The sequence below is a fragment of the Streptomyces sp. NPDC001393 genome (assembly GCF_053597455.1).
In genome coordinates this window covers 169526-226438 of sequence record NZ_JBSFIH010000006.1, presented here as the reverse complement: position 1 = coordinate 226438, position 56913 = coordinate 169526, and the positions used below count along the sequence as shown (strand labels likewise).

The 56913-nt window shown below is 72.1% G+C and carries 51 protein-coding genes and 1 pseudogene (1 of these 52 running past the window's edge); 36 read left to right on the top strand and 16 right to left on the bottom strand.

Features of this window, described 5'->3' with window-relative positions; translation table 11 throughout:
* Nucleotides 1-11 precede the first annotated feature (11 nt).
* A complete protein-coding gene (locus ACWC2T_RS10575) occupies nucleotides 12-614 on the top strand; it encodes a nucleotidyltransferase family protein (protein WP_450669986.1) in 603 nt (200 codons plus the stop codon).
* A 184-nt stretch (nucleotides 615-798) separates the two neighbouring features.
* Entirely contained in the window at nucleotides 799-2424 is a 1626-nt protein-coding gene (gene aceB, locus ACWC2T_RS10570; protein WP_450669985.1) for a malate synthase A, read from the top strand.
* Nucleotides 2425-2427: 3 nt separating this feature from the next.
* On the opposite strand, the gene ACWC2T_RS10565 is transcribed toward aceB, so the two are convergent.
* The gene (locus tag ACWC2T_RS10565) at nucleotides 2428-2703 is read right to left on the bottom strand and encodes a SelT/SelW/SelH family protein (RefSeq protein WP_450669984.1); all 276 of its coding nucleotides are present in this window, start codon (nucleotides 2701-2703) and stop codon (nucleotides 2428-2430) included.
* A 10-nt stretch (nucleotides 2704-2713) separates the two neighbouring features.
* The gene (locus ACWC2T_RS10560) at nucleotides 2714-3628 is read right to left on the bottom strand and encodes a HipA family kinase (RefSeq protein ID WP_450669983.1); all 915 of its coding nucleotides are present in this window, start codon (nucleotides 3626-3628) and stop codon (nucleotides 2714-2716) included.
* Between the two features lie 366 nt (nucleotides 3629-3994).
* Here ACWC2T_RS10560 and ACWC2T_RS10555 point away from each other — a divergent pair, with 366 nt between their 5' ends.
* Nucleotides 3995-4729: a CAP domain-containing protein gene (locus ACWC2T_RS10555; RefSeq protein WP_450669982.1), complete on the top strand. Its 735-nt coding sequence runs from the start codon at nucleotides 3995-3997 to the stop codon at nucleotides 4727-4729.
* Between the two features lie 7 nt (nucleotides 4730-4736).
* On the opposite strand, the gene ACWC2T_RS10550 is transcribed toward ACWC2T_RS10555, so the two are convergent.
* A complete protein-coding gene (locus ACWC2T_RS10550) occupies nucleotides 4737-6251 on the bottom strand; it encodes an IucA/IucC family protein (protein ID WP_450669981.1) in 1515 nt (504 codons plus the stop codon).
* Nucleotides 6252-6336: 85 nt separating this feature from the next.
* Here ACWC2T_RS10550 and ACWC2T_RS10545 point away from each other — a divergent pair, with 85 nt between their 5' ends.
* The 3 genes from ACWC2T_RS10545 to ACWC2T_RS10535 are packed head-to-tail and all read left to right on the top strand — an operon-like array spanning nucleotide 6337 to nucleotide 9950.
* Nucleotides 6337-7875, top strand: coding sequence for an IucA/IucC family protein (locus ACWC2T_RS10545; RefSeq protein ID WP_450669980.1), 1539 nt, complete (start codon nucleotides 6337-6339; stop codon nucleotides 7873-7875).
* A gap of 9 nt (nucleotides 7876-7884) precedes the next feature.
* Complete coding sequence (locus ACWC2T_RS10540; RefSeq protein WP_450669979.1) at nucleotides 7885-9147, top strand: VWA domain-containing protein; 1263 nt, start codon at nucleotides 7885-7887, stop codon at nucleotides 9145-9147.
* On the top strand, nucleotides 9147-9950 hold the full coding sequence (locus ACWC2T_RS10535; protein ID WP_450669978.1) for a hypothetical protein: 804 nt from the start codon (nucleotides 9147-9149) through the stop codon (nucleotides 9948-9950). The genes ACWC2T_RS10540 and ACWC2T_RS10535 overlap by 1 nt, the downstream gene beginning before the upstream one ends.
* Before the next feature lie 49 nt (nucleotides 9951-9999).
* On the opposite strand, the gene ACWC2T_RS10530 is transcribed toward ACWC2T_RS10535, so the two are convergent.
* Complete coding sequence (locus ACWC2T_RS10530) at nucleotides 10000-10626, bottom strand: winged helix-turn-helix transcriptional regulator (RefSeq protein WP_450669977.1); 627 nt, start codon at nucleotides 10624-10626, stop codon at nucleotides 10000-10002.
* 82 nt (nucleotides 10627-10708) lie between these two features.
* On the opposite strand from ACWC2T_RS10530, the gene ACWC2T_RS10525 reads away from it, so the two are divergent.
* From ACWC2T_RS10525 to ACWC2T_RS10495, 7 genes and pseudogenes are all read left to right on the top strand, one after another.
* Nucleotides 10709-11917: a pyridoxal phosphate-dependent aminotransferase gene (locus ACWC2T_RS10525; protein ID WP_450669976.1), complete on the top strand. Its 1209-nt coding sequence runs from the start codon at nucleotides 10709-10711 to the stop codon at nucleotides 11915-11917.
* A gap of 362 nt (nucleotides 11918-12279) precedes the next feature.
* Nucleotides 12280-14100 (top strand): trypsin-like serine protease, encoded by a 1821-nt coding sequence (locus tag ACWC2T_RS10520; RefSeq protein ID WP_450669975.1) that lies wholly within the window; start codon nucleotides 12280-12282, stop codon nucleotides 14098-14100.
* Between the two features lie 84 nt (nucleotides 14101-14184).
* Nucleotides 14185-15345 (top strand): serine hydrolase domain-containing protein, encoded by a 1161-nt coding sequence (locus ACWC2T_RS10515; RefSeq protein WP_450669974.1) that lies wholly within the window; start codon nucleotides 14185-14187, stop codon nucleotides 15343-15345.
* A 35-nt stretch (nucleotides 15346-15380) separates the two neighbouring features.
* Nucleotides 15381-15980, top strand: coding sequence for a histidine phosphatase family protein (locus tag ACWC2T_RS10510; RefSeq protein ID WP_450669973.1), 600 nt, complete (start codon nucleotides 15381-15383; stop codon nucleotides 15978-15980).
* Between the two features lie 75 nt (nucleotides 15981-16055).
* Nucleotides 16056-16679, top strand: a complete 624-nt coding sequence (locus tag ACWC2T_RS10505; protein WP_450669972.1) for a hypothetical protein — start codon at nucleotides 16056-16058, stop codon at nucleotides 16677-16679.
* 51 nt (nucleotides 16680-16730) lie between these two features.
* Nucleotides 16731-17153, top strand: a complete 423-nt coding sequence (locus ACWC2T_RS10500; RefSeq protein ID WP_450669971.1) for an acyl-CoA thioesterase — start codon at nucleotides 16731-16733, stop codon at nucleotides 17151-17153.
* 136 nt (nucleotides 17154-17289) lie between these two features.
* A pseudogene (locus tag ACWC2T_RS10495) lies at nucleotides 17290-17751 on the top strand (MFS transporter); the annotation flags it as partial.
* A gap of 72 nt (nucleotides 17752-17823) precedes the next feature.
* On the opposite strand, the gene ACWC2T_RS10490 reads toward ACWC2T_RS10495, so the two are convergent.
* Nucleotides 17824-18678, bottom strand: coding sequence for an SDR family oxidoreductase (locus ACWC2T_RS10490; RefSeq protein ID WP_450669970.1), 855 nt, complete (start codon nucleotides 18676-18678; stop codon nucleotides 17824-17826).
* 95 nt (nucleotides 18679-18773) lie between these two features.
* On the opposite strand from ACWC2T_RS10490, the gene ACWC2T_RS10485 reads away from it, so the two are divergent.
* Nucleotides 18774-19577, top strand: coding sequence for a helix-turn-helix domain-containing protein (locus ACWC2T_RS10485; RefSeq protein ID WP_450669969.1), 804 nt, complete (start codon nucleotides 18774-18776; stop codon nucleotides 19575-19577).
* A gap of 123 nt (nucleotides 19578-19700) precedes the next feature.
* Here ACWC2T_RS10485 and ACWC2T_RS10480 read toward each other — a convergent pair whose 3' ends face one another.
* From ACWC2T_RS10480 to ACWC2T_RS10445, 8 genes are all read right to left on the bottom strand, one after another.
* Nucleotides 19701-20243 carry a TMEM175 family protein gene (locus ACWC2T_RS10480; protein WP_450669968.1) on the bottom strand — a complete coding sequence of 181 codons (543 nt, stop codon included), beginning with the start codon at nucleotides 20241-20243 and terminating at the stop codon, nucleotides 19701-19703.
* Between the two features lie 62 nt (nucleotides 20244-20305).
* Entirely contained in the window at nucleotides 20306-21673 is a 1368-nt protein-coding gene (locus tag ACWC2T_RS10475; RefSeq protein ID WP_450669967.1) for a nucleobase:cation symporter-2 family protein, read from the bottom strand.
* A 716-nt stretch (nucleotides 21674-22389) separates the two neighbouring features.
* Nucleotides 22390-23775, bottom strand: a complete 1386-nt coding sequence (locus tag ACWC2T_RS10470) for an 8-oxoguanine deaminase (protein WP_450669966.1) — start codon at nucleotides 23773-23775, stop codon at nucleotides 22390-22392.
* A gap of 281 nt (nucleotides 23776-24056) precedes the next feature.
* On the bottom strand, nucleotides 24057-24980 hold the full coding sequence (pucL, locus tag ACWC2T_RS10465; RefSeq protein WP_450669965.1) for a factor-independent urate hydroxylase: 924 nt from the start codon (nucleotides 24978-24980) through the stop codon (nucleotides 24057-24059).
* Between the two features lie 4 nt (nucleotides 24981-24984).
* The gene (uraH, locus tag ACWC2T_RS10460) at nucleotides 24985-25389 is read right to left on the bottom strand and encodes a hydroxyisourate hydrolase (protein ID WP_450669964.1); all 405 of its coding nucleotides are present in this window, start codon (nucleotides 25387-25389) and stop codon (nucleotides 24985-24987) included.
* A gap of 4 nt (nucleotides 25390-25393) precedes the next feature.
* Nucleotides 25394-25906, bottom strand: coding sequence for a 2-oxo-4-hydroxy-4-carboxy-5-ureidoimidazoline decarboxylase (gene uraD / locus ACWC2T_RS10455; protein ID WP_450669963.1), 513 nt, complete (start codon nucleotides 25904-25906; stop codon nucleotides 25394-25396).
* 117 nt (nucleotides 25907-26023) lie between these two features.
* Nucleotides 26024-26335, bottom strand: a complete 312-nt coding sequence (locus tag ACWC2T_RS10450) for a helix-turn-helix domain-containing protein (protein WP_450670018.1) — start codon at nucleotides 26333-26335, stop codon at nucleotides 26024-26026.
* A gap of 47 nt (nucleotides 26336-26382) precedes the next feature.
* Nucleotides 26383-26646 carry a hypothetical protein gene (locus tag ACWC2T_RS10445; RefSeq protein ID WP_450669962.1) on the bottom strand — a complete coding sequence of 88 codons (264 nt, stop codon included), beginning with the start codon at nucleotides 26644-26646 and terminating at the stop codon, nucleotides 26383-26385.
* 207 nt (nucleotides 26647-26853) lie between these two features.
* Here ACWC2T_RS10445 and ACWC2T_RS10440 point away from each other — a divergent pair, with 207 nt between their 5' ends.
* The 17 genes from ACWC2T_RS10440 to ACWC2T_RS10360 all read left to right on the top strand — a co-directional run bounded on the left by ACWC2T_RS10440 (nucleotide 26854) and on the right by ACWC2T_RS10360 (nucleotide 44367).
* The gene (locus ACWC2T_RS10440) at nucleotides 26854-27900 is read left to right on the top strand and encodes a lytic transglycosylase domain-containing protein (protein ID WP_450669961.1); all 1047 of its coding nucleotides are present in this window, start codon (nucleotides 26854-26856) and stop codon (nucleotides 27898-27900) included.
* A gap of 117 nt (nucleotides 27901-28017) precedes the next feature.
* Nucleotides 28018-29025: a sigma-70 family RNA polymerase sigma factor gene (locus tag ACWC2T_RS10435; protein WP_450669960.1), complete on the top strand. Its 1008-nt coding sequence runs from the start codon at nucleotides 28018-28020 to the stop codon at nucleotides 29023-29025.
* Nucleotides 29026-29148: 123 nt separating this feature from the next.
* On the top strand, nucleotides 29149-30078 hold the full coding sequence (locus tag ACWC2T_RS10430) for an ABC transporter ATP-binding protein (protein WP_450669959.1): 930 nt from the start codon (nucleotides 29149-29151) through the stop codon (nucleotides 30076-30078).
* Nucleotides 30075-30845: an MlaE family ABC transporter permease gene (locus ACWC2T_RS10425; RefSeq protein WP_450669958.1), complete on the top strand. Its 771-nt coding sequence runs from the start codon at nucleotides 30075-30077 to the stop codon at nucleotides 30843-30845. Before ACWC2T_RS10430 ends, ACWC2T_RS10425 begins: the two co-directional genes overlap by 4 nt.
* A gap of 3 nt (nucleotides 30846-30848) precedes the next feature.
* A complete protein-coding gene (locus tag ACWC2T_RS10420; RefSeq protein ID WP_450669957.1) occupies nucleotides 30849-31673 on the top strand; it encodes an MlaE family ABC transporter permease in 825 nt (274 codons plus the stop codon).
* A 5-nt stretch (nucleotides 31674-31678) separates the two neighbouring features.
* Nucleotides 31679-32929, top strand: coding sequence for an MCE family protein (locus ACWC2T_RS10415; RefSeq protein WP_450669956.1), 1251 nt, complete (start codon nucleotides 31679-31681; stop codon nucleotides 32927-32929).
* Nucleotides 32926-33966, top strand: coding sequence for an MCE family protein (locus ACWC2T_RS10410; RefSeq protein ID WP_450669955.1), 1041 nt, complete (start codon nucleotides 32926-32928; stop codon nucleotides 33964-33966). The genes ACWC2T_RS10415 and ACWC2T_RS10410 overlap by 4 nt, the downstream gene beginning before the upstream one ends.
* A gap of 221 nt (nucleotides 33967-34187) precedes the next feature.
* Nucleotides 34188-35198, top strand: coding sequence for an MCE family protein (locus tag ACWC2T_RS10405; RefSeq protein ID WP_450670017.1), 1011 nt, complete (start codon nucleotides 34188-34190; stop codon nucleotides 35196-35198).
* Nucleotides 35195-36304 (top strand): MCE family protein, encoded by a 1110-nt coding sequence (locus ACWC2T_RS10400; protein ID WP_450669954.1) that lies wholly within the window; start codon nucleotides 35195-35197, stop codon nucleotides 36302-36304. Before ACWC2T_RS10405 ends, ACWC2T_RS10400 begins: the two co-directional genes overlap by 4 nt.
* The gene (locus ACWC2T_RS10395; protein ID WP_450669953.1) at nucleotides 36301-37575 is read left to right on the top strand and encodes an MCE family protein; all 1275 of its coding nucleotides are present in this window, start codon (nucleotides 36301-36303) and stop codon (nucleotides 37573-37575) included. The genes ACWC2T_RS10400 and ACWC2T_RS10395 overlap by 4 nt, the downstream gene beginning before the upstream one ends.
* On the top strand, nucleotides 37572-38861 hold the full coding sequence (locus tag ACWC2T_RS10390) for an MCE family protein (protein ID WP_450669952.1): 1290 nt from the start codon (nucleotides 37572-37574) through the stop codon (nucleotides 38859-38861). The genes ACWC2T_RS10395 and ACWC2T_RS10390 overlap by 4 nt, the downstream gene beginning before the upstream one ends.
* Complete coding sequence (locus ACWC2T_RS10385; RefSeq protein ID WP_450669951.1) at nucleotides 38858-39331, top strand: hypothetical protein; 474 nt, start codon at nucleotides 38858-38860, stop codon at nucleotides 39329-39331. Before ACWC2T_RS10390 ends, ACWC2T_RS10385 begins: the two co-directional genes overlap by 4 nt.
* Nucleotides 39332-39353: 22 nt before the next feature.
* Nucleotides 39354-40154 (top strand): hypothetical protein, encoded by an 801-nt coding sequence (locus tag ACWC2T_RS10380; RefSeq protein ID WP_450669950.1) that lies wholly within the window; start codon nucleotides 39354-39356, stop codon nucleotides 40152-40154.
* 149 nt (nucleotides 40155-40303) lie between these two features.
* Nucleotides 40304-41143, top strand: a complete 840-nt coding sequence (locus ACWC2T_RS10375) for a TIM barrel protein (RefSeq protein WP_450669949.1) — start codon at nucleotides 40304-40306, stop codon at nucleotides 41141-41143.
* A 44-nt stretch (nucleotides 41144-41187) separates the two neighbouring features.
* Entirely contained in the window at nucleotides 41188-42081 is an 894-nt protein-coding gene (locus ACWC2T_RS10370) for a 2-hydroxy-3-oxopropionate reductase (protein ID WP_450669948.1), read from the top strand.
* A gap of 173 nt (nucleotides 42082-42254) precedes the next feature.
* Nucleotides 42255-43718, top strand: a complete 1464-nt coding sequence (locus ACWC2T_RS10365) for a catalase (RefSeq protein WP_450669947.1) — start codon at nucleotides 42255-42257, stop codon at nucleotides 43716-43718.
* A 418-nt stretch (nucleotides 43719-44136) separates the two neighbouring features.
* The gene (locus tag ACWC2T_RS10360) at nucleotides 44137-44367 is read left to right on the top strand and encodes a hypothetical protein (protein ID WP_208898006.1); all 231 of its coding nucleotides are present in this window, start codon (nucleotides 44137-44139) and stop codon (nucleotides 44365-44367) included.
* Between the two features lie 246 nt (nucleotides 44368-44613).
* Here the strand turns inward: ACWC2T_RS10360 and gcl are convergent, their stop codons facing one another.
* The gene (gene gcl, locus ACWC2T_RS10355) at nucleotides 44614-46401 is read right to left on the bottom strand and encodes a glyoxylate carboligase (protein ID WP_450669946.1); all 1788 of its coding nucleotides are present in this window, start codon (nucleotides 46399-46401) and stop codon (nucleotides 44614-44616) included.
* Nucleotides 46402-46654: 253 nt separating this feature from the next.
* Here gcl and ACWC2T_RS10350 point away from each other — a divergent pair, with 253 nt between their 5' ends.
* Both ACWC2T_RS10350 and ACWC2T_RS10345 read left to right on the top strand, forming a co-directional pair.
* Nucleotides 46655-47488, top strand: coding sequence for a hypothetical protein (locus tag ACWC2T_RS10350; RefSeq protein WP_450669945.1), 834 nt, complete (start codon nucleotides 46655-46657; stop codon nucleotides 47486-47488).
* A gap of 145 nt (nucleotides 47489-47633) precedes the next feature.
* Nucleotides 47634-49082 (top strand): alpha/beta fold hydrolase, encoded by a 1449-nt coding sequence (locus ACWC2T_RS10345; protein WP_450669944.1) that lies wholly within the window; start codon nucleotides 47634-47636, stop codon nucleotides 49080-49082.
* Between the two features lie 119 nt (nucleotides 49083-49201).
* Here ACWC2T_RS10345 and ACWC2T_RS10340 read toward each other — a convergent pair whose 3' ends face one another.
* Both ACWC2T_RS10340 and ACWC2T_RS10335 read right to left on the bottom strand, forming a co-directional pair.
* Nucleotides 49202-50794, bottom strand: a complete 1593-nt coding sequence (locus ACWC2T_RS10340) for an AMP-binding protein (RefSeq protein ID WP_450669943.1) — start codon at nucleotides 50792-50794, stop codon at nucleotides 49202-49204.
* The gene (locus tag ACWC2T_RS10335) at nucleotides 50791-52464 is read right to left on the bottom strand and encodes an AMP-binding protein (RefSeq protein WP_450669942.1); all 1674 of its coding nucleotides are present in this window, start codon (nucleotides 52462-52464) and stop codon (nucleotides 50791-50793) included. The genes ACWC2T_RS10340 and ACWC2T_RS10335 overlap by 4 nt, the downstream gene beginning before the upstream one ends.
* 139 nt (nucleotides 52465-52603) lie before the next feature.
* On the opposite strand from ACWC2T_RS10335, the gene ACWC2T_RS10330 reads away from it, so the two are divergent.
* The 3 genes from ACWC2T_RS10330 to ACWC2T_RS10320 form a co-directional block, all read left to right on the top strand.
* Nucleotides 52604-53434: a LuxR C-terminal-related transcriptional regulator gene (locus ACWC2T_RS10330; RefSeq protein ID WP_450669941.1), complete on the top strand. Its 831-nt coding sequence runs from the start codon at nucleotides 52604-52606 to the stop codon at nucleotides 53432-53434.
* 152 nt (nucleotides 53435-53586) lie between these two features.
* Nucleotides 53587-56409 carry an ATP-binding protein gene (locus ACWC2T_RS10325; RefSeq protein ID WP_450669940.1) on the top strand — a complete coding sequence of 941 codons (2823 nt, stop codon included), beginning with the start codon at nucleotides 53587-53589 and terminating at the stop codon, nucleotides 56407-56409.
* Between the two features lie 207 nt (nucleotides 56410-56616).
* Nucleotides 56617-56913, top strand: the start of a protein-coding gene (locus ACWC2T_RS10320; protein ID WP_450669939.1) for a S1 family peptidase. It continues 495 nt past the right edge of the window; 297 of the gene's 792 nt are visible here — the first part of the coding sequence; the start codon lies at nucleotides 56617-56619; its stop codon lies beyond the right edge, outside the window.

Here is a 56913-nt window from a genome sequence, read left to right as displayed (position 1 = left end):
ATGCAGGACGCATGACGGACAACCATCACGGTGAGGTCGCCGGGCTGCTGCTCGCCGCCGGCGGGGGCAGCCGGCTCGGTGGGCGGCCCAAGGCGCTGCTGGAGCACCGGGGGCGCCCCCTGGTCGAGCACGCGGTCGGAGTGCTGCGCGCGGCCGGGTGCCGCCGGATCCACGTCGTCCTCGGGGCGCGGGCGGACGACGTCCGCCGGCGTGCCGGTCTCAGCGGCTGTGTGGTCGTGGACAACCCCGGCTGGGCCGAGGGCATGGGCTCCTCGCTGCGCGCCGGACTGGCCTCGCTGGCCGGTACGGGGGTGCGCGCGGCCCTGGTGAGCCTCGTCGACCAGCCGGGCATCGGGCCGGCGGCCGTGGCGCGCGTGCTCGGCGCCTACGAGGACGAGAAGTCACTGGTGTCGGCCGCCTACGACGGCACGCGCGGGCATCCGGTGCTCTTCGGCGCGGCCCACTGGGCGGAGATCGCGGCGACCGCCACGGGGGATCGTGGCGCCCGCGCGTACCTGAAGGACCACGCGGCCGAGATCCGGCTCGTGGAGTGCGCGGACGTGGCCGAGCCGTACGACATCGACACCGAGGCCGACCTGCGCCACCTTGAGTGAGGAGGGTGGCACTGGGCGCCACCTTGCCTCGACCCAGAGAATCTCGACATCAACAAACCATTGAAGTTCCACGATGAGAAAACTAGTATCCACTGTTCAGAAGCGCCTGACCGCACAGTTGGCGCTGTTCGCCCTATTCGTGCCGCTTGGCACTTGGTGCCACCGCTGAAGGAAGTGACAGCTCATGTCCGCACCAGCGCCGTCCCCGCTGGCCATCGTCGACGCCGAGCCTCTGCCCCGGCAGGAAGAGGTCCTCACGGACGCGGCGCTCGCCTTCGTGGCGGAGCTGCACCGGCGGTTCACCCCGCGCCGTGACGAACTCCTCGCCCGCCGGGCCGAGCGCCGCGCCGAGATCGCCCGCACCTCCACGCTCGACTTCCTCCCCGAGACGGCCGCGATCCGCGCGGACGACTCCTGGAGGGTCGCCCCGGCCCCGGCCGCGCTGAACGACCGGCGCGTCGAGATCACCGGCCCCACCGACCGCAAGATGACCATCAACGCGCTCAACTCGGGCGCGAAGGTCTGGCTCGCCGACTTCGAGGACGCCTCCGCGCCCACCTGGGAGAACGTGATCCTCGGTCAGGTCAACCTGATCGACGCCTACACCCGGAACATCGACTTCACCGACCCGGCATCCGGCAAGTCCTACGCCCTGCGCCCGAACGAGGAGCTGGCGACGGTCGTCATGCGCCCGCGCGGCTGGCACCTGAACGAGCGGCACCTGGTCGACGCCGACGGCCGCGCCGTCCCGGGTGCCTTCGTCGACTTCGGCCTGTACTTCTTCCACAACGCCCAGCGGCTGCTGGACCTCGGCAAGGGCCCGTACTTCTACCTGCCGAAGACCGAGTCGCACCTCGAGGCCCGGCTGTGGAACGACGTGTTCGTCTTCGCCCAGGACTACGTCGGCATCCCGCAGGGCACCGTCCGGGCGACCGTCCTGATCGAGACGATCACGGCCGCGTACGAGATGGAGGAGATCCTCTACGAACTCCGCGACCACGCCGCCGGGTTGAACGCCGGCCGCTGGGACTACCTGTTCTCCATCGTCAAGAACTTCCGTGACGGCGGCCCCAGGTTCGTCCTCCCGGACCGCAACGCGGTCACGATGACGGCCCCGTTCATGCGGGCGTACACCGAACTCCTCGTGCGCACCTGCCACAAGCGCGGCGCGCACGCCATCGGCGGCATGGCCGCGTTCATCCCGTCCCGTCGCGACGCCGAGGTCAACAAGGTGGCCTTCGAGAAGGTCCGCGCCGACAAGGACCGCGAGGCGGGCGACGGTTTCGACGGCTCCTGGGTCGCCCACCCGGACCTCGTCCCGATCGCCATGGAGTCCTTCGACAAGGTCCTCGGCGACCGGCCGAACCAGAAGGACCGGCTGCGCGAGGACGTCCACGTCGAGGCGGCCGACCTGATCGCCATCGACTCGCTGGACGCCAAGCCGACGTACGCCGGTCTGGTCAACGCCGTCCAGGTGGGCATCCGTTACATCGAGGCCTGGCTGCGCGGGCTCGGCGCGGTCGCCATCTTCAACCTGATGGAGGACGCGGCCACCGCCGAGATCTCCCGCTCCCAGATCTGGCAGTGGATCAACGCGGGCGTCGAGTTCGAGAACGGCGACCGGGCCACGCCCGAGCTGGCCCGCAAGGTCGCCGCCGAGGAACTGTCCAACATCCGCCAGGAGATCGGCGAGCAGGCCTTCGCCGACGGCCACTGGCAGGAGGCCCATGACCTGCTGCTGAAGGTGTCCCTGGACGAGGACTACGCCGACTTCCTCACCCTGCCGGCGTACGAGCAGCTCAAGGGCTGACGCCTACCCGGTCCGGTCCGAGTGGCCCAGGGACTTTCCCGGGGCCACTCGGTCGCGTACGAGGCGCTTGACCGCGGTGGGCTCCGGGAAGCCCTGCTCCTTGCGGTCCCACACCACCTCGCCGTCGACGCGGACCACGAAGACGCCGCCGGTGCCGGGCTTGAGCGCCAGCTCGGTCAGCTCCGCCTCGAAGGTGGTGAGCAGTTCCTGTGCCAGCCAGGCAGCACGGGGCAGCCAGCGGCACTGTGTGCAGTACTCGATCTGTACGTGGTGGCTCATCCGATGTGCCTCATCCCAGGTGCGCCGACCAGTCCTGTTCCGCCCCCGGCTTGCCGTGCAGGTCGGGAACGTGCTTGAGCCAGGCCGGGCGGCCCGCCTGTGTCCTCGCCGCGCGGGCGGCCTCCTCGGCCGCGAGCTGCTCGCGGCCCGGGAAGTCGGTGGGCAGCCACTCGTGCGACAGGCGCACGCGGGCCAGGAGGTGGTCGACATAGGCGGCGCGGACGTCGTCCGGGCCCGCGAAGCCGGCGTCCTCGGCGAGCCAGGCGTCCGGCACCTCGGCGACGATCCCGCGCAGCAGGTCCTCGGTCACCTTTGGGGCGAGTTCGGCATCGGCGGCATGGACGTCCGGGCCGTAGTGCCCCAGGGCGTGATGGCGGAAGTCGTACTTCTTGCCCGGGGCCGTGGTGTCCCAGCGGTGGTGGAAGACCAGAGCGGCACCGTGGTCGATGAGCCACAGGCGGGGCGGTACCGTGCCGAGCGTCGGCCAGACCATGAGGTTGGAGCTGTGGACCGTACGGTCCACATTGACGGTCAGCGCGTCCAGCCAGACGATCCGGCCCGCCTCCAGCGGATCCACGGGAAAGGTCCGCGCGATCTCCGGAGTGAAGTCCCGGGCGCCCGGCAGGTAGTCCATGCCGAGGTTCACGCCCGCGCTCGCGCCGTGCAGCTCCCTCACCTCCTGGTGCGGCTCGTCGGCGGCGATCGCGGGGTCGAAGTGCACCAGGACCAGCTCGGGGAAGCGCAGGCCGAGCGCGCGGGCGAGCTCACCGACGATCACCTCGGCGACCAGCGCCTGGTGCCCCTGCGCCGAGCCGGTGAACTTCACGACGTAGGTGCCGTCGTCGTCGGCCTCGACGACCCCGGGCACGGAGCCGCCGGACCGCAGCGGGGTCACGTATCGGGTGGCAGTCACGTCGCGCAGCACATCGATCAGCCTAAGGCAGGTCGGCGCAGTGACATCCCTCACAGGCTCTCCGGCGACTAAGGCCCTCGCTTAGTAGACGCGACTCCGATGACATAGGAGATTTGTCCGGCTTGCCGCGGAGGCGAGCCGCCCATCGGGCGACGAGGCGGCATCCGCCCGGCACCTTCCCGCATTCGCCGCGCAAACCGTCATCCTGACAGGACGTCAGGCGGCTGCAAACGTCGCGGAAGCGAACTCGGCATCTCTTCGCCCGGCTGACAAGAGCCCTGGCGCTCTACTAGGCACGGTAGTGGAGACCGCCCTTTGCGCTCCTTGTGAAGCCCTCCCGAAAATGAGCGCCCGGCGATCACCGAGCGAGGTTGACGAATGGCCAAGCACCGCAAGACGCAGCAGTACCGGCGCATAGTCGTCGCCGCCGTCGCCATCGGAACCGTGGGCGTGCCGTCCGTCGCCCTGGCCTGTTCCGACTGGCCGTACGGCGGCAAGGACCAGGCCGGCGTCGCCGCGACGACCACACCCCGGCAGTCGGTGCACCACGGCCACCGGCAGCACCACCATCACCACCGCAACGGCCACCACCCCACCGCCACGCCGAAGGCCACCGCGTCGCCGACGCAGCGGCCCACCGCTCACCAGCCCACGAGCACCCCTGCTCCCAGCGTTCCCAGCACCCCCAAGCCCACCGCCACGGCGTCCAGCAGCCCGAAGCCCACCGCCACCGCCTCCGGTGCCACCGCGCGCGTCGTGCAGCTGGTGAACGCCGAGCGCGCCAAGGTGGGTTGCCACCCCCTGACCGTCAACGCCGAGCTGACCAAGGCGGCGCAGGCCCACAGCGCGGACATGGCGGCCCACCAGAACATGTCGCACACCGGCTCCGACGGGTCCTCCCCGGGCGACCGCATCACGGCGGCCGGGTACGCCTGGAGCGCCTACGGCGAGAACGTCGCCTACGGGTACGCCACCCCGGAGCAGGTCATGAACGGCTGGATGAACAGCCCCGGACACCGGGCCAACATCCTCAACTGCTCGTACCAGGAGATCGGCGTCGGTCTCGCCCAGCCGGGCAGCTACTGGACCCAGGACTTCGGCACGGCCCGCTGAGCACGGGTCAGCCGGCCGCCAGCGGGTTCGGCAGCGGCAGGTAGCGGGCGTCCGCGCCGTCCGCTCCGGTCCAGCGCAGCAACAGGTTGGTCTTGCCGGGCAGCGTGGGCGAGGCGAGCAGGGCGGGGATCTCGGGCAGGTCGTGCCGGGCCAGTTCGCGGCGGGCGGCGGGCCAGGGGTCGAGTCCGCGATGGTGCTCGGCGAGCGCGGCGGCGATCTCCGTGAGGTGGTTGACGACCAGGCAGTACACCAGCCGCTCCCAGCCCGCCGCGCGGGTCACGTCCGGCAGCAGCTTGGCACCCTCGGCGTCGCGGAACAGCGCCTGGACGGGTGTGCCGGCCGTGTCCACGGCGACGAGGGTGTTCTGCAGATGGGCCTCCAGGACCACCCCGTGGTCGTCGAACGCGGTGAGGGCGGGCGGCACGACCTGGCGCAGATAGGCCTCCCACCAGGCAGCCGGGTCGGCCGCGGTGGCCAGCGGGCTGCCGTCGAAGCCCTCGGCGAGGCCGGCGGCGAGCAGCGGCGTGGCGCCCGGCAGCAGATGCCCGCGCAGGCCGTCGCGGACGAGGACGGCGAGCTCCTCGAAGGCGAAGGCGGCCGTGCGGTAGCCGCGGTCGCTCAGCCAGGCCGCGGGCGGGCCCAGCGCCGCGAAGGCGTGCCGGGCGGCCGCGTCGGTACGACGCAGTCTGCGCAGGTCGTGGCGCCAGAGGCGGCGGATGTCGTTGGTGATGCGGACATCCAGGCTGAACTTCAGGAACAGGTCGCGCCGGGGCTCGTACACCGTGCGGACCGCCGCCGTGGGGCACACGTCGAATGCGGTCGTGCCGAGGCGGAGCAGTCGGCCGTCGGCGAAGGCCGGGGCGAGGTCGCGGCCGACCAGGTCCAGCTGCCAGGGGTGGGCCGGCAGCAGCCGGTAGCCGGGCGGGGCGGAGCCGAGCGCGTCCAGGGCGCGCGTGTCGCCCTCCTCGGCCACCTGGTCCTCGCGGACGCCGAGCAACACCAGCGGGAAGCGCGCGTGCGCCTCGGGGGCGTACGGCAGCCAGGAGGCGACCGGGCCGCCGCCGCGCGCCTTGGGCGCCGGGTGGTACGGGTGGCCGCCGATCAGGGACTGCTCGGAGCGCAGATACGGGTCGGCGGGCGGTGCCGCCCCGGCGCGGGCGGCGAGCAGGGCCGCGACGGCGTCCCGGCTGTCGACCATCTCGGCGGGCAGGTCGCCGCCCGGCAGCCCGGTGTGCCGGCGCAGCTCCTCGGCGACCAGTTTGACCAGCTCGGAGTGGCCGACGCGGTGCCAGGTCCCGGCCGCGCACACCTCGGGATCGGCGGGGCGCCGGCCGGTCCGCACGCGCAGCAGCCGCCCGCTCGGCAGCCGGTGGACCCGCAGGTCACCGTGGTGCCCGAGCGGCTCGGCCACCTCGCGCAGCAGGCAGTTCAGCAGGGGCGCGGCCGCGTAGGCGTCGGCGCGGCCGGCGACGGTTCCGGTGGAGGGTGCTCCGAAGGAGGGTGAGGAGTCCACGCGATCCATTCGTTTCGTCCGGGGTGGTCGCGATCAGTATCTCTGTCGTCGCCGACAATCGTCCTCCGTGCGCCGTGTACCCGAGGAGCCCGCCGTGCACCGTCCCCCCGCCGAGGCCCAGGTCGCCGAGGAACTGGCCGCCGTCCGGCCCGGGCTGCTGCCCCGGTACACGGCGGAGCTGCCGGGTGCCCGCGCCGCCGTGCTGACCCGGCTGTGGCGGGCGCTGGCCCATGAGCCGCTGCCGTGGATCACCGGGCGGGTGCACGGCGCGCACAGCCTCGCGCTGCGGCTCGCCGACGGCCGGACGCTGTACGGGCCGCACGCGGACCCGTATGCCACGAGCGGGTACGTCACCGGCGTCCGCCTGGGCAGGGAGCGCCACGTGGATCCGGCCGGGCTGATGACCGCACTCAGGGTGCCGCACGGCACCGCGTTCGCGACCGAACTGGGCGGCGGCGTCGCCTCGTTGGCGCTGTCGCGGGCCGACGCGGATCACCCGAAGGAGTGGTTGGCGGAGGTCTCCCCGGCCGACGGCCGGCGCAGGGACTGGGAATGGGAGCAGCGGGTGACCGACGGGCATCCGTTCCACCCGTGCTGCCGTTCCCGGCCCGGTTTCTCGGTGGCGGACCAGCTGGCGTACGGCCCCGAGCACCGGCCCGTGGTGGAGCTGCGGACGGTGCCGGTGCCGGCGGACGGGTGCCTGGTGAGCGGTGACTGGCCGGAGGAACTGCGGGACGGCGAACGGCTGTTGCTGCCGGTCCACCCGTGGCAGGCGGACCACGTCCTGAAGCGGCCGTGCGCCCCCTGGCGCCCGGCCCGGCCGCTGCTCTCCCTGCGCACCCTCGCGCTGCCGGACGGGCCGCACGTGAAGACCGCGCTCAGCACCCGGCTGACGTCGTCGGTGCGGGACATCTCCCCGTACTCGGTCGGGGCCGCCGCTCCCCTGTCCGCCCTGGGCGAGGAGCTGGCGGCGCGCACCGAGGGCCTGCTGCACGTCACCCGCACCCTCGGCGCGGTCTCGGCCCACTCCCCCGACCTGGCCGCGCTGCTGCGGGAGTCGCCCGAGGTGTACGCCGGTCCGGGCGAGCGCGTCGTACCGGTGGCCGCGCTCGCCACGACCGGCCTGCCCGACTCCCCCGCCTGGCTGGCCGCGTTCACCCGGCTGGCGCTGACCGTGGGACTGCGCCTGCTCGGCCTCGGCGTGGCCCTGGAGGCCCACGGCCAGAACCTGCTGGTGATCCTGTCGGCCGACGGCGCCCCGCTGCGGCTGGTCTACCGCGACCTGGCCGACATCCGGATCAGCCCGGCCCGGCTGACCCGGCACGGCATCACCCCGCCACCGCTCACCGGCCGTCTGGTCACCGACGACGAAACGGCCCTGCGCCGCAAGCTGTTCGGCTCCCTGGTGGGGGGCGCCCTGGCCGGTACGGCGGGTTCGGGCCCGGCCCTCGGAGCGGCGCTGGCGGCCGCCGTACCGGACCTGCCGGACTCCTCCGACCTGCGCGCCCTGCGCGAAGGACCGCTGCCGGCGAAGGCGTTGACCCTGATGCGGCTGTCCCCGCAGACCCCCGGCGACCAGTGGACGTCCCTGCCGAACCCCCTCGTTTTGGAGGCCGCGCCCTCTGATCAATAAGATCCGGCGATGATCACAAGACAACGGCTGGCGGCGGGCGTCTGTGCTCTGCTCGCCGCCCTGGCGGCCGGGATCGCGTTCCCCGGCGGGGCCGTCGCCGACGAGACGGAACAGGCCGCTCCCAAGGTCGAACTCGTGCTGGACGTCAGCGGTTCGATGCGGACGCAGGACATCGACGGCGGCTCCCGGATGGCCGCGGCGAAGCAGGCGTTCGACGAGGTGCTGGACGCCACCCCGCAGGAGGTCCGGCTGGGCATCCGCACGCTGGGCGCCAACTACCGCGGCAACGACCGCAAGGAGGGCTGCAAGGACACCGCGCAGCTCTACCCGGTCGGCCCGCTGAACCGGACCGACGCCAAGACGGCGGTGGCCACGCTGCAGCCCACCGGCTGGACGCCGATCGGGCCCGCCCTGCTGAAGGCGGCGGACGACCTGAACGGCGGCACCGGAACGCGCCGCATCGTCCTGATCACCGACGGCGAGGACACCTGCCAGCCGCTCGACCCGTGCGAGGTGGCCCGCGAGATAGCGGCCAAGGGCGTCGGTCTGACCATCGACACCCTCGGCCTGGTGCCGGACGCCAGGACCCGCGACCAGCTCAGCTGCATCGCGGACGCCACCGGCGGCACCTACACCGACGTCCGGCACAAGCAGGAACTGTCCGGCCGCGTCGGGCAGTTGGTGGACCGGGCGGCCGATCCGGTGGTGACGCCGGTGGCCACGCAGGGCGCCGCGCAGTGCGAGAAGGCGCCGACACTGAAGTCGGGGCTGTACACGGACCGTGCGGAGTTCGGGCAGCAGCGCTGGTACCGGGTCGACGTCGATCCCGGCAAGGAGCTGCGCGCCTCGGTGAGCGTGGCCGACGACCGCGCCGTGAACCCCGACTACGGGGTGCTGCTGCGGGCGGTGACCGTGCACGGACGGGAGATCGTGCGCGGCGAGGCCGCGGGTACCGGCCGTACGGATGTGATCTCCACGGGGCTGCGCTACCCGAGGCCGAAGAGCGACGACGACAACGCACCCGCGGAGACGGTGTGCCTCCAGGTCACCGACTCCTTCTCGCCCGCGGCGGGCGTGAAGACCTCGCCGGGTCTGCCGCTGGAGCTGACCGTCGATGTCGTGGACGGGCCGTCGGGCCATCACGACGTGGCCTCCTTCGGCCTCGGCCGCGGCTGGTGGCTGCTGGGCGTGCTGGTGCTGACCGGCTTCCTGGCGGGTCTGCTGTGGGGCTGGCTGTCGCGCTGGCGGGTCGCCGTCTGGAGGACGAACTGATGCGAGTCACACGCGTGTTGAGCACCGCGCTGCTGGCGCTGGGCCTGGCCGCCGGGCCGGCCGCCGCCGACACCCCGAGCCCTTCGCCGAGCGCGTCGGCCGACGGCTCGGCGCCCACGAAGGCGGGCACCTCCTTCCGTACGGCGACGGAGCTGGCGCAGGGGCAGCAGGCCACCGCGTCCGGCTCCACCGGTGACTACATGTACTGGTCGTTCCCGGCGGACATCGGCCAGCGGCCCACCGTCACGGCGAAGGTGAAGCTGCCGCAGACACACGGCACGCAGAGCTGGCAGCTCGACGTGTACGACGGGCTGCGGCGCCGGCAGGCCTGCCAGTACGGCGCCGACCCCCGTACCGCCGCGCCGGACGCCTCCTCGGTCGAGCTCGCCTGTGTGCTGCGCACGGTGCGCGGCTGGGCCGAGCCATCGGCGAACGACCCGCTGCCGGGCACGTACTACATCCGGCTGACCGTCGTGGACCTCAGCGCCACCGACCTCGGTCAGCCCGTGAGCGCCGACGTACGCGTCGACTCCGAGGACATCGGCGGTTCGGCCGCGGCGGACGGCTCGCTGGGCAAGCCGCTGGTGCCCGGTATCGCCGTCAAGTCCGGGCAGAAGACGGACGGTTCGAAGCCTGCGGTGCTCTCCAGCTTCGGTTCGCACGACGGCTGGTCCTCCGGGTGGTGGTCCGACCGGTGGGTGTGGACCGGGATCGGGGCCGTGCTCGCGGCTCTCGCCGGAATCGGGGGGTATGCGCTGACGCGGGGGTCGGGACGGCCGTCGCGGGTGCCGCCGAACGTCTGATCCGACGTGTTCGAAGGCCCGCCCGCCGGCGGGCCTTCACCGTGCGCTGCTACGCCTCCCGCAGCGCCTTCGCCAGTGTGCCGTCCCCCGTCACCGTCACCCGGCCCGCCCGTACCGCGTCGGTCAGGCTCAGCTCGCCCCGGGCGACCGCCTCGCAGGTCGCCGCGTCGATCGTCAGCCGCGCGTCGGGCTCGCCGGGTGCGGGCCCGTCCCCGTACACCGGGCCCGCCTGCGCGCCGACCCGCAGGTGGAAGTCCCCTTCCTCCAGCCGGACTTCGACCAGGCCCTCCCCCGGCAGTGCGCGCAGCAGCGGCAGGGCGAACCAGTGGGCGCGTACCGCGTCCGTCGGCCGGCGCCGGCCCAGCTCGGCCTCGCCCCACCGCCCCAGCGCCTGGAGCACCGGCAGCAACTCCCGCCCGCGTTCAGTGAGTTCGTACACGTAGGCCGCGCCGGGCGGGGGCAGCCTGCGCCGGGTGGTGAGGCCGTCGCGCTCCATGTCCTTCAGCCGGGAGGCGAGAACGTCCGTGCTCACCCCGGGCAGGTCCGCGTGCAGGTCCGTGTAGCGGCGGGGGCCGGCCAGCAGCTCCCGGACGATCAGCAGGGTCCAGCGGTCGCCGACGAGATCGAGGGCGCGGGCTGCGGAGCAGTACTGGTCGTAGCTTCGGCGAGGTGACATGCGACGCAGTCTAGACAAGATGTTGGACTTTCCAAGCGTCCACTTGGTAAAACCAAGCAACACCAGTTTCCGGAGGGGCGGCATGGAATTCCGGCAGTCGAACAAGCTCAGCGAGGTCTGTTACGAGATCCGCGGCCCGGTGATCGAGCACGCCAACGCGCTGGAGGAGGCGGGGCACAGCGTGCTGCGCCTGAACACCGGCAACCCCGCGGCCTTCGGCTTCGAGGCGCCGGAGGAGATCCTCCAGGACATGATCCGGATGCTGCCGCAGGCACACGGCTACACCGACTCCCGCGGCATCCTCTCCGCCCGCCGGGCCGTCGCCCAGCGCTACCAGAACCTGGGCCTCGACGTCGGCTTGGACGACGTCTTCCTGGGCAACGGCGTCTCGGAGCTGGTCTCCATGGCCGTACAGGCGCTGGTCGAGGACGGCGACGAGATCCTCATCCCCGCACCGGACTTCCCGCTCTGGACCGCCGTGACCACCCTCGCCGGCGGCAAGGCGGTCCACTACCTGTGCGACGAACAGGCCGACTGGAACCCGGACCTGGCCGACATGGCGTCGAAGATCACGGACCGCACGAAGGCCGTGGTCATCATCAACCCCAACAACCCCACGGGCGCGGTGTATCCGAAGGAGGTCGTCGAGGGCATCCTGGACCTGGCCCGCCGCCACGGGCTGATGGTGTTCGCCGACGAGATCTACGACCAGATCCTGTACGACGACGCCGTCCACCACTCTGCCGCCGCCCTCGCCCCCGACCTGGTCGTCCTCACCTTCTGCGGCCTGTCGAAGACGTACCGGGTGGCGGGCTTCCGCTCCGGCTGGCTGGTCGTGACCGGCCCCAGACAGCACGCGAAGGACTACCTGGAGGGCCTGACCATGCTGGCCTCCATGCGCCTGTGCGCCAACGCGCCCGCCCAGTACGCCATCCAGGCCGCGCTCGGCGGCCGCCAGTCCATCCGCGAACTCACCCTGCCCGGCGGCCGGTTGTACGAGCAGCGCAACGTGGCCTGGGAGAAGCTCAACGAGATCCCCGGCGTGTCCTGCGTCAAGCCCAAGGGCGCCCTGTACGCGTTCCCGCGCATCGACCCCAAGGTGCACAGGATCCACGACGACGAGCGGTTCGTCCTCGACCTGCTGCTGCGCGAGAAGATCCAGGTCGTCCAGGGCACCGGCTTCAACTGGCCCTCCCCCGACCACTTCCGCATCCTCACCCTGCCGCACGCGGAGGACCTGGAGGCGGCGATCGGCCGGATCGGGCGGTTCCTTGGCGGGTACCGGCAGTAGCCCGTTTCGCACATTCGCGCGCTTGTGCGAAGATCACCCACATGACCGGGGGGTCTCCGCCCAGGCGGGTACCGCGCTAGGTCCTGTCGTCAAATTCCCGTCGTCCGCCCGGAGGGCGGGCCCCGCGGCGCCAGGTGCGTGCTCTCGGCGTGCCGGGTCCTGGCCCTCGTACTGGATGTACTTGGGCCCGGGCCCGGTGCGGCGAGTGGCGGCACCTCCCACGCCCTTAAGGCAGTGGGGGAGCGTGCATGGCGTCGCGGGGCAGGCGGGAATTGGACGACAGGGCCTAGCGGTGCGCGCCCGACCAGCGCCGCGCCGCAGCTCCCCCTGGTCCGGTTCCAGCAGATCAGGGGGGAGCACCGTTGTTCTCGTACAGAAAGCCGTCCTCGTCATCACGCATACGCCGGGTGACCGTCGCCGCGGTGTGCGGCGCCGCCCTCGGCGGGGGGATTCCGGCCGCGCAGGCCCAGGCCGCCGGGTCGCCGGCGCCCTCCGCCGGGCAGGAGGCCCGGCAGGCCGCGCGGTTCTGGACCGCGCAGCGCATGGCGGACGCCAAGCCGCTGGACGGGGCCCGCACGGCACCCGGCGCAACCGGCCCGGGGGTCGCGGCGACGGGACGGCCCCAGGGCACCCTGTTCAAGGGGACGCCGCTGGTCGGGACGTTCTTCGGCTCCGACGGGCCGAGCGGCACCACCTGGCACTGCACCGGCAGCGTCATCGACACCTCCGTACGCAGCGTGGTCCTCACCGCGGCCCACTGCGCGCTGAACATGAAGAGCGACTACGTCTTCGTCCCGCAGTTCGTGCAGGGCGCCGGCCCGGATCAGCAGCCGTACGGCATCTTCCACATCCAGCACGTCTACATCGACCCCCGGTACACGCCCGACAAGGGCTCGTCGACCACCAAGGGGTCCTCGTCCGACCTGGACACCGCGTTCGCCCGGGTCTCGGCCAACCAGAAGGGCCAGAGCCTTCAGGACGCGGTGGGCGGCGGACTGACCTTCACCCGCCCCAGCGGCTACACGCAGAAGAGCGTCACCGTCGTCGGTTACCCCTCCTACCAGCACAACAACGCGGGCCAGGCCGTCAAGTGCACCGTGCCGACGAACCAGCTCCCCGGCTACCGGCAGATGTCCATGACCTGCGGCGGCTACTACGGCGGCACGTCCGGCAGCCCCTGGATCACCGACTACCAGGACGGGGCCCGCACCGGCCATGTCATAGGCAACCTCGGCGGTTACAACGGCGGCGGCAACGACGCGAACGTCGACTACGTCAGCTACGCCCCGGCGTTCGGCGACGACGCCGCGAACCTCCTCGCGAACGCGGTGGCCGGCCAGGACCCGCCCTCCGGTCTGCCGCCGTACACGGGACTGCAGTTGCCCGGTGGCGCGTCCCGCTGGAAGGGCGCCACGCTGATGACCTCCGCCGACTACACCGGCGACCACCTCGGTGATCTGCTCGTCCTCTGGTCCGACGGCGGGGTCACCCTGTACCCCGGGGACGGCAGGGGCGGGTTCGGCGCCGAGCAGCGGCTGCTGAAGGCCAACGCCACCTGGACCCACGCCCGGAGCATCGCCGGCGGGACCTTCGGCGGCACCCGTCCGGGCCTGCTGGTGCGCTGGTCCGACGGCGAGGTCACCCTGTACCCGGACCTCGGCACCTCCGGGGTGGGCCGCGAGGTGCAGATGGCCAAGCCCAACTCCGACTGGAAGAACGCCGTACAGCTCACCGCCGGGCAGTTCCACGGCGCCCAGGGCGCGACCGATCTGCTGGTGCGCCGGTCCGACGGCAGCCTGGTCCTGTACACGGGGATCCGCGCCGGCTCCTTCGGCACCGGCAAGCAGATCCTCGCGGCCAACGGCACCTGGACCAAGGCCGCGCTGCTCAGCGGCGGCGCCTTCAAGGGCACGAGCGGCTCGGACCTGCTCGTACGCTGGTCCGACGGCTCGCTCGACAGCTGGTCCGGCATCTCGGCCGCCGGGCTCGGCACCCGGTCCCGGCTGGTCGGCCCCAACGGCACCTGGCCGCACGCCCAGGTCATGACCTCCGGTGACTTCACCGCCGACCACACCGGCAACGACCTCGTCGTGCGCTGGTCCGACGGCGAGACCTCGCTGTACGCCGAGACGGGCGCCCAGTCCCTCGGCACCGAGAACACGCTGGTCCCGCCGGGAACCTGAGCGGCGGTACGGATCGGGGAATGCCGTGCGGCGGCCGCCTGTTGACGCACTCCGTTGGTCAACACCGGACAGGGGGAACGACGCATGCCGATCGAGGTGCACGGAACGGTCGCGGAGGGGTTCGAGGGCGTTCGCGAGGAGTTCGCGGCGGTGCTCGCCGAGGAGCGGGACGATCCGGGCGCACAGCTCGTGGTCCACCGGCACGGACGGCGCGTGGTGGACCTCTGGGGCGGGCACGGCATCGACGGGGACTCGCTGACGACCCTGTACTCCATCGCCAAGGGAGCCGCGCACCTCGTCGTCGCCCTGCTGGTGCAGGACGGGGTGCTCGACCTGGAGCGTGAAGTCGCCTCCTACTGGCCCGAGTTCGGCGCCCACGGCAAGGACCGGCTGACCCTGGGCGAGCTGCTGGAGCACCGGGCCGGGCTCGTAAATGACCCCGAACAGGCCTTCACCGTCGAGGAGTTGGCCGACGACCGGATCACCGCGGCCCGGCTGGCGCGGCGTCGTCCGCTGTGGGAGCCGGGCACCGCCTGGGGCTACCACGCCTTCGTCATCGGCGCCCTCACCGGCGAGGTGGTGCGCCGGGCGACCGGCCGGTCCGTCCAGGAGCTGTACGAGGAGCGGATCCGGGCGCCGTACGGGCTCGACTACTACCTGGGGCTGCCCGCTGAGGCGGAGCCGCGCTGGGTGGACGTGCAGCCGCTGGTACCGACCCCGGAGGAGGCCGTACTGCTCAAGGAGCGAGCGGCGGCCCCGGACAGCATCCGGGGCATCGCCTTCGGCGCGCACGGGCCGGAGCCGGTCGACCTCGTGGCCTTCGGCAATCACCCCCGGGTGAAGGCGCTCGGGCCGACGTCCTCGGGCGGCGTGGGCAACGCGCGCGGGGTCGCCGGGATGTACGCGGCCGCCATCAGCACCGTCGACGGCAGGCCGCCGCTGCTCACGCCCGCGACCGCGGCCCTGTTCGGCGAGCTGCGCACCCCGGGCGGGCCGGACCTGGTCACCGGCAGCGAGAACCACTTCGCGCGCGGCTTCGAGCACACCCCCGCGCTCTACCCGTTCCTCGACGCCGGCACCTTCGGACACAGCGGCGCGACCGGCTCGCTGGGCTTCGCCGACCCGGCGAACGGCATCGCCTACGCCTACACCCGGCGCCGGTTCTCCTTCCCCTCCGGGGTGGGCGCCTCCCCGGAGAACGGCCGTCTGGCCGAGTCCGTCCTGCGGGCGGCCGCCTCCCTGTGACACCGTGCTGACAGGCGAGCGGGAAGGGCGCTGACGTGGGTGACCTCTTTCTCGTCCGGCACGGTGAGACCGAGTGGTCGCGGTCCGGACGGCACACCGGCTGGACCGACGTCCCCCTCACCGAGCACGGGCGGGAGGAGGCGCGCCGGCTGGGTCCGCTGATCCGCTCGCACCGGATCGCGGCCGCGTTCGTCAGCCCCCTGCACCGAGCGCGGGAGACCGCCGAGCTCATCGGCATCCCGGACGCCCGGGTCGACACCGACCTGCGCGAGTGGGACTACGGCGGGTACGAGGGCGTGACCACCGTGGAGATCCAGCGGAGCCGGCCGGGCTGGTTCCTGTTCACGGACGGGGTCGCGCCGGGGCCGCCGGAGCATCCGGGCGAGACCCCGGAGCAGGTCGGCAAGCGCGCCGACCGGATGCTCGCCAAGGCCGACGCCGCCCTCGCCGGCACCGGGGGCGACGTCGTGCTGATCGCCCACGGCCACTTCCTCCGCGTCCTCACCGCCCGCCGGCTGGGCCTCCCGCCCCAGCAGGGAGCCCTGTTCCAGCTGGCCACGGGCACCCTGTGCCGCCTCGGCACGGAGCACGAGCGGCCGGTGGTGGCGGGGTGGAACATCCGGCCGGGGCAGTAGCGGGCCGCCCTGGCCGCCGGGGACCGATGTCAGACCCGCGCCGTACTCTGCGAGAAGGACGGAAGGAGTACGGCTGTGACCCGAGCGCTGAGTGCCGCGCAGCGGCGGGTGGTCGAGGGCGCCGACCCGGTCACCGGGCGGTTGCGAGGTACGGAGGCACAGCTCGCGGCGCTGGTGAAGCGAGGCCTGGCCTTTCGGCATCCCCGGCCGCCGCACGATCACTTCCTGACGCCGGAGGGGCACCGGATACGGGAGGCGGTGCCCGAGGCGGCGCCGGAGCCGGTGCCCGACGCAGGGGTGTTCGCGGCGCGGGTCGGCGGCGAGGAGGAGGAGCCGGCCAAGGACGGGCCGGCGCGGGCGCGCGAGGTGCACAGTGCCTGGCAGGGGCTGCTGGAGCTGCGCCGGATGACCCATGCCGACGGCGCCGTGGACCGGCCGTGCGACTGGGAGCGGGCGCATCTGGTGCGGGCCGCGGCGCTCGCCCTGGAGGCGGCCGGGCACCGTCCGGCGAGCGGGGGCGGGGACGGTTACCGGGTGCGGGCGACGCCGCAGCCGGAGGCCGTGGCGGTGTACGCGCCGGACGCCCCGGCCCTGGCGGCCTGCGCAGCCACGCTGGAGCGCGCGGGCTGGCAGGCGGGTGAGTACACCGAGCCGCGCACGAGGGTGCGCTATCTGCTGGCGTCGCCGCGCCGGGTGTGAGCGCGTGCAAGGATCAGTGGGCCAGTGTGTCGTACACGAGAAGGGGAACCCGTGAGCGAGCCGTTTTCCGTGCGCGTGACCGTCCGCGGCTACGAGACCGACACCCAGGGACACCTGAACCAGTCCGTGTACCTCAACTACGCGGAGCACGCCCGCTGGTCGCTGCTCCAGGCGGCCGGCATCAGCCAGGCCCGGCTGGTGGGCCAGGGTGTCGGGCCGGTGGCGCTGGAGACGACGATCCGTTTCCGGCGCGAACTGCTCGCCGGCGACGAGGTCGATGTGACGTGCGAGTTCGAGTGGGGCGGCGGCAGGACCTTCCGGATCGTGCAGGAGATACGCAAGACCGACGGCACGCTGGCGGCCGAGGTCAGCGGGGTGGGCGGCCTGCTGGATCTCAAGGAGCGCAAGCTGGTCGCCGACCCGCGGGAGGTGTTCAAGGAGCTGACGACGGACCTCGCCCTGTTCGGTCTGTAGGTCCGCGGGCCTACGCGTCGAGCAGCTCCGGCCGGTGCTCGGCGTCGTAGGCCGCCCGCGCCCCGGCGATGTACTCCCGGTTGTGCTCGGCCCATTCGGTCAGCCGGAGCAGGGTGTCGTTCAACTCATGGGCGACGGGAGTGAGATGCTGGGCCTGTCCCCGCGCACGGTCGCCCGGTACGGCGGCTACCGGGTGCTGCCGGCCGGCCTGGTGCTGATCGCCGCCGGCATGGCGTTGCCGAGCCGTGTTCCGGTGCACGCCTCCTACGCCGCCGATGTACTGCCGCCGCTGCTGCTCTCGGCCGGGTTCGCGGCGGCGATGCCCGCGCTGACCGGGCTCGCGATGTCCGGGGCGCGCGAGGAGGACGCGGGCCTGGCGTCGGGGCTGTTCAACACCACGCAGGTGGTGCGCGGTCCACTGGGCCTCGCGGTGCTGAGCACACTGGCGGCGAGCCGCACCGGCGGCCTGCTCGACCGGGGCGCGGAGCTTGCCCCGGCCACGGCGGAGGGCTGCAGGCCGGCGTTCCGGGTGGCGACGGGGATCGCGGTGGCGGCCCTGGTGCCGGCCGGGGCGGTGCTGCGGCCGAGGAGCCGGTGAGGTTCGCGCGTGGCGGCGAGCCCGGCCACACCGGCCGGGTCCGCCGTCAACGCCCGCTTCGATGGCACCGGTTCACCCGTTGCCGAAGGCCTCCGTGTGCTCCTCGGCCCACTCCCGGAACGTCCGGGCCGGCCGGCCCAGCACCTCCGGTACGTCCTCGGTGACCGTGGCGTTGCGGCCGTCGCGAACGTAGGCGAGACCGGTCAGGACACCCTGTGACCGCGCGTCGTCCATGCCCCAGGCGGTGCGGAGGAAGTCGAGGGTCTCGTCCTCCGACAGGTTCCGGACGGTGAGCGGGCGGCCGAGGACCCCGGCGAGGACGGCGACCTGGTCCGGGACACTGATCGCCTCCGGACCGGTCAGGGTGTACGTCCGTCCCGCGTGCCCGGCGTCGAGCAACGCCCGTACCGCCACCTCGGCGATGTCGCGCGGGTCGATGACGCCCGAGGCCCCGTCGCCGGTCATGTTCGGAACGGGCTCGCCCTGGCGGACCGCCTCCGCCCAGCTCAGCGTGTTCGAGGCGAACGACGACGGCCGCAGGACCGTCCACTCGGCACCGCTCTCCCGCAGCGCCCGCTCGCCCGCCCCGTGCCACTCGCCGGAAGGGCCCGTGCCGGGATCGTCGGTGCCGATGGCCGAGAGCTTCACCAGCCGCCGCACACCCGCCGCACGGGCCGACGCCACCAGAGCCGCGTCGTGGGCGGCTCCGGGGCCGGGCGGGGAGACCAGATAGGCGGCCGTCACCCCGGTCATCGCCGCAGCCAGGGAATCAGGGTCGGCGTAGTCCCCGGGGACCGTCTCCACCCCGGCGGGCATCCGGGCCCGCTGCGGGTCGCGGGTCAGCGCGCGCACCTTCTCGCCGCGCGCCGTGAGCTGTCGTACGACTTCACTGCCGGTGGTGCCCGTGGCACCCGTCACCAGAATCATCTGGTCCACGATGGGCCGGGAGCGATGCCGGACTCTTGGAAATTCCGGCACGGTTCACCGGCCCGGAAGCGGTCGAGCGCGCTTACCGTGGAGTGATGCCTAACGCCGTCGCCGAGCAGGACCTGACCACGCCCGAGGTGCTGCGCCCCTGGATCTCCGGGGTGCGCACGCTGTCCGTGTCCCGCACCGAGCCCGCCGAGGAGCCCTTCGTACGACTGCCCGCCGCGGTCACCACGGTGATCCTGCGGGTGGGGGCGGACGGGCGGCGCGATGTGCTGGTCTCCGGGCCGCGGGTGCGGGCGTCGTACCACGAGAGCAAGGCCCACGTCCGCTGCGTCGAACTGCGTCTCGCACCCGGCATGACCCGACCGCTGCTGAACGTATCGGCGACCGAACTGGTCGGCAGAACGGCGCGGCTGGAGGACCTGCCCGGCGACACGCCCCGCCGGCTCGCGGCCGGGCTGCGCCGGCTGGACCCGCGGGAGGCGGTGCCGTACCTCGTCGAGACGCTCCCGGAGCTCCTGTCGGCCGCCGTGGACCCGGCCCGTACGGCGCTGCTGCGTGCGGGCGTCGACGCGCTGTCGGTCCGCCCGGACCGGGCACCGGCACAGGTGCGGGAGGTGGCGCGCGAACTGGCGGTCAGCGAACGCCAGTTGCGCAACCTGTTCGCCGAGGGCGTCGGGGTCTCCCCCAAGCACTACGCCCGCATCGACCGCGTCCGCACGGTCGTCACCCGGGCCGGGCACGCCCCCTGGTCCCAACTGGCCAATGTGACGGGCTACTTCGACCAGTCACACATGACCTCCGACTTCCGCGCCCTGATGGGAGTCCCGCCCCGCTCCTACGTCACCGGCCGCCTGCCCGCCCTGACACCTTGTCAGGGTGTGCCGCGTTTCTGACCGGTTCGTCTCATGGGGTGTCCCGGCGGAGCGGGACCGGTACCTGGTTGAAGCCGTAGTACAGGGCGAGCAGGCCGTGGGCGGCGAGGGTGAGGGGTGCGGAGACGAAGGCGAGGGCCACCGTCAGGGGATAGCCGAGGGAGCCGAGGGCGGTGGGGGTGCCCCCGGCGCGAGCGAAGCCGAGCGCTGGGGGAGGGCCCGGGTGGCGCGGGCCGCCGCCGGGTCCACGCGGGCGTCGAAGAGGTGACCGGTGCGGGTGAGATGCCACCACAGGGCCTGGAAGGTGAGGGCCATCGCGACCATCACCAGGCTGTACACGGCGGCCGCGGCGTGCGAGGCCTCGGCGCCCTCGCGCAGGTACTCCGCGAGCAGCGACGTCGGCCAGGGCACCGCCGCCACGACCATCAGCACCAGCAGGTTCAGGAACATCAGCGTCCGGTCGACCCGGGTGACGTAGCTGAACAGCTGGTGATGGTTGACCCACATGATGCCGATGACCAGGAAGCTGACCACATAGGCCGCGTACGAAGGCCACTGCGCGCCCAATGCCTCCCAGAGACCGCCGTGTTCGCCCGCCTTGGGCACCTTGATGTCCAGGATGAGCAGCGTGATGGCGATGGCGAACACGCCGTCGCTGAAGGCCTCGACCCGGCCGGACTCGTTCATGGCCCCAGACTGCCGCACCCGACGGTGCGGGGCACGGCGATTGCCGCGCCCCGCACGGGGGTTCAGTGGGCTGGCGTGAGTTCCTCGCCCGCCTCCGTCGGGTGCGTGACGTCCTCGGCATCCTTGCCCCTGCCGATGTGGTTGAAGAGGAGGTTGAGGACGACGGCCGTCACACAGCCGGTGGAGATGCCGGAGTCCAGGACGATCTTCGCGGTGTCGGGGAAGGCGTGGTAGAAGTCCGGCGTGGTGATCGGGATGATGCCGACCGCGAGGGAGACGGCGACGATCAGGACGTTGTTGTCCTTCTCCAGGCCGGCCCGGACCAGGGTCTGGACGCCGCTGGCGGCGACCGAGCCGAACAGGACGACCCCGGCGCCACCGAGGACCGGCCGGGGAACGGCCGCGATGAGCGAGGCGGCCATCGGACACAGGCCCATCAGGACGAGGAAGCCGCCGCCGACGGCGACGACGAAGCGGCTGCGGATCCTCGTCATGGCGACGAGGCCGATGTTCTGGGCGAAGGCGCTGCACATGAAGCCGTTGAACAGCGGGCTGAGGGCGGAGCCGAGGGTGTCGGCGCGCAGGCCGGCCGCGATGACCTTCTCGTCGGAGGGGCGTTCGACGATCTCGCCGAGCGCCAGCATGTCGGCGGTGGACTCCGTCATGGAGACGACCATCACCACGCACATCGACAGGATCGCCGCGATGTGGAAGGTCGGGGCGCCGAAGTGGAAGGGGGTCGGGAAGCCCACGACGTCCGCGTGCGCGACCGGGCTGAAGTCGGTGACGCCGAAGGGTATCGCGATGATCGTGCCGATGATCAGGCCGAGCAGGACCGCGATCTGCTTGACGAAGCCGCGGGTGAAGCGGCGCAGCAGCAGGACGATGAGGAGGGTGACGGCGGCCAGGGCGAGGTTGGTCGTCGAGCCGTAGTCCTGCGCGGCGGGGTTCGGCCCCTGGGCCCAGCCGAACGCGACCGGGAGCAGGGAGACGCCGATCAGGGTGATGACCGAGCCGGTGACCACGGGCGGGAAGAAGCGGACGGCCTTGCTGAAGAAGGGGGCCGCGATGAAGCCGAGGAGGCCCGCGACGATGACCGCGCCGAAGATCATCGGCAGGGCGTCGGACTTGTCCTTGGCGGTTGCCACGATCGCCGTCATGGGGGCGACACCGGCGAAGGTCACGCCGTTGACGAAGGGCAGGCGGGCGCCGATCTTCCAGAAGCCGAGGGTCTGCAGGAAGGTGGCGAGCCCGGCGGTGAACAGACAGGCTCCGGTGAGGAAGGTGAGGTCTTTGCCGGACAGGCCTGTGGCCGCGCCGACGATCAGGGGTGGGGCGACGACTCCCGCGTACATGGCGGCCACGTGCTGCAGGCCGCTGGTCGCCATTTTGAGGGCGGGGAGTTTCTCGTCAACAGGATGGGCGGCCACGGCGGCTCCTCCGGGCGGTTAACACGTCGTCGTCGACGTGGGTTTCAGGGAGGTGGTGCGTGTGGTCGTGCGGGACCGGGACGGGGGTGGCGCTTGAGCGGGTCGAGCGGCGACCGTTCCGGGGCGCGTGCGTTCACACGCGCCCCGGACGGCTCCGTGGACCCCGCTCGGGTCCACGGACCCCGGTCGGGAGCCGTCCCTCCCGACCGGAGCGTTCCGGCGAGCCGTCCCCAGGGGACGCCCACCGCGTCTTCCGGCACGCCGCCCGTACGGGACGACACGCCGAGTCCTCCGGCAGGCCGCCCATACGGGGCAACCCGCCAAGTCCTCCGGCAGGCCGGCCGCATGTTCCGGCCTGCCGGCGCCTCCGGCGGACACCCGCGCGGGCGACCGCCAAGCCTTCAGGCGAGTCACCCGCAAGCGGTGACCGCCGAGTTGTCCGGCGGGCCGGCCGCATGATCCGGCCTGCCGGGGTTTTGGGCGGATGCCCGCGCGGGCGACCGCCAGGTTGGTGTCGGCGGGCCGCTGGGGGCGGTTGCCGAGGGGTTCGGCTCCCCGCCTGGGCGGTTGCCGAGAGGTTCGGCGTCCCCGCTGGGGAGGGCTGCCGAGGGGTTCGGCGTCCCCCCTGGGGGCAGTTGCCGAGGGGTTCGGTGTCCCCGCTGGGGGTCCGGTGGGCCGGGTGTAGGCGGAGGCGGCCCACCGGGGTGTGGGTGGGATCAGGCCTGGGCGCTGATGCGGGCCAGGCGCTGGGCCTCCTCGCGGGTGGTGCGGGCGATGGTGTCCTCGTCCACCGTGAGCAGACGGTTGTTCTCCACGATCTGGCGGCCGTTGACGAAGGACGCCGTGACCGGGGCCGCCGCGCCGAGGACCAGCGCGGTCACCGGGTCGGCGATGGAGGCGTGGGCGAGGGTGTCCATCTTCCACAGCACCACGTCCGCCAGCTTGCCGGCCTCCAGCGAGCCGATCTGGTCGGCCCGGCCGAGGACCTGCGCGCCGCCGTAGGTGCCGAGCCTGAGTGCCTGACGGGCGTTCAGCGCGGCCTCGCGGTGGGCGCCGAGGCGGTTGATCAGCAGGGCGTTGCGCAGCTCGGTGTGGAGTTCGCCGGACTCGTTGGAGGCGGTGCCGTCGACGCCGAGGCCGACCGGGACGCCGGAGGCCAGCATGTCGGGGACACGGGCGATGCCGGCGGCGAGGCGGGCGTTGGAGGACGGGCAGTGGGCGACACCGGTCTTCGTCCGGGCGAACGCGGCGATGTCGGAGTCGTTCATGTGGACGCAGTGCGCCATCCACACGTCCTCACCGAGCCAGCCCGTGGACTCGAAGTAGTCGGTCGGGCCCATGCCGAACAGCTCGTGGCAGAACTTCTCCTCCTCCACGGTCTCCGAGCCATGGGTGTGCAGCCGTACGCCGAGGCGGCGGGCCAACTCGGCACCCTCACGCAGGAGTTCGGTCGACACCGAGAACGGTGAGCAGGGGGCCACGGCCACCTGGGTCATGGCGTCGAAGGAGGCGTCGTGGTGCTTCCTCACCGTCTCCTCGGTCGCGGCGAGCGCACCCTCCAGTGTCTCGACGGCGAAGTCCGGCGGCAGGCCGCCGTCCTTCACGCTGCGGTCCATCGAGCCGCGGGCCAGCGTGAAGCGGACGCCCATCTCGGTGGCGGCCCGGATGATCGAGCCGGACAGGTCGCCGGAGCCGTGCGGGAAGACGTAGTGGTGGTCCATGGCGGTGGTGACACCACCGCGGGCCATCATGGCGAGGGACCCCTGCGCGGCCGCGTACGTCATCTGCTCGTCGATGCGCGCCCAGGTGGGGTAGAGCGCGACGAGCCAGTTGAACAGGTTGTGGTCGGTGGCCAGGCCGCGGGTGATCCACTGGTAGAAGTGGTGGTGGGTGTTGACCAGACCGGGCGTGGCCAGATGGCCACTCGCGTCGATCCGGCGCACCACGTTCTGAAGGTCCTCGGGGGCCCGGCCCGCGCCGACCGACTCGATGCGGTTGCCGGCGAGGACCAGGTGTCCACAGGCGTACTCGGTGTCGCCCGCGTCCACGGTCGCGATCGCACAGTTCTCGATGACGATGCGCTCGGCTGCCGATGGTGCCATGGTGCTTCCTTGTCTTTCAGTGGCGGGCCCGTGAACCGGGGGAGGGGGAGTGTTCACGGGGAGGGCACGGCAGGACCCCAGGGGGATTTGAGTGCCGGAGCCGACCTGCCGCTCCGGGTGCCGAGGTGAGGGAAGAACAGGGTGAGCCGGCGTTCTCGGAGTGCACCGGCGGGGTGGAACAAGGGGCGTGCGCCGGCCCCTTCGCAGGCTGTGCCATGGTGCTCCCTCCGGTGTGGCGGGCCCCCGGCCCGGGTGGCGGGGCCGGGGACACGCGTCCCGTGTCAGAGGTTGGTCATGTCGACCGGGATCTGCGGCTCGCAGCCGTCCCGGAGGATGGTCGCCTCGATCAGGCCGTAGGGCCGGTCGGCGGCGAAGTAGACCTCGTTGTCGTTCTTGAGCCCGAACGGCTCCAGGTCGACCAGGAAGTGGTGCTTGTTCGGCAGCGAGAAGCGGACCTCGTCGATCTCGCTGCGGTTGTTGATGATGCGCGCACCCATCTGGTACAGCGTCTGCTGCAGGGAGAGGGAGTAGGTCTCGGCGAAGGCCTGGAGCATGTGCTTCTTGACCTGCTCGTAGGACTTCTCCCAGTTGGGCATCTTCTGCTCGTCGTCGGTCCAGTTGAACCGCCAGCGGCCGGAGACCTGGGTGGCCAGGATGCGGTCGTACGCCTCCTGGAGGGTCGTGTACTTGTCCTTGACGTAGCCCCAGAACTCCGAGTTCGTCGAGTTCATCACGACCAGGTCCTTGAGGCCCGAGACGACCTCCCACTTCTCGCCGTCGTAGGTGACCTGGGTGACGCGGATCTCCTGGCCCTTGCGGACGAAGGAGTGCTTGACCTCGTCGGCGCCGATGAACCTGGAGTTGGCGTCGGAGGTCTCGATCCGGTCCCAGGCGTACTCCTCGATCCGGATCCGGGCGCGGTGGATCGGCTCCTGCGAGGTGACGAAGTGGCGGGCGAGGTGGATGCCGAACTGCTCGGCGGACTCGATGCCGTGTTCCTTGGCCTTCGCGTACACCGTGTTCTTGGTGGTGTCGGTCGGCAGGACGTTGGCGTTGGAGCCGGAGTAGTGGACCTCGTCCATGTCACCGCTCAGGGCGACGGACACGTTGAGGTCCTTGATGTGGTGGGTGGCGCCGTCCCGCGTGATCTTTACGACTCGGTTCTCGGCCTTGCCGTACTGGTTCTGTCCCAGGATGGTGGGCATTTAGCTAGCTCCCTCGGTAAACGGAGTAGCCGAACGGGTTGAGCAGCAGCGGTACGTGGTAGTGCTCGCCCGGTACGACGGCGAACGTGATCGCCACCTCCGGAAAGAACACGGCCGGTCCGCTGTCCCGATTCGCGGGGGCGTCCTGCTGCGCATCGGCTTGCTTGTTCTCGTACTGCAAGAAATACGCCTCGACGGCGAAGTCGAGCCGTACGTGTGTGGTCCCCTCCGGCAGTGCCGGCAGGTCCTTGCACCGGCCGTCGGCGTCGGTCGCGGAGCCGCCGAGTGCCTGCCAGTCTCCTGCTTGCCCGGAGCGGGCGGAGAGCTGGACGGCGACGCCCTCGGCGGGGCGGCCGATCGAGGTGTCCAGGATGTGTGTGGACACGGAGGCGGTGGTGCTGGTGCTCATGGTGTCAGGCGTCCTCTTCGACGAGTCGGGCCAGTCGGATGCGGTTGATCTTGCCCAGCTCGGTGCGGACGATCTCCCGCTCCTGCTCCGGCGCGTTCCCGATCCGCTCCTTGACCGCGTCGCGCATCTGCTCACCGGTCCGGCCGGTGGCGCAGATCAGGAACACATGGCCGAACTTCTCCTGGTAGGCCAGGTTGAGTTCGAGCATCTCGGCCTTGAGTTCCTCGGCGGCGCCGGCCATGCCGGCCTGTTCCCGCGCGGAGGTCGGATCCCCGGGTTTGGGGCGCCCGATCGGCGGGTGCCCGGCCATCGCCTCCTCAAGGTCCGCCGTGGTCAGCTCGGCCATGGCGGCGTCACTGGCGGCGTAGAGCGCGTCGGGGGTGGCGTAGGGGCGGGCGGCGAGCAGACGCCGGGCCCACTCGGTGGAGGCACACGCCTCGTGGAGGGCGGCGAGGGCCGCGGGCTCCTCCAGGTCGTTGAACCGGGCCAGGCCCGGGGGCGTGGAAGTCGAAGTCACGGGAGCCTCCGTGGCCGGATTCGGCCTTCGTGCTGAACGGGCTGCCTGTAGCTAACGCCCTCCGAAACACCACGTCAACACTTTGTTGAAAATTCGGGGTTACTTCCCGAGGGGTGGTCAGCCCTGCTTCTCACGGTTGAGGTAGTTGTAGACCGTGAAGCGGCTGACACCGAGCGCGCTCGCCACCGTCTCCACGCCGTGGCGCACCGCGAAGGCGCCGCGCGCCTCCAGTATCCGTACGATCTCCTGCTTGGCCTTGCGGTCGAGTTCGGCCAGCGGCTTGCCGCGCCTGCGCTCCATGGCGGCCAGGATGTGGTCGAGGGAGTCGGCCAGCTGGGGCAGGCGTACGGCGACGACGTCGACGCCCTCCCAGGCCAGGACGACGTCCTCGGGCCCGGCCTCGTCCGGCGGGAGAATCTCCCCGCCCATGGCGTCGACCAGCGGCTTCACGGCCGTGATGAAGGGCTCGTCCCCGCTCACCGCGCGCCCTCCTCGCCGGCGTCCCCGATCACGTTGACCTGGAGCGAGACCCGGGTGGCACCGGCGTCCAGCGCCTTGCGCAGCAGGGCGTCCACGGCGGTGAGGACCGAGTCGGCACCGCCCTCCGCGGTGTTGCCGAACGGGCCGACGTCCACCGCGTCCAGCTTCGCCGCCTCGATGACCTCGCGGGCGACCAGCGCGTGCGCGGGCGCCTCGTCGAGATCGAAAGGCTCGGTCGTGAACTCCACTCTCAGTCTCACTGTGCCCCCATGGCAGCTGTACCGGCCCGCTGCGTTCCCGCGGGCCGGCGATCGGGGGCGGTGACCGCCCCGACCGCTTGGTGAGACCTTAACGGACACACGTGCCCGATCCGCTCCCCGAGAAGGACCCTCCCGGATGCGCGCGACGGACCTGCCGTCCGGCCGCGTAGAGCAGACGACGGATTCACCCAGGGAGGGGACTGCACAGTGACAGCGCGTGCACGCACGGGGGCACTGAGGGGTGCGAAGGGTACGGCGGTCGCGGCCGCGGCGATGGCCGCGCTGACCGCGTCGCAGGCGCCGGGGGCGGTCTCGGCAGCGGCCGTGGAGTCCGCAGTGACGGTGGCATCCGCCGGGCACGGCCCCAGCGTGTCCGGCGACACCCCCTACCGCACCGCTCTTCCGCCGCTGCGGACGCAGAAGACGGGCTCGGCACGGCAGGTGACGGGCGGCGGCGCCCTGCCGGCGAGCGTCTTCGCCGCGTACCGGCGTGCGGAGGAGGCGCTGGCGCGCACCGCGCCCGGCTGCCGGCTGCGCTGGCAGTTGCTCGCCGCGATCGGCCAGGTGGAGTCCGGGCAGGCGTGGGGCGGCCGGGTGACCCCGGACGGTACGACCGTGACGCCCATCCTCGGCCCCCGGCTGACCGGCGGCGCCTTCGCGGTGGTGACGGACACCGACGGCGGCGCGTACGACGGGGACCCGGTGTACGACCGCGCGGTCGGCCCGATGCAGTTCATCCCGTCGACCTGGGCCCGCTGGGGTGTGGACGGCAACGGCGACGGGCGGGCGGACCCGAACAATGTCTACGACGCGGCGCTCGCCGCCGGCCACTACCTCTGCGCGGGCGGCCGGGACCTGTCGAACCCCGCCGACCTGGACCGGGCGATCCTCGGCTACAACCACTCGGACGCCTATCTGCGCACGGTCAGGGCCTGGTACGCCTACTACCTGACCGGACACCGCGTGGTGCCGGACACCCCCGCCGGGTCCGGCACCGGGTCGGGGGACCGGCCGGGGCCGTCCCGCCCGAAGGCCCCGAAGCCCTCGTCGAAGCCGTCGGACGACCCCAGGCCCGGCCCCGGGCCGTCCCGCACTCCCTCGGCGCCGCCGGCCTCGCCCTCCCCCGCCCCGTCCCCCACGGCCGCCGCGCCGGAGCCGTCCCAGCCGCCGCTGGTCCCCCTCCCCCGGCCGACCCTCACGCTGCCCCGCGGCGGCGTGCTGCCCGACGCGGGGCCTGTGACCAGCGACGGCTAGCGTCGGCAACGGCTGGAACACGATGCGCGGCTCCCCCTCCACAACCGCGGATACCCGGCGGTAATGTCGCCACCCGCCGGGAGCACAGGACCGGCGGATGAGCGCAAAGGGGCCCTCATGGCGACGGAGATGCCTGCGGACGCAGTGGCCGCCGACGAGCGGTGGCGGCGCATGTGGAGCCACCGCGAGCAGTTGCTCAAGGTGGCCCGGCGGCGCTCGATGAGCCAGGAGGACGCCGAGGACGCCGTGCACGAGGCGATGCTGCGGGCCGCGGAGCGCCCGGACCTCGACGACGAGCGGCTCGGCGCCTGGCTGACGACCGTGACGATGCGGCTGTGCGTCGACCGGTACCGGCAGGTCAACCGCGAGGCCGAGGTGGGCAGCCGCCCCACGCTCGTCGCGCCGGGCCCGGTCCCCGTCGAGGAGGCGGTGTGCGACCGGGCCGAGGCCAGGTGGCTCGCCGTGCGCAGCGGAGAACTGCCCGCCCGGCAGGCGGAGGCGCTGCGGCTGAAGTCCGAGGACCTGGACGTGAGCCAGGTCGCGGTGCGGATGGGGCTCAGCTACCGGACCGTCGAGTCGCTGCTCGCCCGGGCCCGGCGGACGCTGCGCGCCTCGCTCGCCGGGACGCTCGGCCTCGTGCTGTACCTGATCGGGCACGGGCGGCCGCGCGGCGGCGGCAAGGTGCAGGCCGTGGCGGTCACCTCGACGGCGGCGACCCTGGCGGTGGCCGGGTTCGTGCTGCCGTACGCGCTCGGCGGGGGCGGCGGCGCGGCGGCCCCGGCGCCGCAGCCGACGCAGTCCCGTGGGGTGGCGCAGGTGCTGCGGAACGACAGGAACGAGGGGAACGGCCGCACCGAGCCGGCCCATGCCCCGCAGACGAACCGGCCGCCCGCGGCCCCGAGCCGGACCGCACTCCGGCCGTCGTCCACCGGCGAGTGGGCCGCACCCGTCTCCGTGCCGCCCCTGCCGGAGGTCTCGACGCCTCCGCTTCCGGAGCTTCCGGTGAAGTCCACGGTGCCGTCGGTGCCCTCGCTTCCCTCGGTCCCCTCGCCGGCGGCACCCGCGACCCCGTCCGCTTCCCTCCCGGTGCCCACCCCGAGCGTGCCTGCCGTGAAGCTGCCGTAGCCCGCCGTCGGCGCGCCCGGAAAAAAAAACTTCCCGGTCGCCGCGACGGACACCCCGCCCCTCCCCGTAGAGCAGATGTCGGAGCTGCTCACGGGCAAAGGCACGGGCGAAGGGTGGAACCGGATGGGTGTGGAGATCTGTGTGGAAGGGCTGACCAAGTCCTTCGGCCACCAGGTCATCTGGCAGGACGTCTCGCTGACGCTGCCCGCCGGGGAGGTCTCGGTCATGCTCGGCCCCTCGGGGACGGGCAAGTCGGTGTTCCTCAAGACGCTCGTCGGGCTGCTGAAGCCGGACCGCGGCTCGGTGAAGGTCGCGGGCCGGGACATCACCCGTCTGCGGGAGCACGACCTGTACGAGGTGCGGAAGTTGTTCGGCGTGCTGTTCCAGGACGGCGCCCTGTTCGGCTCGATGAACCTGTACGACAACATCGCCTTCCCGCTGCGCGAGCACACCCGCAAGTCCGAGAGCGAGATCAGGCGGATCGTCCTCGAGAAGATGGACATGGTCGGGCTGATCGGCGCCGAGGGGAAGCTGCCCGGCGAGATCTCCGGCGGTATGCGCAAGCGGGCCGGGCTCGCCCGCGCCCTGGTCCTCGACCCGGAGATCATCCTCTTCGACGAGCCGGACTCGGGCCTGGACCCGGTCCGCGTCGCCTATCTCAACCAGCTCATCGTCGACCTCAACGCACAGATCGACGCGACCTTCCTGATCGTCACCCACGACATCGCCTCGGCCCGGCAGGTGCCCGACAACATCGGGCTGCTGTTCCGGCGCGAGCTGGTGCTGTTCGGGCCCCGCGAGCAGCTGCTGACCAGTGACGAGCCGGTCGTACGGCAGTTCCTGAACGGCCGGATGCAGGGGCCGATCGGCATGGCGGAGGAGAAGGACGCGGCCCAGGTCGAGCAGGAGCTGGCCCAGATCGACGAGGCCGGCCCGGCCGATGTGCTGACTCCCCGCCTGCTGCCCGGCCCCGGTATCACCCGGCCGCCCCGCTGGGAGGCGATCGCCAGACGTGAGGCCCGGCTGCACGACAGGGCGGTGAGCGGCGCATGAGACTCTCCCCGACGGGTGCCCTCCGGCACTCGGGCAACCTGTTCGCGATGGCGCTGGACGTCGTGCGGACCCTGCCCCGACGGCCCTTCCAGGCACGGGAGTTCATCCAGCAGGCGTGGTTCGTCGCGAGCGTCACGATCCTGCCGACGGCACTGGTCTCGATCCCCTTCGGGGCGGTCATCGCGCTGCAGATCGGCAGCCTGACCCGGCAGCTCGGCGCGCAGTCCTTCTCCGGTGCCGCGTCCGTGCTCGCCGTACTGCGCGAGGCCTCACCGATCGTCACCGCGCTGCTGATCGCGGGGGCGGGCGGCACGGCGATCTGCGCGGACCTCGGGGCACGCAGGATCCGGGACGAGATCGACGCGATGCAGGTGCTCGGCATCGACCCGATCCACCGGCTCGTCGTACCGCGCGTGCTGGCCTCGATGGTCGTGGCCGTGCTGCTCAACGGCCTGGTGTCGGTGGTCGGCGTCGCGGGCGGCTATTTCTTCAACGTCGTCCTGCAGAACGGCACCCCCGGCGCCTACCTGGCCTCCTTCACCACCCTCGCCCAACTGTCCGACCTGTGGGCGGCCGAGATCAAGGCGCTGGTGTTCGGGGCGATCGCGGCGATCGTCGCCTCGTACAAGGGGCTGACGGCGCAGGGCGGTCCGAAGGGCGTGGGCGATGCCGTCAACCAGTCCGTGGTGATCACCTTCATGTTGCTGTTCGTGACCAACTTCGTGATGACCGCGGTGTATTTCCAGGTCGTCCCGCAGAGGGGTTAGCCGATGAGACCGCAGAACGTCCTCGACCGCCCCTCGCGCTCGCTCGAGGAGCTGGGCACCCAACTCTCCTTCTACGGCCGCTCCCTGGCCTGGACGGCCCGTACCCTGCGCCGCTACAAGAAGGAGGTCCTGCGGCTGCTCGCCGAGGTGAGCTTCGGCCGCGGTGCGCTCGCCGTGGTCGGCGGCACGGTCGGCGTGATCGCCTTCCTGTCCTTCTTCACCGGTACCGAGGTGGGCCTGCAGGGCTACGCGGCCCTGAACCAGCTGGGCACCTCCAACTTCGTGGCGTTCCTGTCGGCGTACTTCAACACCCGGGAGATCGCCCCGCTGGTGGCCGGCCTCGCCCTGTCCGCGACGGTCGGCGCCGGGTTCACCGCGCAGCTCGGCGCGATGCGGATCAGCGAGGAGACGGACGCGCTGGAGGTCATGGGCGTCCCGTCGCTGCCGTTCCTGGTGACGACCCGCATGATCGCCGGGTTCGTCGCGGTGATCCCGCTGTACGTGATCGGGCTGCTCTCCTCGTACTTCGCCGCCCGCACCATCACCACCGGCTACTACGGGCAGTCGACGGGCACGTACGACCACTACTTCCAGCAGTACCTGCCGCCGGTGGACGTCCTGTGGTCCTTCGGCAAGGTGATCGTCTTCGCCGTGCTGATCATCCTGGTGCACTGCTACTACGGCTACTACGCGAGCGGCGGTCCGGCGGGCGTCGGCGTCGCGGTGGGCCGGGCGGTGCGGACGTCCATCGTCGCCATCAACGTCCTGGACTTCTTCCTGAGCCTCGCGATCTGGGGCGCCAACACGACCGTACGGATCGCGGGGTGAGAGCGGTGCGCACATGGAGACTCAGGCTGTACGGCATCGCGTTCCTCGCCGTGCTCGCGCTGCTGCTGTCGCTCGCGGTGGCCGTGTACCAGCAGGCGTTCACCTCCGTCGTACCGATCACCCTGCAGGCCGACACCCTCGGCAACCAGCTGGACCCGCGCGCCGACGTCAAGCTGCGCGGGCTGCTGGTCGGCGAAGTGCGCGCGGTGCACGCCGACGGCACGAAGGCGATCCTCGACATCGCGCTCAAGCCCGAGTACGTCCCGTACATCCCCTCGGACGTACACGCGCGGCTGCTGCCCAAGACGCTGTTCGGCGAGAAGTACGTCGATCTCGTGCCGCCCTCCGCGCAGTCACCGGCACGTCCCATCCACGCGGGAGATGTGATCACCCAGGACCGCACGAAGGCCGGCATCGAGGTGCAGCAGCTGATGAACGACCTGCTGCCGCTGCTGCGGACCGTCCGGCCGGGTGAACTGAACGCCACCCTCTCGGCGTTCGCCACCGCCCTGGAGGGCCGCGGCGACCGGATCGGCGGCAACCTCACCCGGGTCGAGGGCTATCTGCGCCGCCTCAACCCGCACCTGCCGTCCCTCAAGGAGGACATCGCGCGCTTCGCCGACGTCGCCGAGGTGTACGGCGACGCCGCGCCCGACCTGATGCGGATCCTGCGCAACACGGTCACCACCAGCCGGACGATCGTGGCCGAGCGGGACCAGTTGGCCGCGGGGCTGCGCTCCACCGCCGCCATGGCGGGCACGGCGAACGACTTCCTGTCCGACAACGGCGACCGGCTGATCACCCTGGGCCGGGTCTCCCGCCCCACGCTGGAGCTGTTCGCCCGCTACTCCCCCGAGTACCCGTGCCTGCTGACGGGTCTGGTCCGGCAGGAGAAGGCGTCCGAGGACGCGTTCCGGGGCGGGGAGATGCGGATCACCCTCGAAGCCGTCCGGCCGCAGGGGGCGTACCGGCCCGGTGAGGAACCGGTCTACGGCGCGCACTCGGGCCCGGACTGCCGTGGGCTGCCGCACCCGCAGGTACCCGGCCCGAAACCCCATCTCGACGACGGCACGTCGGCCTCAGATTCCGGCGGCGCGCTCCCCGGAGGTGCCGGCGTGTCCGCCACCCGGGCCGAACAGCGGGCCGTCGGCTCGCTCGTGGCCCCCGTCATGGGCGTCCCCGCGGACCAGGTGCCGCCCGTCGCGACCCTGCTGTTCGGGCCGCTCGCGCGCGGAACGGCGGTGAGCGTCGCATGAGCAGGGCAGGAGCGCGGCAGACCGCCGCCCCGCTGATCAAGTTCAGCCTCTTCGCGCTGGTCACGATCGCGGCGACGGCGCTGCTCGCCGCCACCATCGTCAACATCTCCTTCACTCCGAAGGACACCTACCACGCGGTGTTCACCGACGTCACCGGGCTGGAGACCGGCGACGACATCCGGGTGGCCGGAGTGCGGGTCGGGCAGGTCGAGGACATCCGGATCAAGGACCGGACCCTGGCGGAGGTCACCTTCACCGTCACCGAGGACCGGCCGCTGCTCGCCTCCACGCACGCGGTCGTCCGCTACCGGAACCTGGTCGGGCAGCGGTACATCGCGCTGACCGAGGGCACCGGCGACGCCACCGCGACGCTGCGGCCGGGCGGCACCATCCCGCTGTCCCGCACCCAGCCGGCGCTGGACCTCAACGCCCTGCTGAACGGCTTCAAGCCGCTGTTCGCCGCGCTCAGCCCGAGCGACGTCAACCAGCTCGCCACCGAGATCATCCAGACCCTCCAGGGCGAGGGCGGCACGGTGAACAGCCTGCTCGCGCACACCGCCTCGCTCACCGGCACCCTCGCCGACCGCGACCAGCTGATCGGCTCGGTGATCGACAACCTCAACACCGTCCTGCAGACGCTCGACAAGCGCGGCTCGCGCTTCTCCGGACTGCTCACCCAGCTGCGCCGGGTGATCTCGGGGCTGTCCGCCGACCGCGGGCCCATCGGTCAGTCCCTGGTCGGCATCGGCGACCTCACGCAGGTCACGGCGGGGCTGCTCAAGGACGCTCGTCCGCCGCTGAAGGACGACATCGCCGGGCTCGGCGAGCTCACCGGAACGCTGAACAAGAACCAGAACACCGTGGAGGGCGTCCTGAAGCGGCTGCCGAACAAGCTGAACAAACTGACCGGGACGGCCTCCTACGGCTCCTGGTTCAACTTCTACCTCTGTGACTTCGACGGCCGGATCGTGCTGCCGAAGACGAAACAGGTGATCACCCCGGAGTTGCACGTGGCGCGGGCGAGGTGTGGCGGATGAGCGCGCGTGTCCCGAGGCGGCGCCCCGAGACCCTGGTGAAGGTACGGGTCCTGCCGCCGAAGCTGCCGAGACCGCCCCGGCTGCTGCCGAAGCGCAAGGCCCGCCCCCAGCCGCTGGTGAAGGTGCGCGTCCTGCCGCCGAGGCTTCCGCGGCTGCCCCGGTCACCGAAGCGCAAGGCCCGCCCCCAGCCCCTGGTGAAGGTGCGCGTTTTGCCGCCGAAACTGCCCACGATCCGGCTGCGGCGCCCGCGCCTGAAGCCGTTCCGCGAGCGCAATCCGGTCGTCGTCGGCGCCGTCGGCCTCACCGTCCTCGCCCTGCTCACGGTCGCCGCGTTCAACGCGGACAGCCTGCCGCTGATCGGCGGCGGCGACACGTACAGCGCGGCGTTCTCGGAGGCGGGCGGGCTCAAACCCGGGGACGAGGTGCGGATCGCCGGAGTCAAGGTCGGCAGGGTCGAGGGCGTCGACCTGGAGGGCGACCACGTCAAGGTCACCTTCAAGGTGAAGGGCCACCCGGCGTTCGGCACGGACACGGGCGCGGCGATCCGGGTCAAGACGATCCTCGGCGCCAAGTACCTGGCCCTGCGCCCCGACGGTCCCGGCCAGTTGAGGCCGGGCAGCGAGATCCCGCTCCGGCGGACCGTGTCGGCGTACGACGTCGTCCAGGCCTTCAGCGACCTGACGACCACCACCGAGGAGGTCGACACGGACCGGCTCGCGAAGGCGCTGGACACGATCTCCGTCACCTTCCAGGACTCGCCCGCGGAGGTGCGCGCGTCGATCGAAGGTCTGTCGCGGATCTCCCGGACCGTGGCGTCCCGGGACAAGGCGCTGCGCGACCTCCTCGACCACGCGAACGGGGTCACCAGGGTGCTGGCCGGCCACACGAAGGACTTCTCCGCGCTGCTGACGGACGGCGACGCGCTGCTGCAGGAGATCGGCAGGCGGCGCGCGGCGATCCACACGCTGCTCAAGAGTTCCGCGCTGCTCGGCGTCCAGCTCTCCGGCCTGGTCGACGACAACAGCAAGGAGATCGGGCCCGCCCTGCAGAACCTCAACACCTTCCTGAAGATGCTCGAACGCAACCAGGCGAGCCTCGACCGCAGCGTCCAGCTGCTCGCGCCGTACGTGCGGCTCTTCACCAACACCCTCGGCAACGGCCGCTGGTTCGACTCCTACGTCCAGAACCTGGTCGCCGCCCCGGTCACGCCACGGACGGGAGGCACCCGATGACCCGCAGACTCCTGGCCCTGTGCACCGCCCTCGCGGTCGTCGCCGGCCTCGCCGTCGTCCTGTGGCCGGGCCCCGACCCGGTCCACGTGACGGCGTACTTCCCCCGCACCGTCGGCATCTACCCCGGCTCCGACGTCCGCGTCCTCGGTGTCCGCATCGGCGAGGTCAGGAAGATCACGCCGGAGGGCGCCCGGGTGCGGGTGGAGCTGGAGTACGACCGGGGCCGCAAGGTCCCCGCCGACGCGCAGGCCGCCATCGTCAACTCCTCGGTGGTCAGCGACCGTTACGTGCAGCTGCTGCCGGTGTACCGCAAGGGCGCGGTCATGCGGGACGGCGCCGTCATCCCCGAGTCCCGTACGGCCGTCCCGGTCGAGCTGGACCGGATCTTCGACAGCCTGCACACCACCGCCGAGGCGCTCGGCCCGAACGGCGCCAACAACAAGGGCTCGCTGTCCCGGCTGCTCGGGGTGAGCGCGGACAACCTCCGGGGCCAGGGCCAGAACCTCAACCAGACGGTCCAGGACCTGTCCCAGGCGGTCACCACGCTGTCCGACGGCCGCGGCGACCTGTTCGGGACCGTACAGAACCTCCAGGTGTTCACGGCCGCACTGGCCGGGGACGACCAGAGCGTGCGGTCGTTCGACACCGACCTCGCCGGCGTGGCCGCCCAGCTCGCCGGGGAGCGCAAGGATCTCGCGGCCGCGCTGAAGTACCTGGCCGCCGCCCTCGCCGACGTGTCGGGCTTCGTGAAGGGCAACAAGAAGGCGCTGACCTCGGACGTGCAGGGCCTGGCCGCGGTCACCAAGGTGCTCGTCACCCAACGGGCCGCACTGGAGGAGCTGTTGACCGTCGCCCCCACGGGCCTGTCGAACCTGCAGAACGCGTACAACCCCGCCGCCGGCACCCTCGACACCCGCAACAACGCGCAGACCCCGCAGGATCCGGCGTCCCTGCTCTGCTCGGTCCTGAGGACGACCGGGGACGACCACGACGGCTGCGCGGGCCTGAGGAAACTCTTCGGCTCCCTGCCCGAGCTGCCATCGGCTCCCGCGACGACGGGCACGGTCGACAAGACCCTCGGCGGAATCCTGGGGGCACCGGCATGAGCGGGCGGCGCACGACGCGGGTGGCCGCCTGGACGGCGGCCGGCTCGCTGCTGCTGACGGGCTGCGAGTTCAACGGCTGGTACGACGTCCCGCTCCCCGGCGGCGCCGCCTCCGACGGCCACGCCTACCACGTCACCGTCGAGTTCCGGGACGTACTGGACCTGGTGCCGCAGTCGGCGGTCAAGGTCGACGACGTCACCGTGGGCACGGTCGAGAAGGTGCAGCTGGACGGCTGGCACGCGCGCGTGCGGCTCAGGATCGCCGACTCGGTGAAGCTGCCCGGCAACGCGGTCGCCGACCTCAGGCAGACCAGCATGCTCGGCGAGAAGTACGTGGCCCTGTCCGCGCCGGTCGGCACGCCGCCGGTCGGACGGCTCCGCGACGGCGACCGCATCCCGCTCTCCCGCAGCGGCCGCGACCCGGAGGTCGAGGAGGTGCTGTCGGCCCTGGCCGCACTGCTCAACGGCGGTGGCGTGGCCCAGCTGAAGACGATCACCGTCGAGCTGAACAGGGCCCTCAGCGGCCGCGAGGACCGGGTCAGGTCCCTGCTGAAGCAGCTCGACACCTTCCTCGGCGGCCTCGACGACCAGCGGGCGCAGATCGTGCGCGCCCTCAAGGGCGTCGACCGGCTCGGCAAGCGGCTGGCGAAGGAGAAGCAGACGATCGCCCAGGCCGTCGACACCATGCCGCCCGCCCTGAAGGCCCTCGCCGACCAGCGCAAGGACCTGACGAAGATGCTCACCGCCCTGTCCCGGCTCGGCACGACCGGCACCAGGGTGGTGAACGCCTCCCGGGACGACACCGTCGCCGACCTCACGAACCTCCGGCCCATCCTGCAGCAGCTGAACCAGGCGGGCGACGACCTGCCCAACTCCCTGGAGATCCTGACCACTTACCCCTTCCCGCGCAACGCCACGGACGCGATCAAGGGTGACTACGTCAACCTGAAAATCACCGCCGACCTCGACCTGGCGGACCTCTACGGGAACGTGGCCGGCAAGCCCGGCAGGGGCAGGAAGTCACCGGCGCCCAAGCCGCCGGGCCTGCCCGGCGTCCCCACTCCCGCCCCGCTGCCGTCCCTGCCGGCCACTCCGACCCTGCCCGCCACCCCGTCCGTGCCGCCCGTGCCCTCGAAGCCCTCCGACGGCAGCACCCTGCTGTGCCCGCCGGTGTGCACCGCGGCCTACGGCACCGAAGACGGCTCGGGTCACCTCCCGGCCGGGATCGACCTCGGCCTCGCCGAGCTGATGCTGAAGGGGATACTGCCGTGATCACACGTACGGTCAGGGCTCAGCTGCTCGCCTTCGCGACCGTGACCGCCCTCGGGGTGTCGTACGTCGGCGCCCGCTACACGGGCCTGGTGGACGACGTCCTGCACCGCGGGTACACCGTACGGGCCGACTTCGCCGAGTCCGGGGGCGTCTTCCCCGGCGCCGAGGTCACCTACCGCGGTGTGCCGGTGGGCCGCGTGGGCGATCTGCGGCTGACCGGCTCCGGGGTGTCGGTCGCGCTCAGGATCGAGGACGGTGCCACGAGGATCCCGGCCGACACGCTCGCGGTGGTCGCCGACCGTTCGGCGGTGGGCGAGCAGTACGTCGACCTCCAGCCGCGCCGGTCGGGTGGCCCGTACCTCAGGGACGGCAGCCCGATCCCGCGCAGCCGCACCCGGACCCCGCTGCCGGTCACCGATCTGGTCCTCAGCCTCGACCGGCTGGTCAACTCCGTCGGCAAGGACGATCTGCGGGTCACCGTCGACGAGCTGGGCAAGGCGTTCTCGGGCACCGGACCGAACCTGAGCCGGCTGGTGGACTCCGGCAACGCGCTGGTGGAGTCGGCGTCCGCAGCGCTGCCGGAGACGACCTCGCTGATCGAGGACTCGCGGAAGGTGCTGAAGACGCAGGCGGAGCAGGGCTCGGCCATCAGGTCGTTCTCCCGCGACCTGGCCCGGCTCACCGAGCAGCTGAAGTCGAGCGACGGCGATCTGCGCCGGCTGATCGGCGCCGCGGTGCCCGCCACGCAGCAGCTCGACTCCCTGCTGAAGTCCACGCGACCGCAGGTGCCGGTCCTGCTGGCCAACCTCGTCAGCGGCGGCCAGATCACCCTGGCCCGGCTGCCCGGCGTCGAACAGGCCCTGGTCACCCTCCCGCTCACGGTCGCGGGCAGCTACACGGTGATCCCCGGCGACGGCACCACCCACTTCGGGCTGACCGTGAACGCCGACGACCCGCCCGCGTGCACCCAGGGCTACGGCACCCAGCGGCGCGACCCCGCCGACACCGGCACCCGCCCGGCGAACACCGACGCGCGCTGCACGGCACCGCGCGGGAGCAGGACCTCGGTGCGCGGCGCCCAGAACGCCCCCGGCGCCACGGCCGGTTCGGGCGGCGCGAACCAGGCCGCGTTCGTGGCCCCGTACGACCCGGAGACCGGCACCGCGACCGGCCCGGACGGCACGCCCGTCGAGATCGGCTCGACGGGCGGCGAACAGACCGTGTTCGGAAAGGAGTCGTGGCAATGGCTGCTCGTGGGACCGATGGCAGGACAGGACGGCGCATGAGGCTGCTGTCGGCGGCGCTCGCCGCCGCGACCGTGCTGACGGCAGTGCTGTGCGGCTGGCTGGGCCTGAAGCTGTCCGACCAGCGCGCGGCCGACCAGCGCCGTCAGGACATCCTGGCGGCGGCCCGCCAGTCGGCGCTGAACTTCACCTCGCTCGACTACCGGCACTACGACCGGGACAGCCGCACCGTGCTGAGCGGCGCCACCGGCGACTTCAAGAAGCAGTTCGCCGCGCAGACCCGGCAGTTGACCAAGCTCGTCGCGCAGAACAAGTCGGTGTCCGAGGGGCAGGTCCTGGAAGCGGGCATCGTGCGCTCCGACGAGCGCTCGGCCCAGGTCCTGGTCGTCGCCGACAGCAAGGTGACCAACACCGCCGCGCCCGACGGCCAGGCGCGCACCTACCGGCTCCAGCTCGGCCTGGTGCGCGTGGCCGGCCGCTGGCTGACCTCCGACGTCGAGTTCGTCGGCTGAACCACCCGTGAGGAGAGACACCGTGGCGAACCCGACCACCCGCACCCGCGGCACCGGCTCCCCGGCCCGCCGCACCCTGACCGCGGCCGCCCGCGCGGCGGCCAAGCGCGCCGGGCGGCCGGTGCGCCCCGAGCCCGAGCGCCGTGCCGGCCCGGAGGAGAAGACCTCCACCGGACGCACCCTGCTCATCGACCCCCCGGCGGACGGCTGGGACGACCCGCCGGAGCCCGAGGTCTCGGAGGCCTCCGACGCCTCCGAGACCTCCGTAGCCCCAGAAGCCTCGGACACCGAACCGGAGGAGAGCGCACCTGTGCGCCAGGCCGGGGGGCGCGTGGTCACCGCGGTGCTGGGCGTCGTCCTGGTGGCGGCGCTGGCCGTGGCCGCCGTACTCGGGTGGCAGTACCGGCAGGGACGGCAGGCGGAGCAGGCCCGCGGCGCGGCCCTCGCGGCCGCGCAGAAGGCGGCGCCGGTCGTGCTGTCGTACGACTACCGGCACCTGGACCGGGACTTCTCCCGGGCCCGCGCCCTGCTCACCGGGCACTTCCGCGACCAGTACGGCAGGACCACGAAGACGGTGGTCGCGCCGACGGCGACGAAGTACCACGGCGTGGTGACGGCGACCGTGGCCACACCCTCCGACGGCGGCGCCCCGGCGGCCTCCGTCGTGTCGGCCACGCCGGACCGGGCCGTCGTCCTGCTCTTCGTCAACCAGGTCACCGAGAGCACCCAGGTCCCGGAGCCCCGCCTGGACCTGAACCGGGTGCGGATGACGCTCACCCGCACCTCGGACGGCTGGAAGGTGAGCGGCGTCGACGCCCTCTGACCAGGCCTCCGGCAGTGCCCCCGCGCCCCAGGCGCGGGGGCACTTTTTCGTGGGCTCTCTTGACAGCCCTGCCCCCTCACAGGCACTCTTCCATTAAGCAGAAAGCAACTTCCGCAATGTGGAATTACAGGGAAGGGAGCGCGGCCCCCGTGGGATTCGCAGACCAGCGCTTCAACGTCAACCTGTCGATCCTCTTCACGGAACTCCCGCTCCTGGAGCGTCCCGCGGCCGCCGCCGCGGCGGGCTTCACGGCGGTCGAGCTGTGGTGGCCCTGGATCGACTCCCCCACTCCCGAGCAGTCCGAGCTCGACGCCCTGAAGAAGGCGATCGAGGACGCGGGCGTGACGCTCACGGGCCTGAACTTCTACGCCGGACAGCTGCCGGGCCCGGACCGCGGCGCCCTGTCGGTCCCGGGCGAGGAGTCGGAGAGGTTCCGCGCCAACATCGACGTGGCCATCGCCTTCGCCGGGTCCCTCGGCTGCACGACGTTCAACGCCCTGTACGGCAACCGCGTCGACGGCGTGGACCCGGCCGAGCAGGACGCGCTCGCCCTGGAGAACCTGGTGCTCGCGGCCCGCGCCGTCGGCCAGGTCGGCGGGACCGTCCTGATCGAGGCCCTCAACCAGCCCGAGTCGCCGAAGTGCCCGATCGTGAGCGCGCCCAAGGCGATCGAGATCGTGGACAAGGTCAACGAGGCGACGGGCCTCGGGAACGCCAAGTTCCTGATGGACCTGTACCACCTGTCGATGAACGGCGAGGACCTGCCGTCGGTGATCGAGAGTTACGCGGCGAAGACCGGTCACGTCCAGATCGCCGACAACCCCGGCCGCGGCGCCCCCGGGACGGGTTCGCTCCCGCTGGAGGAGCTGCTCGACCAGCTGAGGAAGGCCGGTTACGACGGCTGGGTCGGCCTGGAGTACAAGGCCGGCGACCGCCCGAGCGCCGAGGCCTTCGACTGGCTCCCGCGAGAAGCCCGCGCGGCTCGCTGAACACCCCTGACTTTGCAAGGCAGTTGAGAGAGGCACCCCCAATCATGAGCAGCAACCTCCCCAAGATCGCCTGGATCGGCCTCGGCATCATGGGCTCCCCCATGTCCGAGAACCTGATCAAGGCGGGTTACCAGGTCACCGGCTTCACCCTGGAGCAGGACAAGCTGGACCGCCTGGCCGCCGCCGGCGGCACCGCCGCCTCCTCCATCGCCGAGGCCGTGCGCGACGCCGACGTGGTCATCACCATGGTGCCCGCGTCCCCGCAGGTCGAGGCCATCTCCTACGGCCCGGACGGCATCCTGGAGAACGCGAAGCAGGGCGCCCTGCTGATCGACATGTCCTCGATCACCCCGCAGACCTCCGTCGACCTCGCGAAGGCTGCCAAGGACAAGGGCATCCGGGTGCTGGACGCCCCGGTGTCCGGCGGTGAGGCCGGCGCCATCGAGGCCGTGCTGTCGATCATGGTCGGCGGCGAGCAGGCCGACTTCGACCAGGCCAAGCCGATCTTCGAGGCGCTGGGCAAGACCATCGTGCTGTGCGGCCCGCACGGCTCCGGCCAGACCGTGAAGGCGGCCAACCAGCTGATCGTCGCCGTGAACATCCAGGCGTGCGCCGAAGCCGTGGTCTTCCTGGAGAAGTCGGGCGTGGACCTGCAGGCCGCCCTCGACGTCCTCAACGGCGGCCTGGCCGGCTCGACCGTGCTGACGCGCAAGAAGGACAACTTCCTCAGCCGCGACTTCAAGCCGGGCTTCCGCATCGACCTGCACCACAAGGACATGGGCATCGTCACCGACGCCGCCCGCAACGTCGGCGCCGCCCTGCCGGTCGGCGCCGTGGTCGCCCAGCTGGTCGCCTCGCTGCGCGCCCAGGGCGACGGGGGCCTGGACCACTCGGCCCTGCTGCGGGCCGTGGAGCGCCTCTCCGGCGCCCAGGTCTGACCGGCCCCTGAAGACTTCCGGGCCGCGGCGCCGCTGACACCTGTCCTGTCGCGCCCAGGCGGCGCCGCGGCCCGGAATCAACTTCAACAAACTGTTGACGCTCAGATCGCCCTACTTCTAGGCTCCACAAAGCGGAAGAAGATTTCCGCTGCCACCCGCACGGAAGGTCCACGATGTCGAAGCGCGTGCTCACGACAGAGTCCGGCGCACCGGTCGCCGACAACCAGAACTCCGCCTCGGCCGGCGTAGGCGGCCCGCTCCTGATCCAGGACCAGCAGCTCCTGGAGAAGCTCGCGCGCTTCAACCGCGAGCGCATCCCGGAGCGCGTGGTGCACGCCCGTGGCTCCGGCGCGTACGGCCACTTCGAGGTGACCGACGACGTCACCGGCTTCACCCACGCCGACTTCCTGAGCGAGATCGGCAAGCGCACCGAGGTGTTCGTGCGCTTCTCGACGGTCGCCGACTCCCTCGGCGGGGCCGACGCCGTCCGTGACCCGCGCGGTTTCGCGGTGAAGTTCTACACCGAGGAGGGCAACTACGACCTCGTCGGCAACAACACCCCGGTGTTCTTCATCAAGGACCCGATCAAATTCCCCGACTTCATCCACTCGCAGAAGCGCGACCCGTTCACGGGCCGTCAGGAGCCGGACAACGTCTGGGACTTCTGGGCGCACGCCCCCGAGGCCACGCACCAGGTGACCTGGCTGATGGGCGACCGCGGCATCCCGGCGTCGTACCGGCACATGAACGGCTACGGCTCCCACACCTACCAGTGGACCAACGCCGACGGCGAGGCCTTCTTCGTCAAGTACCACTTCAAGACGAACCAGGGCATCCGCTCCCTGAGCAGCGAGCAGGCCGCGGAGCTCGCGGGCAAGGACCCGAACTCCCACCAGACGGACCTGCTGCAGGCCATCGAGCGGGGCGTGCACCCGTCGTGGACCCTGTATGTCCAGCTCATGCCTGCGGCCGAGGCGGCGGACTACCGCTTCAACCCGTTCGACCTGACCAAGGTCTGGCCGCACAAGGACTACCCGCTGCAGCGCGTGGGCCGTCTGGTGCTGGACCGCAACCCGGACAACGTCTTCGCCGAGGTCGAGCAGGCCGCGTTCTCCCCGAACAACTTCGTGCCGGGCATCGGTCCCTCCCCCGACAAGATGCTCCAGGGCCGCCTGTTCGCCTACGCGGACGCGCACCGCTACCGCCTGGGCGTCAACCACACCCTGCTCGCCGTGAACGCCCCCAAGGCGGTTCCGGGCGGGGCGCAGAACTATGGCCGCGACGGCTTCATGGCGGTCAACGGCCAGGGCCGCGGCGCCAAGAACTACGAGCCGAACTCCTACGACGGCCCGGTGGAGACCGGCCGCCCGCTGTCGGCGCCCCTCGCGGTGTCGGGTCACACGGGCAACCACGCCGCGCCCCTGCACACCAAGGACGACGACTTCTACCAGGCGGGCGAGCTGTACCGCCTGATGTCGCAGGAGGAGAAGTCCCGCCTGGTCGCGAACATCGCCGGCGGCCTGTCGCAGGTCTCCCGGGACGACGTGATCGAGAAGAACCTGGCTCACTTCCACGCTGCCGACCCGGAGTACGGCAAGCGCGTGGAGGAGGCGGTCCGCGCCCTGCGCGAGGACTGAGATTCGGTAACCCGCAAGCAGCGTACGGAGCCTGACGGGAGGTCAGTCCGCACGCGGCCCGCGCGACACGCCGCACGGCCCGGATGAGGGGTGGTCGTACGGCGGTGGGCGCGGGCAGGGCGAGGACCGTGGCGGCGTGCGAGCCAGTGCGGTGGTGAAGGACCGAGTCCCCTTCTCGACCAGAGGGAAGGGCACCCGGCTCCGTCGCACCCACCACGGTCCCACCCAGCCCCCGTTTTTCGGGGCCACCAGCTCCGTCCGGCGGCGCGAACGACCTGTCGCGCCCAGCCTCGTGCCGTCGGACGGTCACCACATGGACACGAAGCGCTCCCCCGGTCAGGGGGAGCGCTTCGTGCTGTCCGGGCCCGGAGCCGTCTTCCGGCGTGCGGTCGCGCCGTATCCGCAGGACGCTGAAGCCATGGGCAATACGCAGTTCCCGCACATCGTGGTCCACTCCCCCGCCCTGGACGGATCGCGGCGGGTCACCGAGGGGGACGTGACGCTGGGGATCGCCTCGCATCTGGACGATGTCGTGGAGATCCTTCGGCTGGCCGATCTGGACCGGATCGAGGTGGAGGAGAGCGATCTCATCGAGTGGCAGGGCGGCGGGCCCGACGACTGGCCCGGACTGTCGGAGCACGAGCTGTGAGGGCTGGTGTACGGCAGCGGTCGTAGGCGGGCTACGCCATCCTCAAATGAAGCTCTGAAGACAGCACCGGAGGCTTCAACCGCCCCCGCAGTAGGGCAGATTACGTGCACCAGGGGCCCGCCGGCACGGGGGCGGCGGGCCCCGCACCGGGGAGCACTACGGGGGACGTCACGGGGGACGCGAAAGGGCGGCCCGTCCTGGTGGACGGGCCGCCCTTGGTGTGCGCGGCGGTGTGCCTGGCGGGTGTCAGACCTTCAGCGGCTTGATCGACGTCGGCGCGTGGCCGGGCTCGGTGGCCAGTTCCTCGAACTCGGAGATGTCGCTGATGTCCATGGTGCGGCTCATCGAGATGTTGGTGATCCGCTCCAGGATCGCCTCGACGACGACCGGCACCCGGTACTCGGCGGCCAGCTTCTTCGCCTGCTCGAACGCCGCACCCAGCTGGTCCGGCTCGGTGACCCGGATCGCCTTGCAGCCCAGGCCCTCGGCCACCTTGACGTGGTCGACGCCGTAGACGCCGATCTCCGGCGTGTTGATGTTCTCGAACTCCAGGTTGACCTGGAAGTTGATGTCCAGGCCGATCTGCGCCTGCCGGATCAGGCCCAGGTAGGCGTTGTTCACCAGGACGTGGACGTAGGGGATCCGGTGCTGGGCGGCGACCGCCAGCTCCTCGATCAGGAACTGGAAGTCGTAGTCGCCGGAGAGCGCGACGACCGGGCTGTCCGGGTCGGCCTTGGCGACGCCGATCGCGGCCGGGATGGTCCAGCCGAGCGGGCCGGCCTGGCCGCAGTTGATCCAGTGGCGCGGCTTGTAGACGTGCAGCATCTGCGCGCCGGCGATCTGGGAGAGGCCGATGGTGGTGACGTACCGGGTGTCCGGGCCGAAGGCCTTGTTCATCTCCTCGTACACGCGCTGCGGCTTCATGGGCACGTTGTCGAAGTGCGTACGGCGCAGCAGAGTCGCCTTGCGCTCCTGGGTGGAGGCCACCCAGGCGGAGCGGTCGGGGAGCTTTCCTTCCGCCTTCAGCTCCTTCGCGACCTCGATGAACAGCTCCAGCGCGACCTTGGCGTCGGAGACGACACCGTAGTCCGGCGGGAAGATCTTGCCGATCTGGGTGGGCTCGATGTCGACGTGGACGAACTTCCGGTCCCCGCGGTAGACGTCGAGCTTGTAGCCGGTGTGGCGGTTGGCCCAGCGGTTGCCGATGCCGAGGACGAAGTCCGACTCCAGGAAGTTGGCGTTGCCGTAGCGGTGCGAGGTCTGGACGCCGACCATGCCGGCGTTCAGCTCGTGGTCGTCGGGCAGCGCGCCCCAGCCCATCAGGGTCGGGACGACCGGGGTCTGGGTCAGCTCGGCGAACTCCACCAGCAGGTCGGCGGCGTCGGCGCCGAGGATGCCGCCGCCGGCCACGATGACCGGGCGCTCCGAGTCCAGAAGAAAGGTGATCGCCTTCTCGATCTGGGCGCGGGTCGCGGCCGGCTTGTAGACGGGCAGCGGTTCGTACGTCTCCGGGTCGAACTCGATCTCGGTGAGCTGGACGTCGATCGGCAGGTCGATCAGGACCGGGCCGGGACGGCCGGACCGCATCAGGTGGAAGGCCTGCTGGAAGACGCCCGGGACCTGCGCGGCCTCCAGGACGGTGACCGCCATTTTGGTGACCGGCTTGGCGATCGAGGCGATGTCGACGGCCTGGAAGTCCTCCTTGTGGATCACGCTGGTGGGCGCCTGGCCCGTGATGCACAGGATCGGGATGGAGTCACCGATGGCCGAGTACAGGCCGGTGATCATGTCGGTGCCGGCCGGGCCGGAGGTGCCGATGCAGACACCGATGTTGCCCGGCTTGGTGCGGGTGTACCCCTCGGCCATGTGTGAGGCGCCCTCGACATGGCGGGCGAGGGTGTGGTTGATGCCGCCACCCTCCTTGAGCGCCTTGTAGAAGGGGTTGATCGCCGCGCCCGGCACACCGAAGGCGTCGGTGACGCCCTCGCGCTTGAGGATCTCAACTGCCGCGCGGGCAGCGGTCATACGAGCCATCGAGTACTCCTGCTTCGGCTTCTCGGATGCGTACTCCCGTCGCGCCCCGCGGTGAGCACAGTCTCCAGATGGGTCACACTTCCGCATTGCGGAAATTAACTTCTACTATCTGAAAACAATGTAGAAGCGCGCACCAACTGTCGTCAAGAGAGGTGGAGACCGGGCCAAGCGCCGGACAAGCGGGGTGGGACAGGAGGACCATGGGAGCCGCCGTCCCGACGCGGCTGTTCCGACGTGACGCTGGGGGTGGGCCATGCCCGAGAGCGTGCCGGTGCGCTGCCCGGCCTGCCGGCGCGAGCACATCTACACCGCGCCGTCGTATCCCTGCGCGTGCGGCGCGCCCACCGCCCCGCGGCTGGATCCGGCCACCGAACCGTCCGTGGCCGCCCAGCGGGCCTGGGACGACGAGTGGATCTCCGTGCCGTGCACCGCCTGCGGGCGCCTGGGCCAGTGGCCACACCCGGAGCTGGGCTGCTCCTGCGGCACGGTGTTGCGCATCCCGGTGATGCCTCCGGCGGCAGGCGGTGTGCCGTCGACAGACGGCGGTGTTCCGTCGCCGGACCACTTCATCCCGTCGACAGGCAGCCATGTCCCCTCGACAGGCAGCCATGTCCGGTCGGCGGACAGCGGTGTCCCGTCGGCGGCGGACGGCTTCGCTGCCCCCGCCAGGCGCCCCGCCTTCCAGCCGCGCGCGATCCGCACCGCCCGCGACGCCGTCACCGTCGCCGCGCTCTATCTGCGCTGGCTCGGCTACCGGGACATCCGCCGCGCCGACCAGCGGCCCCCGAACGGCATCGGGCTCGCCGCGCACGGGCTCCTCGCCCAGGTGGACCCGACCGTGCGCCCGGCGGCGCCGCGGGACGTGGAGTGCCTGTGGCTGACGGCGATGACGGAGTCCGCGGACTGCGTGTACTTCTCCCTCGCGGGATACACCGACGACGCCCGGGCCCGCGCGAACGCCCTCGGCATCCCCCTCTTCGTCCTGGACCTCGCGGGCGTCCCGCAGCCGGTGAACGACCACGCCGACACCCTGGACGCCGAGGGAGCGCCCGAACCGGGGCCCCGGCCGCGGAACCGGCGCAGCTGACCCCTCCGGAGCCGCCCGGCCGACGCGGAAGATCGTCCTCAGGTCGGACGAGGCCCGCGGACTCCCTCCACCGGCGGATCGATGTGCCCGCCCCGCGCGGCTGCCTAACGTGCGGGGCGATCATTCGGCCGAAGAGAGGAAGAGCATGCGTTTACCCCGCAGGCGGGTGGCCGCGCTCGCGGCATCCGTCCTGGCCACGATGGTGTTCGGCACCCCGGCGCGCGCGTCGGCGCCGACCGGGCCGCACATCGACTGGCGGCGCTGCCGAGGGGCCGTACCGGCCGACGCGGTGCGGTGCGGACAGGTGTCCGTGCCGCTCGACTGGTCCCGGCCCGCCGCGTCCGCCCGGACCACCGTCGCCGTCGCGCGGCTGCCGGCGGCCGACCCGGCGCACCGGGTCGGCACGCTCTTGTTCAATCCCGGTGGCCCCGGCGAGGGAGAGGTCGGCTATCTGCTGTCCGGGCAGGCCCGTCGGCAGTACTTTCCCCAGCTCCTGCGCGACCGCTTCGACATCGTCGCCGTCGAGCCGCGCGGCACCGGCGTCAACCCGCCGCTGAACTGCCCGCTGCCGGTCGACCACACGGTGAGCAGGTTCCCCGCCGACCGGGCGGCCGCCGCCGCACTGGTCCGCAGCAACCGGCGGATGGGAACCGTCTGCGCGCAGCGGAGCGGACCCGTCTTCCCGCATCTGGACACCACGAGCGTCGCCCGGGACATGGACGCGGTACGCGCGGCGCTGGGCGAGGCGAAGGTCAGCTTCCTCGGGGTGTCCTACGGCACCATGGTGGCGCAGAGCTACGCCGAGCTGTTCCCCTCGCGGGTGCGAGCGATGGTGCTGGACGGCGTGGTCGACCGGTCGCTCTCCTGGCGCCGGCTGGCCCGTGCCGACGCCGCCGCCGTGCAGGACGGCGTGCGCAGGTTCGCCCGCTGGTCGGGCCGGGACGCCCGCAGCGCGTTGCACGGGCGGGACGTCACCGGCCTGCTGGACTCGCTGCTGCGCCGGGCCGACCACGGCGGGATCAGGGACGGCGGCCGGCCGGTGCGCGCGGAGGAGATCGCGCAGGCGGTCAACGCCGGCCTGCAGTCACCGTCCCTCTACGCACCCCTGGCCACCGCGCTGAGCAGGACGGACGCCGCGGGGGACATGGCACCGCTCGCCTTCCTCACCCCCGGCCGCACCGGCGAGTACGGTCTGTACCGCTCGATCATCTGCCAGGACGTGCCCGGTCCCGGCGACCCCGTCGCCGAACTGCCGGCCGCGGTGCCCGGGATGCGCGCCACCGGCCCCACCCTGCGCGGCTATTCCGAGTTCTGGGACATCACCAGCGGCTGCGCGGGCTGGCCGGTGGACTCCGCCTGGACGCCGCACACCTGGCGGGTTCCCGCACACTTCCCCGCAGTGCTCCTGCTGTCCGGCACGCACGACGTGGCGACACCCCCGGCCTTCGCCGACGGGGTCCGGCGCGCGCTGCCGGCCGGCCGGCTGCTGCGCTGGGACGGCGACGGCCACACGGCCTGGCTCAACAGCCCGGCCACGGTGGCCGCGGCGGCCGACTACCTCGCCACCCTGCACATGCCCCGCGGAGCCCGCTGAACCACGACCGGACGGTGCGGGCGGGCCGCCTCGACGGGTCCCGGTCGAGTGTGCCGCCGACAGCGCGCTCCTCCGGGACCCGTCCCCGGGCATCTAGCGGATGCTCGGTTCCGGCCGTCTCACACCTGGTACTTCTCCCGCAGTTCGACCTTGCGCACCTTTCCGGACACCGTCATCGGGAAGGAGTCGAGGATCTGCAGCCGGCTGGGGATCTTGTAATGGGCGAGCCGGCCCCGGCAGAAGGCGCGCAGTTCCTCCAGGGTGAGCGGGTCGGCCACGTCGTGCGGGATCACACAGGCCAGGACCTCCTCGCCGTACGTCTCGTGCGGCACCCCGACGACCTGGACGTCCCTGATCTTCGGGTGGGCGTAGAGGAACTCCTCGATCTCGCGCGGGTAGATGTTCTCGCCACCCCGGATGATCATGTCCTTGATCCGGCCGACGATCTCGACGTAACCGTCCGCGCGCATGACCGCGAGGTCCCCGGTATGCATCCAGCGGCCCGCGTCCACGGCCTCGGCGGTCTTCTCGGGCTCGTTCCAGTAGCCGAGCATCACGCTGTAGCCACGGGTACACAACTCCCCTGCCACGCCCCGCGGTTGGGTCACTCCGGTGGCCGGGTCCACGACCTTGACCTCCAGGTGCGGCAGGACCCGGCCGACGGTGCCCGTGCGGTGCTCCAGGTCGTCGTCCCGGCGGGTCTGCAGCGACACCGGGGATGTCTCGGTCATGCCGTAGCAGATGGCGACCTCCGCCATGTGCATCTCGGCGACGACCCGCTTCATCACCTCCACCGGGCACGGCGAGCCCGCCATGATGCCGGTGCGCAGGGACGTGAGGTCGAAGCCCGCGAAGTCGGGGAGGTTCAGCTCCGCGATGAACATGGTCGGGACGCCGTAGAGCGAGGTGCAGCGCTCCTGCTGGACGGCTTCGAGGGTGGCCCTGGGGTCGAAGGACGGGGCAGGGATGACCATGCAGGCGCCGTGCGAGGTGGCGGCCAGGTTTCCCATGACCATGCCGAAACAGTGATAGAACGGGACCGGGATGCAGATCCTGTCCTGCTCGGTGTAGGCGATCAACTCCCCCACGAAGTAACCGTTGTTGAGGATGTTGTGGTGGGAGAGGGTGGCCCCCTTGGGGAAGCCCGTCGTGCCCGAGGTGTACTGGATGTTGACGGGGTCGTCGCAGGACAGCGGCTCACAGGGGACATCGGGCGTCGCCCGTTCCAGCAGCGCCTCCCAGCTGGGGTCGCCGATGTAGACCGTCTCCCGCAACTGCGGGCACCTGCCGCGCACTTGCTCGACCATCGCGCGGTAGTCGCTCGCCTTGTGGCTCAGGGACGCGAACAGCAGGGAGATCCCGGCCTGGCCCAGGACGTACTCCACCTCGTGCGTGCGGTAGGCCGGGTTGATGTTCACCATGATCGCGCCGATGCGGGCGGTGGCGTACTGGACCAGGACCCACTCGGGACAGTTGACCGCCCAGATCCCGACCCGGTCGCCCTTGACCACCCCGCTCGCCAGCAGCGCGGACGCCAGCCGGTCGACGTCCGCGGCGAACCGGGCGTAGGTCCAGCGTCGCCCGGAGGGCACGTCGACCAGCGCCTCGCGGTCCGGCCAGGCGGCCACGGCCCGGTCCAGGTTGGCGCCGATGGTGTCACCGAGGAGCGCGGTGGGCCCCGTCCCGTGGGTGTACGACAGCTCTGCGCTCACCGGAAGTCCTCCTCGCGGTACTCGTTCTCGGAGCCCTGGGCCGTCGCCTCGCGCAGTTCGATCCGGCGGATCTTGCCGGACACGGTCTTGGGCAGCGCGCCGAACTCCAGCCGGCGGATGCGCTTGTAGGGGGCGAGCACCTGGCGGGAGTGCTCGAAGAGGACCTTCGCGGTGTCCGGGCCGGGCTCGTAACCCCCGGCGAGGACGACGTAGGCCTTCGGCACCGCGAGCCGCAGCTCGTCCGGCGCGGGCACGACGGCCGCCTCGGCCACCGCCTCGTGCTCCAGCAGCGCGCTCTCCAGCTCGAACGGGCTGATCTTGTAGTCGGAGGCCTTGAAGACGTCGTCCGCGCGGCCGACGTACGTCAGATAGCCGTCCTCGTCGCGGGAGGCGATGTCCCCGGTGCGGTAGTAGCCGCCCGCCATGGCCTCGGCCGTGCGGTCCGGGTCGCCGTGGTAGCCGGCCATCAGGCCGACCGGGCGCTCGGAGAGGTCGAGGGCGATCTCGCCCTCGGCGGCGCCGGGCGCGCCGGAGACCGGGTCGAGGAGTTCCACGCGGTAACCCGGGCTGGGGCGGCCCATGGAGCCGGTCTTCAGCACCTGCCCGGGGCTGTTGGAGACCTGCACGGCGGTCTCGGTCTGCCCGAAGCCGTCCCGGATGGTCACTCCCCAGGCCCGCCGGACCTGTTCGATGACCTCGGGGTTGAGCGGCTCGCCGGCGGCCACGACCTCGCGGGGCGGGGTGGCGAGGAGGCCCAGGTCGGCCTGGATGAGCATGCGCCACACGGTCGGCGGGGCGCAGAAGGTGGTCACGCCCGCCCGGTCCATCTCGGCCATCAGCCGGGCCGCGTCGAACCGTGTGTAGTTGAAGAGGAAGACGGTCGCCTCGGCGTTCCACGGCGCGAACAGATTGGACCAGGCGTGCTTGGCCCAGCCCGGCGAGGAGATGTTCAGGTGCACGTCCCCGGGTTTCAGGCCGACCCAGTACATGGTGGCCAGATGCCCGATCGGGTAGGAGGTGTGGGTGTGCTCGACCAACTTGGGGCGGGCGGTCGTACCGGAGGTGAAGTAGAGCATCAGCGGGTCGTCGGCCAGGGTGGGGCCGTCGACCCGGAACTCGGCGGGGGCGGCGTACGCGTCCTCGTACGGCTCCCAGCCCTCCTCGGGCGGCCCGCCGACCGCGATCTTCGTGTACCCGCCCGGCACCTCGGCGAACTTCGCGGTGTCCTCGGCCCGTACGATCACGTGCCTGACCCGGCCCCGGTCCACCCGGTCGCGCAGGTCGGCGGGTCCGAGCAGCGGGGTGGCCGGGATGACCACGGCGCGCAGCTTCATCGCGGCCAGCGCGGTCTCCCACAGCTCGGCCTGGTTGCCGAGCATGACCAGGATCCGGTCCTCGGCGGCGACGCCCCGGGCCCGCAGGTGGTTGGCGACCCGGTTCGACCGCTCGGACATCTCGGCGAAGGACAGCCGCGTCTCGCCGCCGTCCTCCTCGACGATGTGCAGCGCGGTCCGGTCGTTGCCGGCGGCGATCACGTCGAACCAGTCCAGCGCCCAGTTGAAGTGCGCGGGCCGCGGCCAGGCGAAGCCGCCGTAGGCGGCGGCATAGTCCTCTCGGTGGGCCAGCAGAAAGTCCCGGGCCTTGCGGAACGACTCGGTCGCCGTCGTCATCACACACTCCTCGCGTCACCGGCGCGGCTCACTCCCGCTCTTCCGGACCATTGCCGGGCGGCTCTCTGGCATCGTCTAATCCGTGATGCAGGTCTCACTACCCCCGAACGGGGGTGGGGGCGGCAGAAGGGGCGAGGACGTGACGGCAGACGCGGCGGGGACGGTGGAGATCGGCGGCGCGCTGGCCCGGCTGCGGCGTGACACGGGGCTCCCCGTCGTCTTCGGCGGCCTGGTCGAGCCCGGGCGGCCGCAGATCCGGATCAGCGAGCTGAGCGGCACGACCACGACCGCCCTGCGCTCGCTCGCGGTGACCTCCGGCAACGGGCTCGGCGGGAAGGCGGTGGCGCTGGCCCGCCCGTGCGCGGTGACCGACTACTCCAGCTCCCGGCAGATCAGCCACGAGTACGACGCCCCGGTGGCCGCGGAGGGCATCCGCTCGGTGGTGGCGGTGCCGGTGGTGGTGCGGCGCCGGGTGCGCGGCGTGCTCTACGGCGCGCTGCGCTCGGCCCAGCCGCTCGGCGACCGCACGCTGGGCGCGGCCATGGCCGTCGCCCGGGACGTGGAGCAGGCGCTGGTGGTGCGGGACGAGGCGCGGGGGCTGCTGGCGGCGGCCCGGCCTGAGCCCGCCGGCCGCGACCAGGGCGCCGCTTGGGAACAGGTGCGCGAGGCGCATGCGGCGCTGCGGGCCCTGGCCCCCCGGATCGGCGATCCTGAGCTGCGGGCCGAACTGCTCGCGGCCTGCGGTCTGCTGACCGCCCCGGCACGGTCCGGCGGCGTGACCCTGGCGCCGCGCGAGCTGGACGTGCTGTCCTGGGTGGCGGCGGGGGCGACCAACGCGGCCGTGGCCGAGCAGCTGGGGCTGCGCGCGGAGACGGTGAAGGGCTATCTGCGTTCGGCGATGCGGAAGCTGGGCGCGCACACCCGGGGGGAGGCGGTGACCGCGGCCCGCAGGGCTGGGCTGCTGCCGTGACGGCGGGCGGTGGGGAAACCTGCTCATTCAAGCGGTGACGCTCTGAATTTCCCTATGCTTGACCGTTTGTTATTTCCCTCACCACGGCTTCCGTCCGAATTTCAAGGATCGTTGCCTAGAATTTGGCCCGAACACGACACACGAGGGGAGCGGTGACCGTGCGACGGGACTTCCAGGAGCCTGCCAGGTGCCGCCCCGACCTGGTCATCGGCCGCGAGGACCTGTTGGCCGGCGCCCGTGACCAACTCGCCTCGGGCGGCAGTGTGCTGCTCCACGGTCCCGCCGGAATAGGGAAATCCACCGTCCTGCGGGCATTGGCCGAGGAATACGGCGCCACCGCCCGCACCGTCCTGCGCTGCTCCGCCACCGAGTCCGAATCCCATCTCCCCTTCCTGGCCCTCGCCGACCTCCTCGGCCTGGTCCTCGACGACGTCTCCCCCCGGCTGCCCCTCGCCCAGCGCACCGCCCTGGAGTCGGCGCTCACCGGCCGCGGCGAGTCCAGCCTCCAGCGCGACGGACTCGCCCTGCGCCTCGCGGTGCTCTCCGCGCTGCGCGCACTGGCCGCGCACGGCAGCGTCCTCGTCGTCGCCGACGACCTGCAGTGGCTCGACCCGGCCAGCGCCGAACTGCTCGGGTTCGCCGCCCGCCGCCTGGAGGGAACCCCGGTGCAGCTGCTGTGCGCGGTACGCACCGAGGGCCAGGAGAGCCAGGAGTACGACCGGCACCTGCGCTCCTGCCCGCCGGGCACCCTCGCGGTCCGGCTGGGCCCGCTCTCCCGCACCCAGGTCGCCCAGCTGCTCGACCACCGCGGCCACGGCGCCCTGCCCCGCTCCACCGTCCGCGAGATCCACCGCACGTCCGGCGGCAATCCGCTGTTCGCCCTGGAACTCGGCCGCGCCCTCGCCGACAGCCCCACCCCGCCCCGGCCGGGCGAGCCGCTGCCGGTGCCGACCAGCCTGCGCGCCCTGGTGCTCAGCCGGCTGGACATGCTGTCGGTCGAGGCCCGCCGCACCCTGCTGGTGGCCAGCGCCGGCGCCCGCCCCACCCCGGCGCTGCTGCACGCGGCCGGCCGGACCAACGCCGAGGCCGAGTGCGCCCAGGCCGCCGAACTCGGGCTGCTGGCCACCGAGCCCGACGCCCCCGCCGTACGGTTCGCGCACCCGCTGATTTCCGCCGCGCTGTATGCGGAGGCACCCGTGCACGAGCGGCGCGCCGCGCACGCGGCCCTGTCCACGGCCGCCTCCGACCCGATCGAACGGGCCCGGCACCTGGCCCTGGCCACCACCGGCACCGACCCGGAGGTCGCCGCCCGGCTCGCCGAGGCCGCCGCGCTCGCGCGGGACCGCGGCGCTCCCTCGGTCGCCGCCCACCTCGGGCTGCTGGCCGCCCGGCACACCCCCGCCGACGGCACGCCCAGCCCCGAGGAGCGCCGGCTGCAGGCCGCCGAGGACGCGATCACCGCGGGCGAGATCGACCTGGCCCGGGACATCGCCCGCGAGGTGCTGGCCCGGGCGAGTGTGCCCGCCGACCGGGTGCGGGCCTGGATCATCGTCATCGACAGCGCGGGCCACACCATGGCCGAGGTCGACGCCGTCTTCCCGCAGGCCCTCGCCGACGCGGGCGACGACCCCCGGCTGCTGGGCCTGGTGCACTACCAGCTGGCCTGGCGGGCGCTGATCGTCGAGGGCGACTTCACCGAGGCCCGCGAGGCCGCCGCGCACGCCGCCGAGCTGGCCGCGCAGGGCCGGGACCGGCGCACCGAACTGCTCTCCCTCGCCTTCCAGGCCCAGACCGAGACCCTGATGGGCCACCCGGAGGCGCCCCGGACCATCACCCGCGCCCTGAAGGAACCTCAGGACCCCCGGGTGACCTGGCACCACAACGGGGCGAGCAGTGCCCGGTTCCGCTGGCTGGTCATGGGCGACCAGCTGGCCGAGGCCCGCGCGACGGTCACCGCGCTGCTGCGCGAGGTGCGCCGGCGCGGCTCGGTGGAGAGCGAGGTGCACTTCCTGCGCGGCCTCGCCGAGACCGAACTGCGCGCCGGGCACTGCGGGCGCGCCCTGGAGCTGGCCCGGGAGAGCCTGCGCCTCGCCCGGGACTCCGGGATCGGCGAGACCGCCTCGGCGATGCTCACCTCGCTCGCGGAGGCCTCCGGCGGGGACGTGGACCGGGCCCTCGCGCTCGCCCGGGAGGCGGTGGACCACGCCGAGGAGGACGGCGACCAGATGTACCTCTCGCGGGCCCTGGGCGCGCTCGGGTACGCCCAGCTGGTCGCCGGGGACCCGGCGGGCACCGTGCGCTCCCTGCGCCGGGTGCGGACGCTGGAGCTGGGACTCGGGATCACCGACCCCGCGCGCGGCCGCTGGCAGGGCGATCTCGCCGAGGCCCTGGTCCGGATCGGTGAACCGGCCGAGGCACAGGACGTCATCGACGCCGGCCGCGAGCACGCGCTGCGGCTCGGCCGGGAGAGCGTCCTCGCCGTCCTCGACCGCTCCGAGGCCCTGGTGCGGGCCGCCCGGGGCGAGCTGGAGGCCGCGATCGCCCAGCTGACGTCCGCTCAGGACCGGCTCGGCAAGCTCGGCTACGGACTGGAGGAGGCGCGGGCGGCACTCGCGCTGGCCCGGCTGCAGGGCGGCCGGCGCCCCGGTTCGTCCGCGTACGACGAGGCCACCCGGATGTTCCGCCGCTGCCGGGCACTGCCCTGGCTGCGCCAGGTGGACGAATCCCTCACCACCCCCGAGCCGGAACCCGCGCTCGCCGCGCCGGCCGCCCTGGACGCACTCGACGTGCTGGCCGCGATGGAGCGTCAGGTCGCCGCGCTGGTCATGGAGGGTGCCACCAACCGGGAGATCGCCGCCCGGCTGTTCATCAGCGTCAAGACGGTGGAGGCGACCCTGACCCGGGTCTACCGCAAGCTGGGGATCCGCTCGCGCGTGGACATCGTCCGATTGGCGGCGGCTCGACGGGCGCGCTGAGCACCCCTCTTGTTAACTGAACCGGACCGAGGGTTTTCCCTCACCCAACCCCCTAGGGGGTTCCCTCATTGGGAGCCGAGGGTTCCGGGTCCTAGCGTAAAGGGCGTGCCGCTCGCCCGGGCACATGGGGGTCGGTCCCGCGACCCCCATGCACAACCCCCACGCCCGTGCGATCCCCCACCGGTGCAACCCCCACTGAGGAGACTCATGTTCGGGTCCAGACGTGCAAGAAAGACCACCGCGACCCTGGTGGCCGGTGCCGCCGCCGCGGCGACCGCGCTGTTCGCCTCCCCCACGGCGAGCGCCGCCCCGCAGCCCATCGTCGGCGGTACGACCACCACGACGGCGGCTTACCCGTTCGTCATGCAGATCACCGACGCGTCCGGCAGCCAGTTCTGCGGCGGCACCCTGGTCGCCGCCACCAAGGTCGTGACGGCCGCGCACTGCATGGCGGGCGAGTCCGCCGACAATGTCCGTGTGGTCGGCGGCCGGACGAATCTCAAC

What these genes read in the sequence shown, in the direction of transcription:
- ACWC2T_RS10575 (WP_450669986.1), top strand. Translation starts at nt 12, where the DNA reads ATGACGGACAACCATCACGGTGAGGTCGCCGGGCTGCTGCTCGCCGCC.
- aceB (WP_450669985.1), top strand. Translation starts at nt 799, where the DNA reads ATGTCCGCACCAGCGCCGTCCCCGCTGGCCATCGTCGACGCCGAGCCT.
- ACWC2T_RS10565 (WP_450669984.1), bottom strand. Translation starts at nt 2,703, where the DNA reads ATGAGCCACCACGTACAGATCGAGTACTGCACACAGTGCCGCTGGCTG.
- ACWC2T_RS10555 (WP_450669982.1), top strand. Translation starts at nt 3,995, where the DNA reads ATGGCCAAGCACCGCAAGACGCAGCAGTACCGGCGCATAGTCGTCGCC.
- ACWC2T_RS10550 (WP_450669981.1), bottom strand. Translation starts at nt 6,251, where the DNA reads ATGGATCGCGTGGACTCCTCACCCTCCTTCGGAGCACCCTCCACCGGA.
- ACWC2T_RS10540 (WP_450669979.1), top strand. Translation starts at nt 7,885, where the DNA reads ATGATCACAAGACAACGGCTGGCGGCGGGCGTCTGTGCTCTGCTCGCC.
- ACWC2T_RS10535 (WP_450669978.1), top strand. Translation starts at nt 9,147, where the DNA reads ATGCGAGTCACACGCGTGTTGAGCACCGCGCTGCTGGCGCTGGGCCTG.
- ACWC2T_RS10530 (WP_450669977.1), bottom strand. Translation starts at nt 10,626, where the DNA reads ATGTCACCTCGCCGAAGCTACGACCAGTACTGCTCCGCAGCCCGCGCC.
- ACWC2T_RS10525 (WP_450669976.1), top strand. Translation starts at nt 10,709, where the DNA reads ATGGAATTCCGGCAGTCGAACAAGCTCAGCGAGGTCTGTTACGAGATC.
- ACWC2T_RS10515 (WP_450669974.1), top strand. Translation starts at nt 14,185, where the DNA reads ATGCCGATCGAGGTGCACGGAACGGTCGCGGAGGGGTTCGAGGGCGTT.
- ACWC2T_RS10490 (WP_450669970.1), bottom strand. Translation starts at nt 18,678, where the DNA reads ATGATTCTGGTGACGGGTGCCACGGGCACCACCGGCAGTGAAGTCGTA.
- ACWC2T_RS10485 (WP_450669969.1), top strand. Translation starts at nt 18,774, where the DNA reads ATGCCTAACGCCGTCGCCGAGCAGGACCTGACCACGCCCGAGGTGCTG.
- ACWC2T_RS10480 (WP_450669968.1), bottom strand. Translation starts at nt 20,243, where the DNA reads ATGAACGAGTCCGGCCGGGTCGAGGCCTTCAGCGACGGCGTGTTCGCC.
- ACWC2T_RS10470 (WP_450669966.1), bottom strand. Translation starts at nt 23,775, where the DNA reads ATGGCACCATCGGCAGCCGAGCGCATCGTCATCGAGAACTGTGCGATC.
- pucL (WP_450669965.1), bottom strand. Translation starts at nt 24,980, where the DNA reads ATGCCCACCATCCTGGGACAGAACCAGTACGGCAAGGCCGAGAACCGA.
- uraH (WP_450669964.1), bottom strand. Translation starts at nt 25,389, where the DNA reads ATGAGCACCAGCACCACCGCCTCCGTGTCCACACACATCCTGGACACC.
- ACWC2T_RS10450 (WP_450670018.1), bottom strand. Translation starts at nt 26,335, where the DNA reads ATGGGCGGGGAGATTCTCCCGCCGGACGAGGCCGGGCCCGAGGACGTC.
- ACWC2T_RS10435 (WP_450669960.1), top strand. Translation starts at nt 28,018, where the DNA reads ATGGCGACGGAGATGCCTGCGGACGCAGTGGCCGCCGACGAGCGGTGG.
- ACWC2T_RS10430 (WP_450669959.1), top strand. Translation starts at nt 29,149, where the DNA reads ATGGGTGTGGAGATCTGTGTGGAAGGGCTGACCAAGTCCTTCGGCCAC.
- ACWC2T_RS10425 (WP_450669958.1), top strand. Translation starts at nt 30,075, where the DNA reads ATGAGACTCTCCCCGACGGGTGCCCTCCGGCACTCGGGCAACCTGTTC.
- ACWC2T_RS10420 (WP_450669957.1), top strand. Translation starts at nt 30,849, where the DNA reads ATGAGACCGCAGAACGTCCTCGACCGCCCCTCGCGCTCGCTCGAGGAG.
- ACWC2T_RS10410 (WP_450669955.1), top strand. Translation starts at nt 32,926, where the DNA reads ATGAGCAGGGCAGGAGCGCGGCAGACCGCCGCCCCGCTGATCAAGTTC.
- ACWC2T_RS10400 (WP_450669954.1), top strand. Translation starts at nt 35,195, where the DNA reads ATGACCCGCAGACTCCTGGCCCTGTGCACCGCCCTCGCGGTCGTCGCC.
- ACWC2T_RS10395 (WP_450669953.1), top strand. Translation starts at nt 36,301, where the DNA reads ATGAGCGGGCGGCGCACGACGCGGGTGGCCGCCTGGACGGCGGCCGGC.
- ACWC2T_RS10385 (WP_450669951.1), top strand. Translation starts at nt 38,858, where the DNA reads ATGAGGCTGCTGTCGGCGGCGCTCGCCGCCGCGACCGTGCTGACGGCA.
- ACWC2T_RS10370 (WP_450669948.1), top strand. Translation starts at nt 41,188, where the DNA reads ATGAGCAGCAACCTCCCCAAGATCGCCTGGATCGGCCTCGGCATCATG.
- ACWC2T_RS10365 (WP_450669947.1), top strand. Translation starts at nt 42,255, where the DNA reads ATGTCGAAGCGCGTGCTCACGACAGAGTCCGGCGCACCGGTCGCCGAC.
- ACWC2T_RS10360 (WP_208898006.1), top strand. Translation starts at nt 44,137, where the DNA reads ATGGGCAATACGCAGTTCCCGCACATCGTGGTCCACTCCCCCGCCCTG.
- gcl (WP_450669946.1), bottom strand. Translation starts at nt 46,401, where the DNA reads ATGGCTCGTATGACCGCTGCCCGCGCGGCAGTTGAGATCCTCAAGCGC.
- ACWC2T_RS10350 (WP_450669945.1), top strand. Translation starts at nt 46,655, where the DNA reads ATGCCCGAGAGCGTGCCGGTGCGCTGCCCGGCCTGCCGGCGCGAGCAC.
- ACWC2T_RS10345 (WP_450669944.1), top strand. Translation starts at nt 47,634, where the DNA reads ATGCGTTTACCCCGCAGGCGGGTGGCCGCGCTCGCGGCATCCGTCCTG.
- ACWC2T_RS10335 (WP_450669942.1), bottom strand. Translation starts at nt 52,464, where the DNA reads ATGACGACGGCGACCGAGTCGTTCCGCAAGGCCCGGGACTTTCTGCTG.